The following is a 54,490-nucleotide window of genomic DNA, read 5'->3' as shown; positions in this document are numbered from 1 at the left end:
CGCCCAGCAACTCGCCGGAGCCCTACAACCTGGCGCGCTTTCCGAACGTCACGCTGTATGACAACGTGACGCTGCAGCACCGGCTGGTGACGGAGAAATTCGGCATCGAGCGCATCGCGCTGGTGGTGGGCTGGTCGATGGGCGCGCAGCAGACCAACCAGTGGGGTTGCCTGTACCCGGACATGGTGCAGCGCATCGCGCCCTTCTGCGGCTCGGCGAAGACGGCGCCGCACAACATCGTGTTTCTCGAAGGCGTGAAGGCGGCGCTCACGGCCGACGTGGCGTGGAACGGCGGCTGGTATGCCACGCCGCCGAGCAAGGGCTTGCGCGCGGTGGGCCGCGTGTACGCGGGCTGGGGTTTGTCGCAGCCCTTCTACATGCAGGAACTGTGGCGCGAGCTGGGCTTCAGCTCGCTCGAAGACTTCCTGGTCGGCTACTGGGAAGGCTTCTTCCTGCAGAAGGACGCGAACAACCTGCTCGCGATGCTGTGGTCATGGCAGAACGGCGACATCAGCGACAACCCGGTGTTCAAGGGCGACTTCAAGAAGGCGCTGGGCGCCATCAAGGCGCGCGCGATCGTGATGCCGGCCGAGCGCGACCTGTACTTTCCGGTGGCCGACAACGAATGGGAGGTGTCGCACATGCCGAACGCCGAGTGCCGGCCGATCCCGGGCGTGTGGGGCCACTTTGCCGGCGGTGGCAGCAGCCCGGTCGACACGCGCTTCATCGACAACGCCCTCAAGGAACTGCTCGCCACGCCATGAATGCCGCCGTCCCTGATCCGCTCGCCAGCTACCGCATCGAGACCGAGCCCTTCTACCGGCCCGCCGGCAATGAAGTGACGCTGTATGAACAGGCCTACCGCCATCGCATGCCGCTGATCCTCAAGGGGCCGACCGGCTGCGGCAAGACCCGCTTCGTGGAGCACATGGCGTGGTCGCTCGGGCGGCCGCTGGTCACGCTGGCGTGCAACGAGGACATGACGGCGTCGGACCTCGTCGGGCGCTACCTGCTCGATGCGAACGGCACGGCCTGGCACGACGGGCCGTTGACGCTGGCGGTGCGCCACGGCGGCATTTGCTACCTCGACGAGGTGGTGGAGGCGCGGCAGGACACCACGGTGGTGATCCACCCACTGACGGATGCGCGCCGCATCCTGCCGCTCGACAAGAAGGGCGAGCTGGTGCACGCGCACCCCGACTTCCAGCTCGTGGTGTCGTACAACCCCGGCTACCAGAGCAGCGCGAAGGACATGAAGCCTTCGACGCGGCAGCGCTTCGCGGCGCTGGAGTTCGACTACCCCGACAGCACGCTCGAAGCGGAGATCGTCGCGCACGAGGCCGGGGTCGGGCTCGACCTGGCCGCGAAGCTGGTGGCCATCGCGCGTTGCTCGCGCGAGTTGAAGCATCGCGGGCTCGACGAAGGCGTGTCGACGCGCATGCTGATCTATGCGGGCGTGCTCATCCGCGACGGCGTGTCGCCGCGCGACAGCTGCGACATGACGATGACCCGCGCGCTCACCGACGACCCCGACATGGCGAGCGCGCTGCAGGGCTTCGTGGCCGCGCAGTTCGGATGAGCGACGGGCACGCGCTCAGGTTCGAGGCGCTGGGCCTGCTCGCGCGCGGGCTGGCCGGTGTCGATATCGAGGTGCAGCCGCTGACCACCGTGTCGCACGCGCGGGCCGTGCTCACGCCGAAGCGGCTGCTGTTGCCCGAAGGCAGCGATGCCCGCCTGCGCCGCGCGATGGTCGCGCACGCGGTGGCGCATCTGCGGCACTCGGTGCCCGCGCGGCCGACGCGCACGCTCAAGCCCATGGGCATCGCGGTGGTGTCGGCCATCGAGGATGCGCGCGTCGAGCATCTGCTGTGCCGCGATTTCCCCGGCGTGCATGGCTGGTTCGCCGAAGCCCTCGCGCCGGTGCCCGATGCTTCCGACCTGAGTTTCGCCGCGCTCGTCTCGCGCATGGACCGATTGCTGATGCTGCCCGCATGGCAGGACGACAACCACTGGGTCAACAAGGCGCACCGCCTGTTCGACGAGACCGCAGCCTCCGCAGGGCTGGAAGACTACGACGCCTTCCGCGCCATCGCATCGATCCTGGCCAACGACCTCGGCCAGATGCGCGTGCGCTTCGATCCGCAGCACTACGCGGTGCCGGCACCCTGGCGTGACGACAACAGCTACCTGTGGGATTTCGGCGAGGCCGAAACGCCGCCGGACGACGCCATCGCGCTGCAGCAGTCAGGCGCACGGCCGCCACCACCTTCCGATGCAAGCAGCGACAACAGCGATGGCCCACCACCCGAAGGCGGCACCGAACTCGAACTGGGCCGCTACAGCTACCCCGAATGGGACCGCAAGCAGGAACGCCTGCGGCCCGACTGGTGCACGGTGATCGAGAAGCTGCCGGCATGGCAGGGCCTGTCGCCGGTGCGTGAACAGTCTGCCGCCAGCAACGAACGCTTGACCCCGCTCGCCCTGCCGCGCGCGCGTCACCTCGACCGCACCCATCGCCTGCGCCGCCAGTGGGAGGGCGACGACGTTGACCTGAACGCCGCCATCGAAGTGCTGGTCGACCGCCGCCTGCGACTGCGACCCGACCCGCGCCTTTTCATGCGCCCCGGCAAGGCGCCGCGCGCGACCAGCGTGCTGGTGCTGCTCGACCTGTCGGAATCGGTGAACGACGCGGGGCAAGGAGGACAAACGCGCTCGCTGCTCGACATCGAGAAGCAGGCCGCGCTGCTGCTGGCCGCGCCATCGAATTCGACTGCGCGACAGGGCGTCGACCGATTGGCGATCCACGGCTTTTCGTCCAACACGCGCGACGAGGTTTATTACTACCGTTTGCTCGAATTCGGCAAGCCGCTCGAAGCCCCCTCGCGCGCCATGATCGGCGCGGTGCGCGGGCGCTATTCCACGCGCATGGGCGCCGCGCTGCGCCATGCCGCCGCGCACCTGCGCGCGGAGCCGGCCGGGCAGCGCGCGATCTTGCTGGTGACCGACGGCGCGCCCTCCGACATCGACGTGCACGACCCACAGTACCTGATCGAAGACGCCCGCATGGCCGTGACCGAAGCGCGCGAAGCCGGTGTGCGCACCGCCTGCATCGCGGTCGATGGCGCGGCCGATGCCTACGTGCGCCGCATCTTCGGCTGGCGCAACTATTGCATCGCCGACGACGCACGCAGCCTGCCGGTGCGGCTGGCGCGCATGAGCGCGCGACTGGCCGCCGCAAACTGAGGAGAATGATGCTTCACACATCCAGGAGACACCCCAGTGGCTGACAAGGACCCCATTCGCGTCGGCATCCTTTACTCGGAAACCGGCGTCACCTCGACCATCGGGCTGTCGCAGTTGCAGGGTGCGCTGCTCGCCATCGAGGAGATCAACGAGGCCGGCGGCGTCGATGGCCGCGAGATCGTGGCCGTGCGCCACGACCCGCAATCGAACCCCGCGCGCTATGCCCAGCTGGCCGAAAAGCTGATCGTGCAAGACCGCGTCAACGTGATCTTCGGCTGCTACATGTCGAGCAGCCGCAAGGCCGTGATTCCGGTGATCGAGAAGTGGAACAAGCTGCTGTTCTACCCCACGCTTTATGAAGGCTTCGAGTACTCGGGCAACGTGATCTACACCGGCGCCGCGCCCAACCAGAACAGCGTGCAGCTGGCCGAGTTCATGACCACGAACTTCGGTGCGCGCGTGTACCTGATCGGCTCCGACTACATCTACCCCTACGAGTCGAACCGCATCATGGGCGAGCTGGTGATGCAGCGCCCCGGCAGCGAGAAGCTGGGCGAGCGCTACGTGGCGCTGGACGCCACCGAAAAAGACTACCGCGCGATCATGGACGACATCCGCGACAAGCAGCCGGACTTCATCTTCTCGACCGTGGTGGGCGATTCGACCGCGAGCCTTTACCGCGCGTACGCCGAAGCGGGCTTCGACCCGAGGGCCATGCCGATCGCGAGCCTCACGACCTCGGAGGCCGAGATCTCGCAGATGGGCCGTGGCGTGGCGACGGGGCACTTCACGGCGGCGCCGTATTTCCAGTCGATCGACTCGCCCGCCAACCGGCGTTGCCTGGCGCGGCTGCGCGAGCGTTTCGGTGATGGCTGCGTACCCAACCTGTGCTGGGAGGCGTCGTACTTCCAGATGCACATCTTCGCCAATGCGTACCGGCAGGCGGGCGGTGATGGCATCGCGGAGATATTGCCGCACATCCTGGGCAGCGAGTTCGATGCACCGCAGGGGCGGGTGAAGATCGACCCGTCCAACCACCACACCTGCCTGTACCCGCGTGTGGGCCGGGTCGATGCGCACGGGCAGTTCACCATCGTGCGGCAGGCCACGCGCGCGGTGTACCCCGACCCTTACCTTGTCACGCATTCGCTGGGCGACTGGACGGCCAAGCTCGACACGCTGGAAGCCTAGGATGAAAGCCTGTTCTTCCGTTCGTCGCTTTGTGCTGTTGGTGCGTTGTTTTTGGCGCTGCCCTTCTTCAGGGCGGCACTCACGCCGACACGGTGCTCTTTTTCGCGAATGTCCCCCGCTTCGCTCCTCCTTGATTTCGCGAAAAAGAGCCCCGTATCGGCGCGAGCGCTGGACAGAGCAGTCGTTGATCGGCGATTCACCAGCAGCGTGCCCTGTGCGAATGACACCAGGTGCTCCCCGCAGCGAAATAAAGGAGGAGCGAAGCGGGGGACATTCGCGGAGGGGAGCACCTGGCGTCATTCGCACGCGCCCTGAACAGCAGCGCCCCAAAGACACACAAGCCCGCATTGCGTCGGCCCCAAGGAGGGCTTGAACGTGGACGGCACAGCGCCCAAAAGACACACCCTCAGGGTGACACCGCCGCAGTTGAAAGAACTGCGGCTGCTGAAGATCGCCGTGATCCACCCCGACGACGCGGACGGCCGACAGCTCACACAGCAACTCCAGCGCATCGGCTGCCAGGTGCAAGCCTTCTGGCCGCCGGTACAGGTGCTGCCCGAAGGCATCGACGTCGCTTTCATGGCAGTGCAGCCCGACTTCATCAACCTGCGCTTCGAGTGGACGCAGAACGAAGATGCGCCCGCCATCATCGCGGTCGTCACCTACGAGAACCCGACCATCGTCGAGGCTGTTCTGGAGATCGGCGCCAAGGCCGTGCTGCCCTCGCCGGTGCGCTCGTTCGGGTTGCTTTCAGCGCTGGTCGTTGCGCGCGAGGCGCACAAGGAAAGCCGCTCGCTCGCGCGGCGCCTGCGCAAGGTCGAGGCCAAGCTGCTCGGCGTGCGGCAACTCGCCGAAGCCAAGGCGGTGCTGATGAAAACGCACAACGTGTCCGAAGGCCAGGCCTACGACCTGATCCGCGAACAGGCCATGAGCAAGCGCACCACCATGGAAGAGATCGCCGCCGCCATCGTCAACGCCAGCGAAATTCTTTCGCTCGGCGTGCGCAAGCCCGGCCAGGGCTGAAGAAGACGGCGAACCCGAATCAGAGCTGGCGAAAAGTCGTCAGCACCTTCAGCACGCTCTGCGTGGCACCGTCGAGCATCGCCGGCTGGCGGTGCGCAATGCCCAGGCGGCGCGTGAGCTTCGGCGTGATCGGCAACACCTGCACGCGCTCGTTGTTGATCGCTGCTACGTCGGCCGCCTTCTGCAGCGGCAGCAGCGCGGCACCGTAGCCGGCAGCCACCAGACTTTGAATGGCGGCGTCGTAGTTCAACTCGATGCGCGCGCGCGGCGCGAAACCGGCCGCGGCAAACCACTCCATCGACAACCGGTACATGTGCGTGGTGGCGTCGTTGAAGATCAGCGGCTGCGCCGCCAGCCACGCCGGCGTGACGCGCTTGGGCGCCTTCCAGCGCTGTGGCACGAAAGCCATCATGGGCTGGTCGCGCCACGGCGTGACGACCAGGTCGCGCTGCGGCGGCTGCGGCATCGCGACCAGCCCGATGTCGAGCGTGCCGGCCGCCAGCCGCGCCATCGCATCGTTGGAGCCGAGGATGCTGACCTCGACATCGATGCCCGCATGCACCACGCCCAGCGCTTCGAGCACCTGCGGCAACAGGTCGACCACCACACCGGTCGAAGTGCCCAGCCGCACGCGGCCGGTGCGGCCTTCGGCCTGGCGCTTGACGGCATCGACCGCCTCGTCGGTGTCGCGCAGCAGCTTGCGCCCGCGCTCCACCAACGCCGCGCCGGCCGCGGTAGGCGTGACGCGCCGGTTGCCGCGCACCACGAGCGGCGCGCCCAGTCGCGATTCGAGTTCGCTGATGTGCAGGCTCACCGTGGGCTGCGCAAGATGCAGCGCGTTGGCCGCCGCCGAGAAGGTGCCCAGGTCGGCAATGGCGATGAGCGTGCGAAGCTGGTCGAGGTTGAGTTGTCGCATCAGGAATGCTGATCAAAGGGTTCAGGAATCTCAACTTCCACAATAGCACGCAGCGCCGGAAGATGAGCGCTCCCCAACCAGGAGCCCATCGTGACCGCGCCGACGTACTCACCCTTCCCTCAACGCCTGATGCATGCGCTGCGCCTCTGGCACCGTCGCATGGCGGAGCGCAACCGCCATCGGGCGGACGCCGGGCATCTGTCCGACATGAGCGACCATGAACTGCGCGACCTGGGCATCGGCCGCAGCGAAGTACAGGAGCTGCTGGACCGCCATCGCTGAGCTGACGAAATCCGGCGCATTCCTTCAGGCAGCGCGCCGAATTTGAGGTTCAATTCAGGGCGTGCCCAAATCCGCAGCCCCCGCCCCTCTTTCCATCGAACTCACCTCGCCGCAGTCGGTCAATGGCCGGCGCGCGGCCTTCCAGTCGCTCTGGCTGCTGGTGCGCATGCAGCATGCGCATGACGCCGAAAGCGGCCTCGTGCGGCTGGCCGACCTGCGCGGCGAAGTCTCCGACGCGAGCACCCTGCGCATGGTCGTGAGCCGCGCGTTCCGCGACTTCAAGACCTGGGACATCGAGGTCGGCTGGGGCGAGGACACGCAGCGCGAGCCGCGCTTCCTGAATGCCGAGCGGCGCAGCCAGGGCCCCTTCTGGCTGCCGGCCGCCGAAGCGAAACGCGTGCGCATGCTGGTCGGTGGCCGTGCGGCCACGGCGGCCGAGGTCGCGTCTTTCCTCGGGCTGCGTTCCCGCAAGGCCCGTGCGGCGTCGCCCGGCTCGCCGCCGCCCGATGCGGTGCACCTGCAGGACGCCGCGTTCTGGAAGCAACTGGTCGCCTCGCAGCAGGCGGCGCGGCAGGGCCGGCTCATGGCGCCCGTTGCCGGTGGCAGCGTGACGGGCCAGCCGGCGAGTGCGCTCGAATCGATCGGCCTGGCCGGCACGCTGGCCGCCACCGACTTCCAGCGCGCGCTAGTCACGCTCAACGAGGCGATGCTGTGGCGCCGCCTCGGCGACAACGAGCAGGCGCGGCGCCGCCTGCAGGCGCTCAAGAAGCAGCGCCTTGCGCATCACGTCGCGGGCAACGACTACCTGGGCGCGATGGAATGCATCGTCTCGGCCTGGTGTGCCTACACGGCGCGCGACCTGCCGCTGGCGCAATCGCTGCTGAGCGGCATGGCCGAAGACGCGGCGCGCGGGCTGGTGCTGCGGCATCACCCCGACGTGCGTTTCGAGTGGTGCAACCTGTGGGCGCTGGTGTGCCGCTCGCGCGCGCTGGGGCTGTCCGCCGACGACAAGCCCACGGCCGCCACGCTCGCCGAAGAGTCGCTGCGCCGTTTCGGCGAAGCACTGGCAGCGGCCTTCGAGTCGCACTCCTTCGATGCGGCGCAGCACGTGGCCGCCAACATGGGCATGGCCGCCTGGCTGTTCGACCGCGTCGGGCTGAGCGACCTGCCCACGCTCTCGCACGACGGCAACGCCGACACCACGCGCCGCGCCGTGCAGTGGATCGCCTTCAGCGAATGGCTGTGCGGCCACACCGACGGCCAGGGCCGCTCGGCCTGGAACGCCATTTACCTGATGCGCATTGCGCGCGGCCACTGCCGACCCGAATCGCAGCCCACGCTCGCGCAGTTCCGCGCACAGAAACCGCTGGACCCGGGCGCGGTCTCCAAGCTCGCCGGCCCGCTGGCCGATGCCTTCGATGCGGCGCACTGGCCGGCGCGCTGGGTCGATGTGGCGCAGGCGCGGCTGGCCGACCATCAGGCCGGGCGCCGCCGCTATCCGGGCCTTCAGCATTGCAGCCTGCTGTTCGAACACGCCTGGTATGCGGCACATGCGGGCGAGCTGAAGGCGGCCGAGCAGTCGCTGGCTTTGCTGCGCGACGCACTGCCCGGGCTGGTGCCGAGCGATCGCGCCTACTTCACCGAATCGTGGAATGACACGCTGCCGGCCGAGCTGGTGCTCGAAGCCAAGCCGCCGCGCCGGCCGGCAGCGCGCAAGAAGACCGCGCCACGCGCGCGCCAGACCTGAGTTTCAGCCGTATGCCCGACAACAACGACAACAACAACAGCTCCCACGAGCCCATCGACCTGGCCGCTCACCGCGAGCGCCGGGCCCGGCTGCAACAGCAGCGGCAACGGCTCGCTTCGGAACAGGCATCGCGCGACGCCAACCCGCCCACAACAGAGTTGGCGCCCGGTGAAGTGCCCTGCATCCGTTGCAAGGAACCGGTCTACGGCCATGCGCTGCGCTGTCCGCACTGCGGCGTGCATTTCAGCGGTGGTGCCGATGCCTACGCGCCCAAGGAAGGGCTGTCGCTGCGCACGAAGATGATGATCGCGCTGGTCGCCCTGGCGCTTCTTCTTGCGGGCCTGAGCGACGACATCGCCGCCTGGTGGTAGGGGCCAGCTATCGCGCCGCGGCCGGCGCGCCGGTCGACTTGCGCACCACCAACTCCGGCCGCAGCACCACGGTCGATGCGGACATCGAGCGCCCATCGATCTCCTCGAACAGCATCTCGGCCGCGCGCCAACCCAGCTCGCGGTGCGGCAGGCGGATGGTGGTGAGTGGCGGATCGACCATGTCGACCAGCGGCATGTCGTTGTGGCCCGTCACCGAAATGTCCTTCGGCACGCGCAGGCCCGCCGCGCGCAATGCGTCGTAGGCGCCGAGCGCCACCAGGTCGTTGCAGCACACCACCGCCTGCGGCGCCGGCCCCGCTTCGAGCATCTGCTGCATGGCAACGGCACCGGCCTCGCGGCTGTAGCTCGCGCACTCGACCACGCGGAACGGCTTCATGCGGTGGTCGCGCAGCGCCTGCTCCACGCCCAGGCGTCGGCCGACGCCGGTCGGAATGTTCTGCGGCCCCGCCAGGTGCGCGATGCGCTTGTGGCCCAGACCCACGAGGTGATCGACCGCGAGCTTCATCGCGAGCCGGTCGTCGCTCACCACGGCGGGCAGGCGGCCGGTTTCGTCGGCGCGGTTGACCAGCACGGCCGTCATGCCGGCCTTGGTGACGAAGTCGACCAGCGGATCGTCGCGCGTGGCGGTGGCAAGGATCACGCCGTCGACGCGCTGCGCCAGCATGCGTTCGAGCACCGGGCGCGCGAGCGCATGGTCGACCACGTTGGTCACGAAGACGAAGTAGCCGCGCGCCGCCGCGCTGGCCTCGATGCCTTGCAGGATCGGCGGGAACACCGCGTTCGTGATGTCGGGCACCAGCACGCCGATGGTGTGGGTGCGCCCGGTGCGCAGGGCCGAGGCCGCGCGGTTGGGCCGGTAGCCCAGGCGCTGCGCCGCCTCTTCGACCACGCGCAGCACTTCCTCGCTGATCAGTGACCGCTTCTCGGGGCTGAGCGCCCGCGAAACGGTCGACACATGCACGCCGGCGGCGCTGGCGACGTCGCGGATGGTGACGGGAGAGGCGGTGGCGGAAGGCGGATTGGGCTTCATTGGTGCAAACGATTGTCGCCGAGGCTTGTGACTGACGGTGGCTCTACGCCATTCATGGGTACCGAACCCCTCCATTTTACTTTTTGGAGATTTGGACTAATATCGTGCAAACGATTGCATAAACCACCCCATGAACATCGCCACCTCTCCCGACTCGGTGCTGGGCTTCACGCTCGACGCCATGAAGCGCACGCCCGACCCCCGGCTGCGCACCGTGATGGAAGCGCTCACGCGCCATCTGCATGCCTTCGTGCAGGAGGTGAAGCTGAGCGAGGAAGAGTTCGAGCAGGCGCTCGAATTCATCGTCGCCATCGGCCACGCCACCGGCGAGACCAAGAACGAAGTGGTGCTGGCGGCCGACATCCTCGGCGTGTCCACCGTGGTGGCGCTGCAGAACAACCAGGACCCGCAAGGCGAATCGCCGGCCGCGCTGCTGGGGCCCTTCTGGCGCGCGAACTCCCCGGCCTGTGCGGCGGGCGACAACATCGCGCGTTCAGGCACGCCGGGCATTCCGCTGGAAGTGACAGGCACGGTGCGCGACGGCAAGGGCCAGCCGGTGGCCGGTGCCACGGTCGACGTGTGGCAGGCCTCGCCCGTGGGCCTCTACGAAAACCAGGACCCGTCGCAGGACGACATGAACCTGCGCGGCCGCTTCACGACCGATGCGCAAGGGCGCTTTCATTTCTTCAGCGTGCGGCCGGCCGGCTACCCGGTGCCGACCGATGGCCCCTGCGGCGTGCTGCTGCGCGCGCAACGGCGCCACCCCAACCGGCCGGCGCACCTGCACTTCATGGTGAGCAAGCCGAAGCACAAGGTGCTGATCACGCAGGTGTTCGCCGATGACGACGAGAACCTGGAGAGCGACCCGACCTTCGGCGTGACGCAGCGGCTGATCGGCCGCTTCGCCCTGGCGCCCGACGGCAAGACCGCCACGCTGCAGTACGACTTCCAGCTCGAGCCGGGCGAGATGAAGTTCCCCCGCCCACCAATCCCCTGATCTCCTGACTCCACAACTCCACGTCATCCCATGAGCTTCGATCCTGTCTCCCGACTCGACGGCAAGGTTGCCGTCATCACCGGTGGCCTTGGCGCCATCGGCTACGCCACGGCCACGCGCCTGGCCGCGCTTGGCGCCACCTGCGTGCTGCTGCACCGCAAAGGCGACGATGCGGCCGCGCGCGCGGCCGCCCTGGCCCATGCCAACGGACAGCGCCACGGCGCGATCTGCGCCGACATCGTCGACACGCCCAGCCTGAACGCGGCCGCCGCCAAGGTGAAGGCCACGCACGGGCGCTGCGACATCCTGGTCAACAGCGCGGGGCACACGCAGCCCGTGGCGGCCGGCGACCTCGATGCGCTGACCGACGAACTCATCGACGACATCGTGCGTGCCAACTTCCGCGGCGTGTTCGCGACCATCCGCGCCTTCGCGCCGATGCTCAAGGCCAGCGGCGACGGACTGGTGGTCAACATCTCCTCGATCGCGGGCTTCACGGGCGTGGGCAGCAACCTGGCCTATGTCGCGGCCAAGGCCGGGCTCGACGTGGTCGGCGATGCGCTGGCCAAGGCGCTCGCGCCGGCGGTGCGCGTGGTGTCGGTGTCGCCGGGCGCGGTCGAGTCGGGCTTCGTGCCGGGCCGCGGCGCGGAGTTCGCAAGCAAGATGGCGAGCACCACGCCGCTGGGCCGCATCGGCAAGCCCGACGACGTGGCCGCCACGGTCGAGGCGCTCGCGACGACGATGCGCTTCGTCACCGGCACGCGCATCGTGGTCGATGGAGGGCGCCACCTGTGAGCACCGGCAAGACCCTCATCACCTGCGCCGTCACGGGCAACCTCGTGAAGCCCGAGCAGACGCCGCACCTGCCGATCACGCCGGTGCAGATCGCCGACGAATGCCTGGCCGCCGCCGAAGCCGGCGCGGCGCAGGTGCACATCCATGTGCGCCACCCCGAGACCGGCAAGCCCTCGATGGAGATCGACCTGTACCGCGAGGTGGTCGAGCGCATCCGCCGCGAAAACCGCGAGCTGATCATCAACCTCACGACCGGCCCGGGCGGGCGCTTCATTCCGAGCGAGGACGATCCGAAGATCGCCGCGCCCGGCACCACGCTGCTGCCGCCCGAGAAGCGCGTGGAGCACATCGCGCTCATCCGGCCCGACGTGTGTTCGCTCGACCTCAACACCATGAACTCCGGCCCCGACGTGGTGATGAACACGCCGAAGAACGTGCGCCGCATGGCGAAGGTGATCCGCGAAGCGGGCGTGAAGCCCGAGCTGGAGATTTTCGATTCGGGCGACATCAACCTCGCGCTCGACCTCATTGCCGACGGCACGCTGGACGGCCCCGCGATGTGGACCTTCGTGCTCGGCGTGAAGTACGGCTTTGCACCGACGCCAGAGACGCTGCTGTACGCCCGCAACATGCTGCCGCGCGGCGCCTTCTGGAGTGCCTTTGGCATCGGCCGCATGGAGTTCCCCATCGTCGCGCAGGCCTGGCTGCTGGGTGGCCATGTGCGCGTGGGCATGGAAGACAACATCTACCTCGAAAAGGGCGTGCTGGCCCAGAGCAACGCGCAGCTCGTGGCGAAGGCACGCGACATCCTGCTGAGCCTGGGCGGCGAGATCGCCAACCCACGCGAGGCGCGCACGATGCTGGGCTTGCCCGACGCACACACCGTGCAAGGAGCTAAGCGATGAGCGTCGCAGCCATGCACCCCGTTCACACCTCGCGCGCGCTGCGCGTGCATGAGAAAGCCGCCAACCTCGACGCACTGAAGCTCGAAGCCGCACCGCAGTCAGAACCCACACCGCCCCCCGGCCACGCCGTGGTGCGCATCGCCGCAGCAGCGGTCAACCCGAGCGACGTCAAGGCAACGCTGGGCCTCATGCCGCAGGCGGTCTGGCCCCGGACGCCGGGCCGCGACTTCGCGGGCACCGTCGTGAGCGGGCCCACCGAATGGATCGGCCGCGAGGTCTACGGCTCGGGTGGCGACAACGGCATCACGCGCGACGGCTCGCATGCGCGCTACCTCGTGTTGCCCGAAGCCGCATTGCGCGCCAAGCCCCGTGGCATTTCGATGGACGAGGCCGGCGCGGTGGGCGTGCCCTTCGTCACCGCTTATGAAGGCTTTCGCCGCAGCGGCATGCCGCAGGCCGGGCAGACGGTGCTGGTGCTCGGCGCCAACGGCAAGGTCGGGCAGGCGGCCGTGCAGCTTGCGTCGCAGGCCGGCGCGCGCGTGATCGCGGTGCAGCGCCATGCCGGGCCCTACGCGGGCTTTGCGAGCGGAACGGTGGACACGATCGACGCGCGCCATCACACCGACGTGGCCGCGCGGGTGCGCGAGCTGACCGACGGGCGCGGCGCGCACATCGTCTACAACACCGTGGGCAGCGCCTACTTCGAAGCCGCCAACAAGGCGATGGCCAAGGGCGCGACGCAGATCTTCATTGCCACGCACGACCGCGCGGTGCCCTTCGACATCTTCGCGTTCTACCGCGGCATGCACACCTTCGTGGGCATCGACTCGCTCGCGATGGATTGCGTGGCCTCGACCGCGCAGCTCGACGCGATGCGCGAAGGCTTCGAGCGCGGCACGCTCAAGCCCTTTCCGGTCGCGCGCCACTTCACGCTCGACGAAGCCATGGACGCCTACCGGCTGGTGCTGTCGGGCAGCACCGACCGCGTCGTGCTGCGGCCCTGACTGAACCCACGAAGGACAACCGCCATGCACGTGACCCGTTTCAACGAAGCGCCGCACTACGAGGCGCCCAACCATTTCGACATGCGCTGCCTGCGCCTGCAGGGCAAGGAAGCCGGCCCATCAACACAGATGTGGATGGGCATGAGCCAGATCCTGCCGGGTGGCCACACCGGGCTGGACGGCTCGCCGATGGAAAAGCTGTACCTCGTGCTCGAAGGCGAGCTGCACGTGGTCGGCGAACTCGACGGCGCGCATGAAGAAGAAGTGCTCGGCCCCTACGACAGCTGCCGCTTCGCGCCCGGCGAAAAGCGCCAGCTCGAAAACCGCAGCAACCGGCCGGTGCTGGTGGCGCTGGTGATGCCGAACGCGCCGCCGCCGTAGCGGCCTCCCCTCTTTCTCTTTCGGTCATTCATCGCCCAACGAAACAAATCAACGGAGACAAGACGCATGAAGAAGACTTTCACCTGGAGCCGCCGGCGGACGCTGGCCGTGGCCGCGGCATTCGTCGCCGCATCCACGCTCGGCGGCGCGCACGCGCAGGGCAACTGGCCGGGCACGCAGCCGATCAAGCTGGTCGTGCCGTTCACGGCAGGCAGCGGCACCGACATCGTCGCGCGGCTGGTGGCCGAGAAGCTCGGCCCGGCGCTGGGCACCAGCGTGATCGTGGACAACCGGCCCGGCGCGGGCGGCACGCTGGGCGCGGCGATCACGGCCAAGGCGCCGGCCGATGGCTACACGCTGCTCGTGCACTCGGCGGGCCACCTCGTGAACCCGTGGATCTACAAGGGCCTGTCGTACGACACGCTCAAGGACTTCACGGGCGTGACGCCGATGGCCAGCCTGCCCAACGTGCTGGTCACCGCGCCCGCGCACTTCGCGAACGTCAAAGACCTCGTGGCGCAGGTCAAGGCCAAGCCGGGCCGCTTCAACTACGGCTCCGCCGGCAACGGCTCGGCCACGCACATGAACGCCGAGGTGTTCCGCCTTGCGGCCGGCATCGACGCGCAGCACGTGCCCTTTCGCGGCACGCCCGAGGCCATGACCGAGGTGATGGCCGGGCGCGTCGACTGGTTCTTCGCACCGATGGTGTCGGCCCTGCCGCTGATCCAGACCGGCAAGCTGCAGGCGCTGGCGGTCGGCACGGGCAAGCGCTCGGCGGCACTGCCCAACGCACCCACGACGGTGGAGGCCGGCGTGCCGGGCTCGGAGTACCTGTTCTGGGTCGGACTCTTCGCACCCGCGAAGACGCCGCAGCCGATCGTGGACCGCCTGCAGGCCGAGGTCGCGAAGATCATGGTGTCGCCCGAGCTGAAGGAGCGGCTGGAAAAACTCGGTGCCGAGCCCTTCACCATGCCTTCGGCGCAGTTCAACAAGTTCATCGTCGACGAGACCGGCAAGGCCCAGCAGGTGGTCAAGGCCGCGAACATCAGGGTCGACTGACGCCCTCCGGGGCCAGCACCTGGCGAACCCGCTCGCGCAGCACCGGCAGCACATCGCGCTCGAACCACGGGTGGTGCTTGAACCAGCCCGTGTTGCGCGGCGAAGGATGCGGCAGCGGCACGACGCGCGGCCCGTAGTCCGCGAAGGCCTCGACCGTTTCGGTGACGCTGCCGCGCGCGGTCTTGCCCAGCAGGTGGTGCTGCGCGTACTGGCCGATGGGCAGGGTCAGCTCGACATTCTTGAGTTCGGCGAACAGCCGCGCGTGCCAGAGCTGCGCGCATTCCTTGCGCGGCGGCAGGTCGCCGCTCTTGCCGCGCCCCGGGTAGCAGTAGCCCATCGGCACGATGGCGATCTGCGTCGCGTCGTAGAACAGGTCACGGTCGATGCCGAGCCAGCGGCGCAGCAGGTCGCCGCTTCGGTCGTTCCATGGCACGCCGGTCTGGTGCACGGTCAGGCTCGGGGCCTGCCCGACGATCAGCAGCCGCGCGGTGCGGCTCGCCTGCACGATGGGCCGGGGGCCCAGCGGCAGATGCGCTGCACAGGCGCGGCAGTTGCGGATCTCGGTGAGAAGAAGTTCCACCGGGGCTGCTTCGGCGCGGTCGGATGACTACTGCACGAACGGACGGAAGAACGCGTTGAGTTCGGCGCCCGGCGCGGCATCCGCAAAGCCGTCGAAGCGGCCTTCTTCAGACAGCGTGCGCGCGGCGCGCATGAAGCCGCCCCATGCCGCGCGCGCGAGCCCGCCGCCGACGCTGACGCGCCGCACGCCCAGCTCGGCGATGTCTTTCATCGTCAGCTCGCTGGTCGCGCCGACCAGCAGGTTGACCGGCTTGCCGCCAGCGGCCGCGACCACGGCGGCGATCTGCTCACGGGTCTTGATGCCGGGTGCGTAGAGGCAATCGGCGCCCGCGTTTGAGTAGGCCTTGAGCCGGGCGATGGCGTCGTCCAGATCGGGACGGCCGGCGAAGAAGTTCTCTGCACGCCCAACCAGCAGCACGTCGGCGCCGCTGGCGTCGATGGCCTTGCGCGCGGCACGCATGCGCTCGACCGCGACGTCGATGGAAAAAAGCGGATCGGCGGCGTTGCCCGTCGAATCCTCGATCGACAGGCCCGCCACGCCGGTCTCGGCCGCGAGCCGCACGCTTTCGGCCACGCCCTGCGCATCGGCGGCAAAGCCGTTCTCGAAGTCGGCGTTCACCGGCAGGTCAGTGGCGGCCACGAGTTCGCGCAGATGGTCAAGGACCTGGTCGCGCGACAGCGCCCCATCGGCATGGCCGCGCGACCACGCAAAGCCCGAGCTGGTGGTGGCCAGCGCCTTGAAGCCCAGGCCTTCGAGGTAGCGCGCGCTGCCGGTGTCCCAGGGGTTCGGGATGACGAAGCAGCCTTGAGCGTGGAGCGCGCGGAAGTCGGCGCGTTTCTGGGCGATGGAGCGGGTCATTGCGGTGCCTCGGTTTGCCTTGCGGGGTTGGAACAACAGGAGAAGGAACGGTCAGGATAAGCCCGTGCGCGCGACAGCTTCGCCCGGCGGGTTTTGCAGCAGGCAGTCGATGAAGGCGCGCACCGCCGGCAGCATGCCGCGCCGCGATGCGAACGCGGCCTGGATTTCGCTGGCCGCGCAGGCCCAGTCGCCGCACAAGCGCACCAGGCGGCCGTCGGCGAGCGCATCGCGGCACATGATCTCGGGCAGCAGTACCACGCCCATGCCCTGCTCGGCAAGGTGCCTGAGCGCGAACATGTCGTCGGTGACGAAGTGCGGCGTGAAGCCGAACTCCTGCACCTGCGCGCCGTGCTCCAGCGTCCAGCGGTAGCGGTCGTTCTCGGCGGGCAGCGACAGCACGGGCCATGCGGCCAGGTCGGCGAGCCCCTGCGGCGTGCCGAGCCGCGCCAGCAGCGCGGGGCTCGCCAGCAGCACGTCGACGGTGGTGCCCAGCGGCCGGGCGACGAGGCTCGAATCCTCGAAGGGCGGGCGCCGCACGCGCAGCACCACGTCGATGTTTTCCTGCAGCGGATCGACGCGCCGGTTGCTCACTTCCAGTTGCAGCCGCACGCCGGGGCAGGCACGCATGAAGGCCGGGATCAGCGGCGTGAGCCAGAACTGCGCGAGCGTGAACGGGCAGCTCACGCGCAGCAGGCCCTGTGGCTGCGAGATGGCCTGGCGCAGCACGTCGAAGGCCTCGTCGCCCGCCGCCACCGTGGCCTGGCAGCGCTCGTAGAACTCGCGGCCCACGCCGGTGAGCAGCAGGCGGCGCGAACTGCGCTGCAGCAGCCGCACGCCCAGTCGCTCCTCGAGCTGCGAGATGCGGCGGCTCAGGCGCGACTTGGGAATGCCCAGGTGCCGGCTCGCGGCACTGAAGCCCTGCTGTGTCACCACATGGGCGAAGAGCGCCAGGTCGTTGAGGTCTTCCATGTCTCTCGTTCTGCTTTTCGTTCCACCGGCAGAACGATCCGTTCTTGCCGGGCGAATTGTTCTGCGTTCGTTCCACCAGCATCATCGATCGATCCTTTCCGGTCAACCACCCGTTCCAGCACACGCCATGAAACTCGCCAGCTTCCACCATCGCGACGCCCTTCGCTTCGGCGTGGTCCGAAATGAGGAAATCGCCGACCTGACGGACCAGCCCGGCGCGCCGCCCGGACTGCGTGAGCTTCTGGCGCGCGGCGACGAAGGCATGGCGTGGCTGCGCGCCGCACTGCCGGATGCACCCCGCGTGGCACTGGCCGGCGTGCGGCTGGCGGCGCCCATCCCCGCGCCGCAGAAGTTCCTGGGGCTGGGCGGCAACTACGCCTCGCATCTGGAGGAAGCCGCAAAGCTGGGGTTGGTGCGGGCGCCGGGGCAGGTGTGGTTCAACAAGCAGGTGTCGTGCGTGGCCGGCCCTTTCGATGCGGTGCACAAGCCCCGTGTGTCCGACCAGTTCGACTACGAGGGCGAACTCGGCGTGGTCATCGGCCGGCGCTGCCGCCATGTGCGCGCGGAAGACGCGATGGCCATGGTCGCGGGCTACGTGGTGGTCAACGACATGAGCGTGCGCGACTGGCAGATGCGCGCGCCCACGCACACGCTGGGCAAGTCCTTCGACACGCACGGCCCCTTCGGGCCCTGGCTGGTGACGCGCGACGAGATCGCCGACCCGCATGCGCTGCGGCTGCGCACCTGGGTCAACGGCGAGCTGCGGCAGGACGGCAACACCGCGCAGATGATCCACCGCATCGAGGCCATGCTGGTCGAGCTGAGCACCGCCTTCACGCTGGAGCCGGGCGACGTGCTGAGCACCGGCAGCCCCGCGGGCGTGGGCGGGCTGATGGACCCGCCGCGCTATCTGGTGCCGGGCGACGTGGTGCGCGTGGAGATCGAGGGCATCGGCCACATCGAGAACCGCGTGGTGGCCGAGCCTGCTGATTGAACGTTGCGCCCGAAAAAAAGAAGGAGACCCCCATGACCGACATCGCAACCCCGGTGCGCCCCGTGCGCCCGCTGCCCGACTTCACGCACACCGTGCTGAGCCCCGTCAAGCTGGCGCACGTGGTGCTGCGCGTGAGCGACCTGGCGCGTTCGCGCGCGTGGTACCTCGACGTGCTGCAGGCCCGCGCCGCGTTCGAGAACCCGATGCTGTGCTTCCTGACCTACGACGACGAGCACCACCGCATCGGCCTGATCGCGGGACCGGCGCTGAAGCACGAAGCCGACGCGAGCACGGGCCTGGAGCACATCGCCTTCACCTACGGCTCGCTCGGCGACTTGCTGGCCAACCACCGCCGGCTGGCCGCACGCGGCATCCGGCCCTACTGGTGCATCAACCACGGGCCGACGATCTCGATGTACTACCGCGACCCCGACGGCCATCGGCTGGAGCTGCAGCACGACGTGTTCGAGACGGCGGAGGAAGTCAGCGCCTTCTTTGCCGGCGGCGCCTATGCCGAGAACTTCATGGGCGTGGTGTTCGACCCCGAAGCGCTGGCCGCGCGTTTCGAGGCCGGCGAGCCGCTGGCTTCGCTCACCGCGCGGCCCCGGCTGCCGGAAGGCAAGGGGCCGTGGGACATGTTCGTGGCCTGATGTTCGTGGTCTGAGCTTCAGGCGCGGTCAGCACTCCACCACGTTCACCGCGAGGCCGCCGAGCGAAGTTTCCTTGTAGGTCGACTTCATGTCCTCGCCGGTCTGTTTCATCGTGCGGATCACCGCGTCGAGCGACACGTAGTGGCTGCCGTCGCCGCGCAGCGCCATGCGTGCCGCGTTGATGGCCTTCACGGCCCCCATCGCGTTGCGCTCGACGCACGGAATCTGCACCATGCCGCCGACCGGGTCGCAGGTCAGGCCCAGGTTGTGTTCCATGCCGATCTCGGCCGCGTTCTCGACCTGCGCCGGCGTGGCGCCGAGCACGGCGGCGAGTGCGCCAGCGGCCATCGAGCAGGCCACGCCCACTTCGCCCTGGCAGCCGACCTCGGCTCCGGAGATCGATGCGTTGGCCTTGTAGAGCATGCCGATTGCCGCCGCCGTGAGCAGGAAGTCGACGATGCCGTCGTCATTCGCCTGCGGCACGAAGCGCTGGTAGTAGTGCATCACGGCGGGCACCACGCCGGCCGCGCCGTTGGTGGGTGCGGTGACGACACGGCCGCCGGCAGCGTTCTCCTCGTTCACCGCCATCGCGAAGGCGTTGACCCAGTCCATCACCGCGAGCGGGTCGGCCGCACCGGCCTGTGCCAGCAGTTCGCGGTTCAGCTCGGGGGCACGGCGGCGCATGCGCAGCGGGCCGGGCAGTGCGTGCGCGGCCAGCGGGTTGTCGATGCCGAAGCCGCGCTGCACGCACTGCTGCATCACGCCCCAGATGCGCAGCAGGCCGCTGCGCACTTCGGCCTCGGGCCGCCACACGCATTCGTTGCGCATCACCAGCGCCGCGACCGACAGGCCGCTGGCGCGGCATTGCGCCATGAGTTCGTCGCCGGTCGAGAAAGGATGCGGCACGGTAGATGCCGCAGCCACCGTCGCGGCCACAGCCTGCCCGCCTTCGACGACGAAGCCACCGCCAACCGAGAAATACGTGCCCTCGGCCAGCCTGCTGCCATCGGCCGCGAAGGCGGTGAAGCGCATGGCGTTGGGGTGCTCGGGCAGCGACTCTTCGCCGCGAAAGGCGATGTCGCGCACGCGGTCGAAGGCGATGGGCGTGGTGCCCAGCAGGCTCAACTGGCCGGTGCGGCGCAGCGCCTCCAGGCGCGGCTGCACGGTCTCGGGCCGCACCGTGTCGGGCGCGTCGCCGAAGAGGCCGAGGATCACGCCCTGGTCGGTGGCATGGCCGTGGCCCGTGGCGCCGAGCGAGCCGAACAGGTCCACGTGCAGGCGCGCCACCTGCGCGAGCACACCGCGCGCTTCGAGCGACCGCGCGAACATCAGCGCCGCGCGCATCGGCCCGACGGTGTGCGAACTCGACGGCCCGATGCCGATCTTGAAGATGTCGAAGGCTGAGAGCATCAGCGCATCATGCGGCCGGCAGCTGCTGTTTGACCAGTGCCACCCAGTAGGCGGCGCCCAGCGGCAGGATGGCGTCGTTGAAGTCGTAGTACGGGTTGTGCACGTTCGGATCGTTCGGGCCTTCGCCCGCGCCGATGCCGATGTAGGCGCCCGGGCGCTTCTGCAGCATGAAGGCGAAGTCTTCCGAGCCCATGGCCGGCGGAATGTCGGTCTTGACCTGCGCGCGCTCGACCAGGCTGGCGGCGGCGGCAATGGCGGCATCGGTCTCGGTGGCCGTGTTGACCACGCCGGGGTAGCCGCGGCGGTAGTCGAGCGCCACCTTCGCGCCGTGCGTCTGCGCCACGCCGTCGCAGATCTGCTGCATCGCGGCCTGGGTCTTGTCCTGGATGGCGGGGTCGAGCGTGCGCACGGTGCCGCGCAGCACCACGGTTTCGGGAATCACGTTCCAGGTGTCGCCGCCGTGGATCTGCGTGACGCTGACCACGGCCGAATCGGTGGCGCCGGTGCGGCGACTCACGATGGTCTGCAACGCGTTGACGAGCTGGGCCGACACCACCACCGAGTCGATGCCGGTCTCGGGCATGGCGCCGTGGCTGCCCTTGCCGGTGATGACGATCTCGAAGGTGTCGAGAAAGGCCGTCATCGTGCCCTTGCGGATCGCGAACTGGCCGCGCGGCAGGCTGGGGAAGTTGTGCATGCCGTACACGGCGTCGGCAGGGAACTGGTCGAACAGGCCCTCTTCCACCATCACGCGGCCGCCGCCTTCGTTCTCTTCGGCCGGCTGGAACACGAACTGCACCGTGCCCTTGAAAGGCTTGTGGCGCGACAGGTGTTCGGCCGCGCCCAGCAGCATGGCGGTGTGGCCGTCATGGCCGCAGGCGTGCATCTTGCCGACGCACTTCGAGGCGTGCGGCTGCGTGCCCAGCTCCTGCATGTTGAGTGCGTCGAGGTCGGCGCGCAGCGCGATGCTCGGGCCTTCGCCGTTCTTCAGCGTGGCCACCACGCCGGTGCCGGCCAGGCCGCGATGCACCGGCAGGCCCATCAGCATCAGCGCGTTGGCGACGACGTTGGCGGTGCGGTGTTCCTCGAAGGCGGTCTCGGGGTTCGCGTGGATGTCGCGGCGCCAGCCGAGCATGCGCTCGCGGGTGTCTTCGGCAATTTCGGGTTCGCGGTACATGGCGGTCTCTCTCGTGGTGTGGGGTCAGTGGAAGAATTCGGCGATGACGGTGGCGCCGAGGAAGGTGCCGGCCGTGGCAGTGAGCGACACCACCACGATGCGCCAGCCCAGCTTGCGGAACACCGGCAGGTCTTTCGCGACGGAGAAGCCGGCCAGTGCCAGCACCGGCGTGGTGAAGGCCAGGAAGTTGAGCTTGGCGGTCAGCGCGATCAGCGCGTCGGAGAACGGGAACAGGCCCGGAATGCCGACCACGGTTGCCACCACCGACAGCACCAGCACCGTCGGCAGGCGCGGCACGAGGCGCTTGATGCCCTCGACCACCAGCGCGATCGCCACCACCGCGGCCATGCCTTCGAGCGACACCAGCACCGGCACCTTGTAGGTCAGCGAGTTGCCGATGAGCACGCCGCCGCCCACCACCGCCCAGGCGATGAGCGTGTCGCGCATCGGCAGAGCGCCGCCATGCCCCATGCTGACCTGGGACATCGCGCCCGTGCCTGCCGCTTCCTGCGCACCGCGCTTCGAGAAGCGGCCCAGCACCGGTTCGAGCTTGCCGTAGAGCCACGAGCACAGCGGCAACGACAGGAACAGCGTGAAGTAGAAACCCGCCACCGTGGTCAGCAGGTTCGATGCGGCCGCGATCGCGGTGAGCTGCGGCAGCATCTCGGCCGGCTGCTGCGCGGCGATGGCGCCCAGGGCCGCGGCCATCAGGCTGCCCGAGCCCACGCCCGCACCCATGGCCAGCGAACGCGGATCGAAGATGTGCAGGCTGGCGATGAAGCCCGCCAGCACCGCGATGAACAGCGCGCCCAGCACCGTGCCGGTGATGTACTCGGCCAGCACGCCACGGCCTTCGGGCGAGGCCATGCCGTACTTCTCGCCAATGATCACGAGATTGCCCTCGCGGCCCACCGAGAAGGTGGCGCCCACGGCTTCGCGCTTGATGCCCAGCAGCAGCGCCAACGGCAGGCCCAGTGCGAGCGTGCCGAGCGCGTGGCCGAACTCCTGGAACAGAAGAGCCCAGCCCGCCTGCTTGACCTGCGGCAACGCCGCGCCCACGGTGAGGCCCAGCTTCACGATGAACAGCAGCAGGCCCGCATTGAGCAGCCCGCCTGCAAAAGACTGCTGCGCGGGCGCCACGCGCACCACGCCCGGCACGCGGCGCTGCGCGATGCCCCAGACCGCCGCGATCAGCAGCGCCCACAGCATCGGCAGCAGCGCCACCTTGCCCGGCCCGACGCTGAATTGCACCGGGCCGATGCGTTCGGCCACCGCCACGATGGCGAGGGTCACGAGCGCGAGCCTGAGTTTTCCAGAGGCGGTGGCCGGGGCCATGGTGTCGAGCGTGGAGGCGGCAGAGGTCATTGTGTGAGGCTTCTTCTGGCGGGGTGCCGGCGAGTGTCGGGCTGCGGAGCACTTGCATCAATGACAGCAAATGAGGATATTTGGTGCATTGAATGCAACACTCGAATCCGCCGACCATGGACGACAAACTCGACACCCGCCGCGTGCGCTACTTCATCCAGGTGCTCGAAAGCGGCTCGGTGCGCGGCGCCGCCGACGTGCTCGACATGGACCCTTCCGCCGTCAGCCGCGCCATCGGCATCCTTGAAAAAGAATGCGGCGTGCCGCTGCTGGAGCGCCACGGCCGCGGCGTGGTGCCCACCGACGCGGGCCAGATGCTGGCCGGCTACGTGCGGCGCCAGCAGAACCAGAAGCAGCACTTGCTGGCGCAGATGGACAGCATCCGCAAGATCGAGCGCGGCCACATCGACATCGTGGCGGGCGAAGGCTATGTCGACTGGCTCATGCGCCACAGCCTGCGCGACTTCATGACCACGCATCCGAACATCACCATCGACCTGGACGTGGCCAGCACCGACGAGATCGTGCGGCGCATCGTCGAGGAGCGCGCCCACATCGGCATGCTGTTCCAGCCGCCGAAGGACGAGCGGCTGACCTCGCACCAGTCGCATGCGCAGCCCATCCAGACGATGGTGCCGGCCTCGCACCCGCTCGCGCGGCTCGGTCGCCCGCTCAAGCTGGCCGACCTGCTGCCCTACCCGGGCGCGACGCTGCATCGCAACTTCGGCGTGCGGCAGCACATCGAGGCCGCCGAGATCAGCGAGGGTGTGCGGCTGCCCGCGCTGCTCACCACCACGTCGTTCAGCGCGCTCGGCCATTTCGTGTCGGCCGGGCTGGGCTACACGCTGGGCACGCGGATCTCGCTCACGCCGAATGCGAACAACGCCCTGCTGGTCGAGCTGCCGATGAAGAACCCGTTGCTGTCGCAAGGGCGCTCGCACATCGTGTCGCGGCACGGCCGCATGCTGTCGCCGGCTGCGTCGGCGCTGCTGCGGCAGATCGTGACCGACATGCGCCGTTATGCCGACCTGACGGCCGGCAAGGAAAAGCGAGCAGCCCCACGCGGGCGCGGTGTTGCGGCCTGAGCGTTGCGCCTGCGGGCCTTTCGGTGTTCTGATCGACCCCCATGTCCTACGTCATTCCGCTTTTCATTCATCTGCTGTGCGCCGCCTTCTGGGTCGGCGGCATGGCGACCATGCATTTCGCGGTGCGCCCCGCCGCCGTCGCCACGCTGGAGCCGCCCTTTCGCCTGCGCATGATGACCGCGACGCTGCGGCGCTTTTTTATAGGCGTGGACGCGTCCGTCACGCTGCTGTTTTTGAGCGGCGTGGGAATGATCATGGCGACCGGCGGCTTTCGCTCGGTGCACTGGCGCGTCGAAGCGATGATGAGCATCGCGATCGTGATGGCGGCCATTTATGTCTACATCCGCGCCTCGGTGTTCAAGGCGCTGCGGCGCGCGGTGGAAGAAAGCGCCTGGCCCAAGGCGGCTTCGCTGCTCAACACGGTGCGCCAGTTGGTGAGCATGAACCTCGTGCTGGGCGTGGTGGTGTTCGGGGTGGCGATCATCGGACGGGCCGGTTGAGCCCCGTCACCCCGGCCTACCTCACGAAACGGTAGTCGAGGTGCGTCACCAGTTTCGCGTCGAGCGAGATGCCGAGGTCGAAGAAGACCTTGCTGCTCATACGACGTGTTCCTGTGCTGGGCCGACTGGCGTTGCTGTTCGGGGTGCGTGCGAATGACACCAGGTGCTCCCCTCCGCGAATGTCCCCCGCTTCGCTCCTCCTTTATTTCGCTGCGGGGAGCACCTGGTGCCATTCGCACATGGACACGCTCTGCGTTTGCGGCTGATCAACGACCGCTCTGAGCGCTCACGTCGATACGGGGCTCTTTTTCGCGAAATAAAGGAGGAGCGAAGCGGGGGACATTCGCGAAAAAGAGCACCGTGTCGGCGTGAGCGTCGCCCTGAAAGAACAACTACAGCGCTCGAAACGCGAACTCAGCCAGCCGGCCCCTTGAGTTCTACGCTGTTGCCGTCCGGATCGGTGATGTACATCGAAGGACCGTTGCCTTCAGCGCCGAAGTTGTTCTGCACCTCGCCATGCACAGGCACGCCGTGCTGCGCCAACAACGCGCGAATCGCGGCCTCGTCGAAAGGCTCGACACGCAAGCAGAGGTGATCGACATTGCGGCCTTCTGCACCTGCGAGTGCGCCGCCCTGCTTTCCCAACGGCCCATCGGGCGTGATCAGATCAATCAGGCTCGACCCCGCGCGCAGGTGCACAAGCCCCAGGTCCTCGCGACGCTTCTCGACTTCGCAGCCCAGCACGTCGCGGTAGAAAGCGATCGCGCGTTCGATGTCCTTCACGCGCAGCACGACATGGTCGATGCGCAACACCGAGAACGGCGGGCGCATCGGGCTTGTCATGTCGGCCTCTTCAGATCACGCCGGCCGAACGCAGCGCGTCGAAACGTGCGGCGTCGATGCCCATTTCCGCCAGCACCTCTTGCGTGTGCTGTCCGAGGGCCGGCGGCGCATGGCGCAGCACGGGTGGCGTGGCCGTCAGGCGCAACGGGCTCGCCACGCCGGTGATGCTGGCGATGCCGTCGCCCGCATCGCGCGGCAGCGTCACCGCCAGGCCGCGCGACTTGACCTGCGCGTCGTCGAAGGCCTGCGCGATGTCGTTGATCGGACCGCAGGGCACGGCCTTGTCTTCGAGCAGCGTGACCCATGCGGCGGTGTTGCGCGTGCGCGTGACCTCCTGCATCAGGGGGATCAGCACTTCGCGGTGCTTCACGCGCAGCGTGTTGGTTGCAAAGCGCGCATCGGCGGCCCACTCGGCGTGGCCGGCCGCTTCGCAAAAACGCGCGAACTGGCCGTTGTTGCCGATGGCCAGCAGCATCGAGCCGTCCTGTGTCTGGAAGTCCTGGTACGGCGCCAGGCTCGGATGGCTGTTGCCCTGGCGCTGCGGCGCCTTGCCGGTGTTGAGGAACGCGCTCGCCTGGTTGGCAAGGATGGCCATGCCCACGTCGAGCAGCGCCATGTCGATGTGCTGGCCTTCGCCGGTGCGGTCGCGCACCTGCAGCGCGGCAAGGATCGCGGTGCTCGCATAAACGCCGGTGAACAGGTCGGTCAGCGCCACGCCCACGCGCAGCGGGCCGCCGCCGGGCACGTCGTCGGGGCGGCCGGTGATGCTCATCATGCCGGTCATGGCCTGGATCATCAGGTCGTAGCCCGCGCGCTCGGCATACGGGCCGTCGTGGCCGAAACCGGTCACGCTGCAATAGATGAGGCGTGGGTTGGCCGCGCGCAGGCTCTCGTGGTCGAGGCCGTATTGCTTCAGGCCACCGGTCTTGAAGTTCTCCACCACGATGTCGGCCTGCGCCGCCATCTGCTTCAACAGCGCCTGCCCCTCGGGCGTGGCCATGTCGATGGTGACCGAGCGCTTGTTGCGGTTGCAGGCGGTGAAGTAGCTGGCCTGGTCGGTGTCGTTGCCGTTCGCGTCCTTGATGAACGGCGGGCCCCAGGTGCGGGTGTCGTCGCCCACGCCGGGGCGCTCGATCTTGACGACGTCGGCGCCCAGGTCCGCAAGGATCTGCGTACACCAAGGGCCCGCGAGCACGCGGGACAGATCGAGGACCTTGATGCCGTCGAGTGCTGCGGGCTTGGTCATTCGGCTCAGTTCGCGAACGCTGCGATGCCGGTGATGGCGCGGCCCAGGATCAGCGCGTGGATGTCGTGCGTGCCTTCGTAGGTGTTGACCACTTCCAGGTTCACCAGGTGGCGTGCCACGCCGAACTCGTCGCTGATGCCGTTGCCGCCCATCATGTCGCGCGCCAGGCGGGCGATGTCCAGGGCCTTGCCGCAGTTGTTGCGCTTCATGATCGAGGTGATCTCGACCGAGGCCGTGCCTTCGTCCTTCATGCGGCCCAGGCGCAGGCTGCCTTGCAGGCCCAGCGTGATCTCGGTCTGCATGTCGGCCAGCTTCTTCTGGATGAGCTGGTTGGCGGCGAGCGGGCGGCCGAACTGCTTGCGGTCGAGCGTGTACTGGCGGGCGCGGTGCCAGCAGTCTTCGGCGGCACCCAGAGCACCCCACGAGATGCCGTAGCGGGCGCTGTTCAGGCAGGTGAACGGGCCCTTGAGGCCTTGCACTTCAGGGAATGCGTTTTCTTCGGGGCAGAACACGCCGTCCATCACGATCTCGCCGGTGATGCTGGCGCGCAGGCCCACCTTGCCGTGGATCGCGGGGGCGCTCAGGCCCTTCATGCCCTTCTCGAGCACGAAGCCACGGATCGGGCCGACCGTGCCGCTTTCGCTGACTTCCTTGGCCCACACCACGAACACGTCGGCGATGGGCGAGTTGCTGATCCACATCTTGGCGCCGCTGAGCGAGTAGCCGCCCGGCACCTTCTTGGCACGCGTGACCATGCTGCCGGGGTCGGAGCCGTGGTCGGGTTCGGTCAGGCCGAAGCAGCCGATCCATTCGCCGGTAGCCAGCTTGGGCAGGTACTTCTGCTTTTGCGCTTCGGTGCCGAATTCGAAGATCGGCACCATCACCAGCGAGCTTTGCACGCTGGCCATCGAGCGGTAGCCCGAATCGACGCGCTCGACTTCGCGGGCGATCAGGCCGTAGGCCACGTAGTTGAGGCCGGGGCCGCCGTACTGCTCGGGGATCGTCGGGCCGAGCAGGCCGAGCGCGCCCATTTCGCGAAAGATGGCGGGGTCGGTTTCACCGCTGCGAAAGCCCTCGATGACGCGGGGCGCCAGGCGCTCCTGGCAGTAGGCATTGGCCGCGTCGCGGATCATGCGTTCTTCGTCGGTCAGTTGCTGGTCGAGAAGAAGGGGATCGTCCCAGTGGAATTGCGCTTTGGCGGCCATGTGCTGTCTCCGGAAAGAGGGGAAAAAGAGAAAAGAGGGGGATGGCCTCGATCCTAGCCACGCGAGGGGACGGGTGCAAACGATGAATCCTCACCCAGATATGCGTTCGTAGAATGTCTTGCAAGATGTTCGAGCCGTTCTTTCATTGGTAAGGCCGCTCCTCCATACATACACCCGAGGCATACATGCGCCGCAAGATCCCACCCCTGCAAACCCTCGTGTGCTTCGACGCCGCCGCGCGCCACGAGAGCTACACCCGCGCCGCGCAGGAACTGGCCCTCACCCAAAGCGCGGTGTCGCGCCAGATCGGCACGCTCGAAGCCTTCCTGGGCGTGGCGCTATTTCGCCGCACGCGGCACGGCGTGGCGCTCACCGCGAGCGGCGCGGCCTATGCACGGCAGATCACCAAGCGGCTCGAAGCGATGGAGCGCGACACGCTCGACGCGATGGCGCACCAGGGCGAAGGCGGCTCGCTGTCGCTGGCGGCCGTGCCCACCTTCGCCACGCGCTGGCTGATGCCGCGCCTGAAAAGCTTCGCGGCGCTGCAGCCCGACGTGGTGGTGCACATCGAGACGCGCACGCGCCCCTTTCTTTTCGCCGATGCGGAGTTCGATGCCGCGCTTTATGCCGGCACGCCCGCGCAGGTCGAGAACTGGGCGGGCACGCGCGCACTGCTGCTGATGCATGAAGACGTGGTGCCCGTGTGCAGCCCGTCGCTGCTGCCGCGCGGCAAAGCCGTGGCACCCGCCGCCATCGCGAAGATGCCGCTGCTGCAGCAAAGCACGCGGCCCGATGGCTGGCGCCAGTGGTTCGATGCGCAGCAGATCGATGCGCCCAATGCGCGCGGCGGCCCGCGCTACGAGCTGTTTTCGATATTGGCCGCCGCCGCCTCGCACGGCCTGGGCGTGGCGCTGATGCCGACGATGCTGGTGGCCGACGAACTGGCGCGCGGCGAACTGGTCGTTGCATGCCCACGGCCGCTGTCAGGCGAGCGCAACTACTACCTGGTGACACCGGAGCGCGCCGACCAGCGGCCGCTGCTGAAGTTCTTCAGCGACTGGCTACTCGAACAGGCGCGGCAGGGCTGACGCCGCGCGAGCTGACGCTAGCGCAGCGTGATGCCAAGCGAATCGAACGGCGCGTCGAACTCCGCGCGCCAGGACTGGCCCGCCTCCAGCGGCCAGGCATCGGTCCATGTGCCGGTGGTGATCACGTCGCCGGGCATCAGCGCCGGCGCGCCGGGGCAGCGCTGCAGTTCCTGGTTGAAGTGGTGCAAGGCGTGCAACGGACCGTCGAGCACGTTGACGCCCTGGCCTTCGTCGATCAGCGCATCGCCACGGTAGAGCCGCACGCGCGTGCGGCCGAGCAGTTCGTCCAGCGCCTGGGCGCTGGTGGCGAAGTGGCCGACCGGCGTCTCGCGTCCGACCAGCAGGCGCGCATGCAGCCCGCCGTCGGCCACGGTGTCGGCGGCGCTGAACTTCCAGCCGGGCAGGTGCGACTGCACGATCTCGAAGCCCGGTGCGAGCCAGGCGATGCAGCCGAAGAGGTCTTCGAGCGTGGCGTCGCGCGGCGGTGTCGCGGCCATGCCGAACACGATTTCGGGCTCCAGCCGCGGCTGGCAGAGCTTGTTCAGGCTCACCTCGCTGGTGCCACCACCGCTGCTGCGCGTGAGCGTCGTGTTCCACACGGTGCCCCAGACGGGCGCGTAGACCTCGTAGCGGGGCCAGATCGTGCGGTTGGTAAAGCCGATCTTGTAGCCGGCGGGATGCTCGCCGCGAGCGGTGCGCAGCGCGCGCAAGGCCAGCGCCTGCTGGTAGGCGGCGTCGATATCCGGGGCAATCGGGAGCGCGCGATCGGCGGGCCACAGGAGCCCCTGGTCGTAGTGGTCGAGAACGGCTTGGGGTGTCATGTGCGTCAGTCCTTCGCGGGCCGGGCGCCTTCCCGGGCATAGGCTTCGATCAGTGCGGGAAAGGCGTCCATCGCGGGCAAGGCACCGAAGCTGTGCTTCGCGGACGTCGTGGCCCAGGGCAGCTTCTCGTCGGTCCAGGTTTCGACGAAAGGCTCGACCCATTGGTGCCGATCGAGCATCGACGGCCGCAGGTTGACGAAGTAGTCCATGCCTTCGGTGCGCGTGAACATCCAGCTCTTGCAGTGCGGGCAGAAGAAATGGTGCGAAGCATCGCCGTGCAGCCCGCCGATGACGGGCTCGCCCGACACCACCTCGAAGCCCTGCGCGGGGATGGCGAGCGAGAGCGAGAAGGCACTCGCGCTCATGGTCTGGCAGCCGGTGCAATGGCACGCCATCGACAGCAGCGGCGGCGCGGTGATGCGCAGGCGCACCTGGCCGCAGCGGCAGCCGCCGGACCAGGGGAGTTGCCAGCCGTCGGCTGGATCGGGGGATGCGTTCGAGGTGCTCATGGGGTGCTCTTGTCCTTTTGCTGTTGCGGCGGCACTGCTGTCTTCTTCGGCCGCGAGGCGCGCCGCGGCCTGAACGGGCCCGCCACCTTCTCCAGCCACGGATCGCACACGGCCCGCAGTCCGGGGTCGACCTTGAACTGCGGATCGCGTGCGTCGAAAAGAATCGATCGCTTCGCCTGCGCCCGCACCAGCGCGAAAGCGTCTTTTTCGGAGCGGCTGTTGTCGAACATCAGCGTCATGTTGGCGATCTGCGCCGCATGCCCCACCGCCGCCTGCGTGCGGGGGAAGCGCTCGACGAGCTTCTTGCGATCCACGTCGTGCCCACCCTGCTGCTTGCGCGTGCTCACGCGAAAGACGGACATGTCCACCGAGATCAGGCCGACGAACAGCAGCACGACGAAGTAGCCCGCTTCCTGCATCGCGCGGATGTCGTCGGCCTTCGATTCATGGCCGCCGCCGGGCAACGGCTTCCAGTGAGAGAACACCGTCTCGAATGCGAAGGGCATGCGCTGGTCCATCACGAGGCTCTTGAAGGCGCGCACGCCTTCCTGCGACAGGACCTGCCACTTCTCGTCGTCATCGCGCAGACGCTGCGCCCACACGGGGATGCGCCCCGTGCGGTGGTCGGCGTCGGGCAGGATGGACATCATCATCCGGTCCGCATTGATCAGCGGCATCTGCAGCGAAGCCGCCAGCCGCGAATACCAGAGGGTGGATTTTCCGGAGCCGTTGTGGCCGGCCAGGACAAAGGCCACCGGACGCGGGCCTTGCGTCTGCGCCAGCAGCTTGTCGAGCTTCGGCGGACGGCGGCTCACGCCTTGCTCGCGCGGAACCTGCCTTCGACCAGCCGGCCGACGACCTTGGTGCCGTCGGCCGCCTCGCGCACGACCTGGGTGGGGTCTTGCGGGTAGGCGTAGTAGGCGAATATCTTGGCCGCGTTGGGGCCGCGAAAAACGACCGCCCTGTCGATGCCGGGCTTGTTGAGCGCGCGGGCCGCCTTCTTCAGCAGCACCGTCGTGTTGTCCTCGGGCCGAACGACAGCGCGGGGCGCCTTGCCGACCTTGACCAGTTCCATGCCGCGCCCCAGCGTCGCCACCGATCGGCCCTGGACCAGTTGCCCTTTCGAGCTTTCGCGCGCGGTGGTTTTTGCTTGTGCCATGGTCGAATGATCGCTCAAAACAGCCGATGGGATGGAGGCGCCCGGGAGCATCCCGAAACCCGCGTCCGGAAACGGCGAGCCGCACATGCGCGAAGACGGGACACTGCGGCCATGACGTCCCCCGCTTCCCACATCGAGGCCCTCGACTGGCCCCGCATCGAGACCGACCTGGCCACCCGCGGCTGCGCCGCCACCGGCCCGCTGTTCACGCCGAAGGAATGCGCCGCGCTGGCCGCGATGTACGACCAGCCCAAGCACTTTCGCAGCCGCGTGGTCATGCAGCGCCACGGCTTCGGACAGGGCGAGTACCAGTACTTCGCGAACCCGCTGCCGCCTGCGCTCGCCGAATGGCGCAGCGCGTTGTACGAGCGGCTCGCGCCGCTGGCCAACGCCTGGGCGGCGGCGATGGGCCAGCCGGCCGACTTTCCGCCGGACCATGCCGCGTACCTCGCTCGCTGCCACGCGGCGGGCCAGTTGCGCCCCACCCCGCTGCTGCTGCGCTACGACGAGGGCGACTACAACTGCCTGCACCAGGACCTGTACGGCGATCTGCAGTTTCCGCTGCAGCTCACCGTGCTGCTGAGCGATCCGCGCGAAGACTTCACGGGCGGCGAGTTCGTGCTGACCGAGCAGCGCCCGCGCATGCAGTCGCGCGCGGAAGTGGTGTCGCTGGCGCAGGGCGAGGCAGTGATCTTCGCGGTCAACCAGCGGCCGGTGGCCGGCACGCGGGGCACCTACCGCGTGACGATGCGCCATGGCGTGAGCCGCCTGCGCTCGGGGCGGCGGCACACGCTGGGCATCATCTTTCACGATGCGCGCTGAACGCCGGCGTCGGAAGACGGCTTGAGCGCGCCACGCTGGCGCGGCATCCGGGCGCTGATCGAGGTTGCGCTCGAACACCCCTTCGAGCGGCCGCAACTGGCGGCTGCGCTCGATTACTCCGAACGCGAGCTGCCCCTGAGCCCCACGCTGCAGTTGCACCGGCAGGCGCTGCGCATGCGCGTGGAGCGGGCGGCGCTGGGGTACCTGGGCCGTCGGCCGGCGTCAAGCCTTTCGCGCCGGTCTAGACAGGCTTGAGCCTCCGTTCGGCCGCGCAATACCGCACACAAAGCCGAAGTCGAGCGAAAATCGCGCCCGCATCCGGCGCACACCAGGATCTCCGACAACAACGATCGGGGCCGTGAGCTCACCGGATGCCGACCCGCAGCCGTACCGCTGCGGGTGTGATCGAGTGGTCGTCAGGGAGCTGTATGAACATGAACTCGTCCGGGAAGCCGGGTGTGGCGGGAGAGCCGCCGTTTGAATTTGCCGCCACGGCGGCATCGTCACCCCACACGGCGCCTGCCGCGCCACCCGGGCGATCTCGTCGCTTCAGGGTGGACGTGGGCACCATCGTCAGTGCCGTGGCCCTGGCCCAGTCGCTGCTGCTGGTCTCGCTGGGCTACTGGGGCTCGCAGCGGCTGGTGTCCCGCATCGGGGTCTCCGCGCACAAGGCCAACCACGACCGCACCGAAGACAAGGTACTGGCCTTCCTCAAGAAGGCCGAGTCGGTCGTCGATGCGGTGGCCAGCGCCCCCAGCCTGCAACCCGCGGGCGACCATGTCGACAGAACGTCGGAGCTTCTGTGGACGCTGCTGGAGCAGTCGCCTGAACTCGACAGCATCTACGTGACCAACGAAACAGGCCAGATGCTGATGGCCCTGCGCTACCCCGCGCCCGCCATGCGGCACATCGCGCGCGGCCCCGGCTTCACCACCGAGACCTGGCAATACAAGCTGCCGCTGGAGGCCGAGTCCGACGTGCAGAACCGCTATGCCACGCAGCGCGTGGAGGCCTACCGCAGCGACTACGACCCGACAAAGCGCAGCTGGTATCTGCAGGCCCGCACGGCGCAAGGCCCGGTGTGGACCAAGCCCTATGTGTTCGCCGCCGCACAGGAGCTGGGCGTGACCTACGCGCTGCCCAGCCGTCGCCGCTATGCCGAAGGCAGCTCGCAGGCGCTGGTGGTGGCCGGTGATGTGTCGCTGGGCCGGCTGTCGGAGTTCGTGCGCCTTTTCAGCAGCGACGGTTGCGGCGACAGCGCATTGCTGAGCGCCGATTTCCAGGTGCTCGCGCGCAGCGACATGCCCGGCGTTCTGCATACCCTGGGGCCGCCTTCTGGCGTGCTCGGCGCGCTGCACGAGCACATGGTGGCCACGGGCACGGCGGGCAGCGGCACCGACACGGCCTTCGGGTTCGCCTATGAAGGCCGGCGCTACCTGGTGCAGACCTCGCAGATACCAACCACCGGCTGGCAACTGGTGAGCTGGGTCCCCGAAGACATGCTGCTGGGCGGGCTGCGGCGCGCCGTGCTGTGGTCGCTGCTGCTGGCGCTGGCGTTCCTGGGGCTGGCGCTGTACCTGTCGCTGAAGCTGTCGAAGCTGGTGACGTCGCCGGTGGAGAACCTCTCGCACATCGCGCGCCGCATCGGCATGCTGGAGCTGGACAACCTGCCGCGCGAACCCAGCCGCGTGCTCGAAATCCAGCACCTGGACCAGGCACTGGACGAGTCGGCGCGCAGCCTGAAGGCCTTCAGCAAGTTCGTGCCGGTGGACGTGATCAACCAGCTCGTCGCCGAAGGGCATGCGCTCGCGCCGAGCGGGTCGCCACGGCGCATCACCGTGATGTTCACCGACGTGGAGGGCTTCACCTCGATCTCGGAGTCGCTGGAGACCGACGTGCTGGTCGGCATGCTCACCGAGTACTTCAACCTGGCGGCGGGCGTGTTCGCGCGGCACGGCGGCGTCATCGACAAGTTCATCGGCGACGGCATCATGGTGCTGTGGGGTGCGCCCGCGGACCTGAAGGACGCGGAGTACAAGGCCTGCCTTGCCGCGCTCGAGCTCCATGTGGAAATGAGCGAACTCAACCGCAAGTGGCTTGCCAGTGGCCTGCCCGAATTTCGCACGCGCGTCGGCATGCACACGGGCGTGGTGGTCGCAGGAATTCTTGGGTCGAACGACCGGCTTTCCTACACCGCGTTCGGCGACGTGGTGAACGTGGCCAGCCGCATCGAAGGCATCAACAAGCAACTGGGCACGCAGATGCTGATGTCGGAAGTCACCTTCGAGGGGCTGAAGGGCCGGCTGTGCACGCGGCGCATCGAAGAGCTGGTAGAGCTGCGCGGCCGGCAGACGCGCATGGTGCTCTACGAGCTGAAAACTTCCTAGAAACCGTCAGCGAGGCGCTTGCGTGACGCGCACGAGCATCAGGTTGGCGGTGTTGCCGTTGCCTTGCGTGAGCACCGAGTACTGCGTGTCGTTGATGAACAGCAACTGGTCGCCGCGCGAGATGCGCGCCGACACCGCGTAGCGCATGCGCGGGTCGATGCGCGCGGGGTCCACGGTCAGCTCATAGGCCAGGGGCGGCTGCTTGCCGTTGGCCTTGAAGCGCTGCTCGGCCAGGGTCACCGAAGGTGCGTCCATGCGCGACACGTCGAGCAGTTGCACCACGACCTCGGCCGTGGGGTCGAGCGCAATGCGCTCGCGGTAGGCCACCGTGCCGGTCACGCGCAGCGGCGCGGCGCCACCACCCGATGGCGATGGTGTGGACGAAGGCGATGCGCAGGCGCTCAACAAGGAGGCGCCGACAACGGCGGAAATCATCAGGAGGCTGGTGCGTCTTTTCATGCGCCCATTATGCGGAGGCACGCTGCGCAGCGAAAGCCACATACCAATCCAGGCTTCCGGGGTTTGCCATGGCCTCGCGATTGACCACCTTCTCGATCGGCTGGCCCAGCAGCAGCTTCTTGATCGGCAGTTCCTGCTTCTTGCCCGAGAGCGTGCGCGGAATCTCGGCCACCTGGAAGATGTCGTTGGGCACGAAGCGCGGCGACAGCGAGGTCTTGATCGCGTTGTTCAGGCGCGCGCGCATCGCGTCGTCGAGCGCCACGCCGGGGCGCAGCACCACGAACAGCGGCATGTAGCTGTCGCGGCCCAGGTATTCGAGATCGACCACCATCGAGTCGAGCACTTCGGGCAGGCCCTCGACCGCGCTGTAGATCTCGCTGGTGCCCATGCGCAGGCCCTGGCGGTTGATGGTGGCGTCGCTGCGACCGTAGATGATGCAGCCGCCGTCTTCGCCGATCCTGATCCAGTCGCCGTGTCGCCACACGCCGGGGTAGGTGTCGAAGTAGCTCGACAGGTAGCGCGCATTGCCCTCGTCGCCCCAGAAGTACAGCGGCATCGACGGAATGGCCTGGGTGCACACCAGCTCGCCGACTTCGCCGATGACGGGCTGGCCCTGCTCGTTCCAGGCCTCGACCGCGTGGCCGAGTTCGCGGCACTGCATCTGGCCCGGCACTTCGGGCAGGTCGCGGTTGCCGCCGACAAAGGCACCGCAGAAGTCGGTGCCGCCGGAGATGTTGCACCACCACACCTCCTTCGAGCCGGCGGACAGGATCTGTTGCGAGCCCCAGCGTTGCACTTCTTCGGGCAGCGGCGATCCGGTGCTGCCGAGCGCACGCACGCGCGAGAGATCGCCGCAGTCCTTCGCGACAAGACCTGCCTTCATGCAGTTGGTGAAGTAGGCCGCGCCCGCGCCGAAGAAGGTGACCTTGTGCCGCGCGACAAAGCGCCACAGCACGCTCCAGTCGGGCTTCTCCTTGCTTCCCGCCGGGTTGCCGTCGTAGATGCAGATGGTGGCGCCGAAGGCCATGCCCGAGAGCTGCGAGTTCCACATCACCCAGCCGGTGGAGCTGTACCAGTGGTAGCGCTCGCCGAAGTTGTTGGCGCCGTAGCTTGCGCCCACGTCGTTGTGCAGGCCGCAGGCATGCATGGTGAGGATGATGCCGCCCTGCCCGTGCACGATGGGCTTGGGCAGGCCGGTGGTGCCGCTCGAATAGACGATCCAGATCGGGTGGTCGAAGGGCAGCCACTCGGGCTCGAAGGCGGCGACCTCTGCATCGTCACGCGCAATGGCCTGCGTCCACTCGACATCGTGCGGCACCGCGCTCGCGGCGAACGGCGACTTCACGAGCAGCAGCTTCCGCACGCTGGGCAGCTGGCCGCGCAGCTCCTGCAGCACCGCGCTGCGGTCGAGCGGCTTGCCGCCGTAGTGCACGCCGTCGACGGCGATCAGCACCTTGGGCTCGATCTGGCGGAAGCGGTCGGTGACGGCGGCGGTGCCCATGTCGGGCGCGCACACGCTCCAGATCGCGCCGATGCTGGAGCACGCGAGAAAGGCCACCATGGTCTCGGGCACGTTGGGCATGTAGGCCGCGACGCGGTCGCCGCGCTGCACGCCGAGCGACTTGAGCGTGAGCGCCACGGCGGCCACCTGGCGGCGCAGCTCGGGCCACGACAGCTCGCGCACTTCGCCGAGTTCGTTGTCGCTCACGATGGCCGGCATGCCGGCGGCATGGGCCGCATCGGCGTGGCGCAGCACCTCGCGCGCGTAGTTGACCTGGGCACCGGGGAACCAGCGCGCGGTGGGCATGCGCGGCTGCGCGAGCACGGCGGTGTGCGGTGTCGGCGAGTGCAGGCCGGCGTAGTCCCAGATGCTCTGCCAGAAGGCATCGAGCTCGGTGGTGGACCAGCGCCACAGCGCGTCGTAGCTGTCGAACGAGAGGCCGCGTGTCTCGCGCAGCCAGTTTTGATAGAGACGGATCTGGGGGATGTTGGGGGCGGACATGCCCCAAGCGTAGCGCTGCGAACGACCGTGCTCAATGAGGGTTGACCTCAGGGTTTGTACGCGTGTTCAACATTTTTGTACAAGCGTTCAATACGCCCTCATGAACGCCCGCATTCCGTCCGTCAAGCGCAGCGCCCCACGGGCCGCCGCCATCACCGCCGAGGCCACGCGGCCCGACCGCAGGCAGGCCATCCTGCTGGCGGCCGAGAAACTCTTCGCACAGCACGGCTACCACGTGGTGACGATCCGCCAGATCGCCGAAGAGGCCGGCGTGCCGCTGGCACTGGTGGGCTACTACTACGGCCAGAAGCACGAGCTGTTTCACGCGATCTTCGAGCACTGGGCGCACTCCATCAAGGCGCGGCTCGCGGGACTGGCGGCGGTGAACATCGACCCCGACGACACGCGCACGCTGCCGCGCATCATCGAAGCCTTCACCGCGCCGGTGCTGGCGCTGCGCGCGAGTTCCGAGGGCGAGTACTACGCACTGCTGGTGGCGCGCGAGCTGTACCACGCCACCGAGGAAGCCGACCGCGTGCTGCGCGCCTACTTCGATCCGCTGGCCGAGGCCTACATCGATGCGCTGCACATCGCACTGCCGCACGCCACGCGCAGCCAGGCCGCCTGGGGCTACCAGTTCGCACTGGGTTCGCTGCTGCACCACCTGAACGACAGCCGCATCGAACGGCTCTCGCGCGGCGAGAACACGCGCGCCGACCCCGCCGTGGCGCCGATGCTGGTGAACTTCATCGTCGGCGGCCTGCGCGCCGCGCTGCCGAAGCCCAAGACCCCACGCACGAACAAAACCACCCCCAGGAGACAAAAGCCATGATGAATCGACGCACCCTGCTGTCTGCGCTGGCAGCGGCATCGGCCGCCGCCGCGCTGCCTTCGCACGCGCAGCAGTCCAACCCGAAGATCGTGTTCGGCTACACGGCGGTGACGGACTTCGCCTCTGTCTTCGTGGCGGCGGAGGAGGGCTACTTCAAGAAGCGCAACCTCGACGTCGAACTCAAGTTCATTCCGCTCAACTCCACCATTCCGGCGGCGCTGCAGTCCGACTCGCTGCAGATCGGCGGGCCCACGCCCTCGGTCTTTTTGCAGGCGGTCGATGGTGGCCTCGACCTCGTGCTGGTGGCCGGCGGCGGCCTCACCTCGAAGACGATCACCGGCTTCGGCCTCGTGGCCCGCGCGGGCTCGGGCATCAAGAGCGCGCAGGACTGCGTCGGCAAGAAGATCGGCGTACCGGGCCTGGGCGCCTTCCTGCACGTGACCTTTCGCGCGTGGCTGAAAGACAGCGGCGTGGACTACCGCAAGGTCAACTTCGTCGAAGCCGCGTTCCCGCAGCATGCCGACCTGTTGCGTGGCGGCTCGGTCGATGCGGTGGTGTCGGCCGATCCGTTCATGAGCCGCATCACCGAGAGCGGCGCGGGCTATGTGGCCTCGTACTACTCGACCTTCCTGCCCGAGAACAACCAGACCATCGTGCATGCAGCCAAGCGCGAATGGGTGGCGAAGAACCCGGTGGCGGCGCGCGGTTTTCGCGAAGCGCTGGTCGAGTCCGCAGCCTTCATGCAGCAGCCGAAGAACGACGCCAAGGTGCGCGCGAGCATCGGCAAGTACATCAAGCTGCCGCCCGAGGTGCTGGCCAAGGTGCAGGTCTCGCCGCCGGGTCCGGTCGTCACCGACAAGCAACTGGGCTACTGGACCGGGCTGATGAAGGAGCAGGACATGCTCAAGACCCCCATCGATGTTGCGAAGCTGATCGCCAAGTGATTTCCGCACCCGCCCCGATCACCGCGCGTGCCGCGCTTTCCGCGCTTTCCGCGCTTTCCGCGCTTTCCGCGAGCGTTGCGCGTTCGCCGACAAGTCCCACGATGCAAGCCACACCCTTCCTGCGCTTCGACGGCGTGACCATCCGCCTGGGCGGCCGCGAGATTCTGTCGCCCACTTCCTTCGACGTGGCGCGCGGCGAGTTCGTCTGCATCGTCGGCCCCAGCGGCTGCGGCAAGACCACGCTGCTGCGCGCGGCCAGCGGCCTCGTGACGGCCAGCGCGGGCGAGGTGCGGCGCAACGGCGTGACGATGACCGAGCCTTCGCGCGAAGTGGCCTTCGTGTTCCAGGACTACGGCCGCGCGCTGCTGCCGTGGCGCACGGTGGAAGGCAATGTGAGCCTGGCGCTCGAAGCCGCGGGCGTGCCTGCAGCGCAGCGCCCGCCGCGCATCGCTGATGTGCTGGGCAAGGTCGGCTTGGCGAAGCACGCGCAGAAGTTTCCGGTGCAACTGTCGGGCGGCATGCAGCAGCGCGCGCAGATCGCCCGCTGCCTCGCGCAGCAGCCCGAACTGATGATGATGGACGAGCCCTTCGGCGCGCTCGATGCGCTCACGCGCCAGAGCCTGCAGGACGAGTTGGCGCGACTGGTGCGCGAGACCGGGCTCACGGTGTTGTTCGTCACGCATGACCTGGAAGAAGCCATCTACCTCGGCGACCGCGTGATCGCGCTGCAGGCCAACCCCGGACCGGGACGGCCCAGCCTCGCGCGAATGATCGACGTGAAGATCCCGCGCCCGCGCGACCAGCTCACGACCAAGGAGCATCCGGAATACCTGCAGTTGCGGCGTGAGCTGTTCGCTTTCATCGAGCAAGGCCATGACTGAGAACCGCCTCTTGCGCTGGCTGCGGCCGTGGGTGTTCCCTGCCCTGCTGATCGGTGCCTTCGAGTGGTACGCGCGGCGCGCTGCCGCATTGGGCAGCGATGCGATTGCGCCGCCGAGCGCTGCAGCGAAGGCGTTTGTCGGCGCGGCCCTCGACGGCTCGCTGTGGCAGGCGACGGGCTTCACGCTCGGCACGGCTGCGCTCGGCCTGCTGCTGGGCGCGGTGCTCGGCATTGCACTGGGGTTGCTGCTTGGCCTCTCGCGCCGCGCTGCTCAACTCGGCGCGATGTCGATCGAAGTGTTGCGCCCCGTGCCTTCGGTCGCATTGATTCCGCTGGCAATGCTCGGCTTCGGTTTCGGCGTGCGCATGGAACTGGCCATCGTCGCCTTCGCCACCTTCTGGCCGCTGCTGGTGCTGGTGCAATCGGCCGTGCAGCAGATCGAGCCCCGCCTGCTCGAAGTCAGCCGCGTGCTCGGCCTGTCGGCGCGCGAGCGCGCTTTCAAGATCGTGCTGCCGGCCATCGTGCCGCGCCTGTTCGTCGCGCTGCGGCTCGGCGTGGCGGTGGCGCTGGTGGTGGCGGTCACGGTGGAGATCGCAGCCAACCCCAACGGCATGGGCTACGCAATGATGATTGCGCAGCAGAGCTTCGACCCCGCGCTGATGCTCGCGTGGCTCGGCTGGATCGGCGTGGTGGGCTTCGCGGTCAATGCGGGCATGCTGCTTTTGCAGCGCGTGGTCGCGCGGCGCATGGGGGTGTTGTCATGAACGGCAACGACCGCAGCCGCCCCGGCATGAACTGGCTCGGCTCGTTCGCCGTGCTGTGCGCGCTGATTGCGCTCTGGTGGATCGCGAGCAACGCCGGCTGGGTCAGCCGCGTGTTCCTGCCGACGCCGCAAGCCACCTTCGCCAGCCTGCTCGAAGGGCTCAACCTCTCCGGCCCGAATGAAAACAAGGGCAACGGCGAACTGCTCGCCTTCACACAGGCGACGGTCGGCCGCATGGTCGAAGGCTGGCTGCTGGCCTCGCTGTTCGGCGTGGTGCTGGGTGCGGCCATCGGCGTGTCGCCAGCGGTGCGCGCGTGGATACAGCCCACGCTCGAATTCATCCGCCCGCTGCCCGCATCGGCGCTGCTGCCGCTCGCCATTTCGATCTTTGGACTGAACCCCGGCATGGTGCTGTTCGTGGTGGCCTTCGGCGCGATGTGGCCGGTGCTGCTGGCCACGGTGCACGGCTTCGCGGCCGTGGAGCCGCGACTGTCGGAAGTGGCGCGCTGCCTGCAGATGTCGCGCGCCGCGTACATCTGGAAGATGGGCCTGCCCAATGCCATGCCCGACATCCTGGCCGGCATGCGGCTCGCGCTGACCATCGCGCTGATCGTCGCGGTGGTGGGCGAAATGATCGCCTCGCAGAACGGGCTGGGCCAGGCCATTCTGCTGGCGGCGCGCGCCTTCCGCGCCAGCGACCTCTTTGCCGGCATCGTGCTGCTCGGGCTCATCGGCTTCGCGAGCAATGCGCTGCTGGCCTTTGCAGAGAAGCGCTTGCTGCGCTGGCAGCAGCCCTGACCTTCCTTTCCCCTCTTCCTTCACGCCAACACCAACACCCCCACAAGGAGCCCCGCCATGCCACGCAAGTTTGTCGACCTCTCGATCTTTCTCGAAAACGATGTGCTGTCCGACCCGCCCGCCTTCGCGCCGAAGATCCAGTACTTCACGCATGAGCAGACCTACGAGCAGATCGAGCCCTTCTTTCCCGGCCTGAAGAAAGAAGACCTGCCGGACGGCGAAGGCTGGGCGGTGGAGCTGGTGCAGCTGTCCACGCACAACGGCACGCACCTCGATGCGCCCTATCACTTCCACTCGACCATGGACAAGGCGCTGGGCGAGAAGAAGCCCGCCATCGCCATCCACGACGTGCCGCTCGAATGGTGCTTCCAGCCGGGCGTGAAGCTCGACTTTCGCCACTTCGCCGATGGCTATGTGGTTACGGCGGACGACGTCGAGGCCGAGCTGAAGCGCATCGGCCACACGCTGAGCCCGCTGGAGATCGTGGTGGTCAACACGCGTGCCGGCTCGCGCTACGGCAACAACGACTACGTGTCTGCCGGCGCCGGCATGGGCTACGAAGCCACCATGTACCTGCTGGAGCGCGGCGTGCGGCTCACGGGCACCGACGCATGGAGCTGGGACGCGCCTTTTGTTCACACCGCGAAGAAGTACGGCGAGACGCACGATGCCTCGCTGATCTGGGAAGGCCACAAGGCCGGCCGCGACATCGGCTACTGCCACATCGAGAAGCTGCACAACCTCGAAGTGCTGCCGCCCACGGGCTTCTTCATCAGTTGCTTTCCGCACAAGATCCGCGGCGCATCGGCGGGCTGGACGCGCGCGGTTGCGATCTTCGACGACGCGCTGATGGCATCGGTCTGAACGAACGGCGAAAGACGAATCCCATCATGATCGCGCTCAACCACACGCACGACGCCAACGCCCGCAGTTGGGTCGAATCGGCGAATGCCGCAGGCACCGACTTCCCGATCCAGAACCTGCCCTATGCGATGTTCCGCCGCATCGGCAGCCCCGAGCCGTTTCGCGGCGGCGTGGCCATCGGCGACCAGGTGCTCGACCTGGCGGCACTGGCCGCGGGCTCGCATGTCGACGGACTCGCGCTCGATACGGCACGCGCGGCCGCGTTGCCCGCGCTGAACGACTTCTTCGCGCTCGGCGCGCCCGCATGGCAGGCGCTGCGCCATGCGGTCTTCGCGCTGCTGCAAAGCGATGTGCCGGCCGCCACGGTGCAAGACCTGCGCAAGTGCCTCGTGGCGCAGGCCGAGGTCGAGTACACCGTGCCCGCGCGCATCGGCGACTACACCGACTTCTACACATCGATCGACCATGCGCTGAACATCACGCGCCTGTTCAATCCCGAAGGCGACGTGACACCGAACTTCCGCTGGATTCCGACGGCGTACCACGGGCGCGTGTCGACCATCGGCGTGAGCGGGCAGCGCTTTCACCGGCCGATGGGGCAGACGATGGCACCCGGCGCCAAGGCGCCCACGTACCACGCCTGCGCGCGGCTCGACTACGAGCTTGAACTCGGCGTGTGGATCGGCGAAGGCAACGCGGCCGGCGAGCCGATTCCGCTCGAACATGCGGAGGAACACATCTTCGGCATCTGCCTGCTCAACGACTGGTCGGCGCGCGACATCCAGTTCTGGGAGATGGCGCCGCTCGGGCCTTTTCTTGCGAAGAACTTCGCGACCACGATCTCGCCGTGGATCGTGACGATGGAAGCGCTCGCGCCTTATCGCCAGGCCTGGACCCGGCCGGCCGATGAGCCTCAACCGCTCGACTACCTGGAGAGCCAGGCGAACCGCGACGGTGGTGCGATCGACATCAGCCTGGAGGTCTGGCTCGAAAGCGAGAAGGCGCGCGGAGACAAGAGCGGACCGTCGCGCCTGTCGGGCACCAGCTTCAAACACCAGTACTGGAGCGTGGCTCAGATGGTGGCGCACCACACGATGGGCGGCTGCAAGCTGAACGCTGGCGACCTGTTCGGCAGCGGCACGATCTCTGGGCCGGGGCCTGGCGAAGCCGGCGCGATCATCGAACTGGCGCGCGGCGGACAAAGCCCGGTGACGCTGGCCAACGGCGAGCGGCGCGCCTTTCTGGAAGACGGCGATGCGGTGCTGCTGCGCGGCTGGTGCGAAAAACCAGGGCATGCCCGCATCGGGTTCGGGGAAAGCCGGGGGACGGTGTTGCCGGCGAGGGGCTGACGCAGCCGCAAAACCACACATGCGGTTGACGCCTCCGTAAACACTATTTACAGTCCGACTCCTTCGCGGATTCGTCCGCACGGATTCGACACCTAACCAACGCCCACCGTCTCCATCGTGAACCCCACTCCGGTCATCGCCAACAACAACACCTGCCCCACATCGGGCGGTGCGTTCGCGCGAGGCGTGGCCTATCCGGGCGCGATCAATCAGCAGAACCATCACGCCACACCGGGCGGAGGCGGCGCATAGCGCGCACACCTCTTCAACTCTCTTTTTTCAGAGGCCCGGCAACCGAATGGTTCCGGGCCTCTTTTCTTTTTTCGTCACCGTCATTCATCACCACAGGGAGAAAACAACCATGCGCAAACTTGCCACCGTCCGCACTGTCGAGACCATCCGCCCGATCCCCGGTGCCGATGCGATCGAATGCGCGGTCGTCGAAGGCTGGACCGTCGTCATCAAGAAGGGCGAGTTCGCCGTCGGCGACCGGGGCGTCTTCTTCGAGATCGACGCATTCCTGCCGCTCGACGATCCACGCTTCGCCTTTCTGGAGAAATCCGCGATCACCTGGAACGAGCAACGCGGCGTGCGGCTTCGCACGATGAAACTGCGCGGCCAGATCTCGCAGGGGCTGATCCTGCCGCTGTCGCAGTTCGCTGAAATCGATGCACAGGCACTGGCCGATCCGGCCTTGCGTCAGCGCGACTGGGCCTCGCTTTTCGGCGTCGAGAAGTGGGAGCCCGTGATCCCGGCCAGCCTGTCGGGCGAGGTGGAAGGCGCGTTTCCGTCCTTCATCTCCAAGACCGACCAGGAGCGGATCCAGAACCTGCCCGAGCTTCTTGCCACCAGCGGCGGGCACGCGTTCGAAGTCACCGTCAAGCTCGACGGATCGAGCATGACCGTGTTCCACAACGCGGGCGCTGTCGGGGTCTGCGGGCGCAACTGGCAGCTTCGCGAAACGGCTGGCAACAGCCTGTGGCGCGTGGCGCGGCAAGACCGCCTGCTCGAAGCACTGGCGACGCTGGGCCGCAACCTGGCGCTGCAGGGCGAGATCCTCGGCGAGGGGATCCAGGGCAACCCGGAAAAGCTGCGCGGCCAGGCGTTCCACGTCTTCGACGTGTTCGACATCGACCGGAGCAGCTACTGCGGGATGGAGGAGCGCAGTGCCATCGTCGATGCATTGCGCGAGCTGGGCGCAACGGTTCGCACCGTTCCGCTGCTGGAAGTGACCACGCTCGATCGCTTCGACGGATCGATGGCGCAGGTGCTGGCGTTTGCCGAGGGGCCGTCGCTCAACCCGGCCAGTGCCCGCGAGGGGTTGGTGTTCAAGCGATTGGACGGCGGGCTGTCGTTCAAGGCGATCTCGAACAGCTACCTGCTGAAGCACTCGGACCGCTGAATCGGGTGTCTTGAGCTTTCAAGACGCCCAAAGAAAAAGGCCACCGGTGAGGTGGCCTTTTTCATGCGATCTGGAGCGGGAAAAGAGTCTCGAACTCTCGACCTCAACCTTGGCAAGGTTGCGCTCTACCAACTGAGCTATTCCCGCGTGACAAGCCTCAGATTATAGGGGCATTTTTGGCCTGTTTTGCCGACCCCGCACATCAAAGTCGTTTTGCGGCCAGATCCTGTCCGCCTTGATGAAGGACCAGCCCGGTCGCGCGCCCCGTGGCATCGACCTCGAAGCTGACTTGCGCATCGACCACTTTCAGGAAGAAATCGCGCTCGCCTTCGGGGAAAACCTCGGCACGCGGCTGGCCCGTGAGCTGGGTGAAAAGACGATCGCCCTCGCGGGTGAATTCGGCGACGAGCTCGGGCGTGAGCTGGTAGCGGCCCACAAAACCGTCGTAGCGCGCGGGGTCGCCCTGCATCTCTACACGCCATTTGCGCGGCGGTGCCAGCGGACGCTCGGGGCGCAGCAGGTGCACGCCGATGTCGTCCACACCGATCTCGGCCGCGACGTTGGACAACACCACGACGCCCACCTGCCGCTGCAGGTCCAGCCCGATGAACGACTGGAAACCGCCGGTGCCGCCGTTGTGCCAGAAGATGTCGCCATCCGCATCGAGCACGTGCCAGCCCAGCGCGATCTGCAGGCCGGGGATGCCGGTGGCACGCCGTGGAACACGCGCCGCACGCAAGGCCGGCACCACCGATGAAGCCGCGCGCAAACCCAGGTTCGCCGCCAGGAATTCGAGCTGGTCGTCGACCGTCGAGCGCATGGCGCCGGCACCGGCGAACACCTGGAAGTCCCAATCGGACACGGCCTCTCGCAGCGCATCGTGGCCCGTGGCCGCCACCTCACGCTGCGCGGGCGAGAGCGCGAAGGCCGTGCGCGACATGCCCAGTGGTTCGATGAAGCGCTCCATCACGAGCGTTTCGTAGGGTTTGCCGGCCCGTTGCGACAGCGCGTGAGCCAGCAGCGCCGCGCCCAGGTTGGAGTACGCGTAGGTGGTGCCGATGTCCTGCGAAAGCCTGACGGTGGCAAGGCTCGCTTCAAGCATGCCCGCGGTGTAGTCGGCGTAGGGGTTGTCCAGGTCGTCGGTCGCCATGTCCGGCGGCAGGCCCGGCAGCCCCGAGGTGTGCGTGGCGAGGTCGACCAGCCTGATCTGCCTGCCGCCGCGTTCGGGCACCCTGACCGACATGTTCAGCAGTGCGGCCACGGGTTCTTCCAGCGACGCTTCGCCGCGCTCGACCATGTCGGCCAGCAGCAGGCTGGTGTAGACCTTGGTGATCGAGCCGATCTCGAAGATGGTGCCGCTCGTCACCGGCTGGCGATGCAACTGGTCGCGCACGCCGTGCACCACGGTGCGCCGGCCGGCGGGTTCGATGATGCCCACGGCAATGCCGAGGCTGCGCTCGTCGCGATCGATCCGGTCCGCCAGAATTTGCCGGACCTGCGCATCGGGAATGGTCTTCCAGGGTGTCATGGCGTGAGGGCCGATCGGCGACCCGCGGAGTCGAAGAGGCGCGATCCTAGGACGGAACGATCTTCACAAACTCTTAAGCCAATGCGCCGTGGGGAAATCAGGCGTCGAACACCAGCGAGCGATGCACCGCCACGCCCGCGAACACACCATCGGCGGAAGCCAGCGTGGCGTTCTGGAACGGGGTCGCGATGTCGCCGGCGGCGTACACGCCACGCACCGTGGTCGCCTTGAATGCATCCGTGCGGATCGTCGGGCCGAAGGGGCCGTCGTCGATGGCGCAGCCGAGTTGCTCCGCGAGCGGGCTGCTCATGCGGGTGCGCGGCGCCACATACAGCGCGTCGATGGGCACCAGCCGGCCATCGTCGATGCGAACGCCCGCGAGATCTGGCGCCGCGCCTTCGAGACCGACGACGCGCCCCGGCTCGATGGTCACACCGCGCGCCTGCAGCTTCTGGCGCACCTCGTTGTCCAGCGCGTCGGCGTTGCCATTCAGGAAGAGCGTGGTCGGTCCCCATTCGGCGATGAGCAGCGCGTGGTCGGGTGGCATCGGGGCCGCGAAGAGCACGCCCAGCCGCTGGTCGCTGAACTCGTAGCCGTGGCAATAGGGACAGTGCAGCACGCTGGTGCCCCAGCGCTCGCGCAGGCCGTCGATGTCGGGCAGGCCGTCCTGCACGCCGAAGGCCAGCAGGAGGCGGTCGGCCGGCAGCGGCGCGTCGCGGCCTTGCAGTGACAGCATGAAGCCGCCTGCGCCGTCGGCCTTGGCCGCTGTGGCATGGCCTTTGATGAAGGTGACGCTCGGGTAGGCCATCAGCTTGGCGCGCGCGTCGGCAATCATCTGCAGCGGCGGCACGCCGTCCTGACCGAAGAAGCCGTGCGACTGTGCGGTGAAGCGGTTGCGCGGCGCGCCCGCGTCCACCACGCACACCTTCCGGCGCGCACGGGCGAGCTGCATCGCAGCGGAAAGGCCGGCAAAGCTGCCGCCCACGACAAGAGCGTCATAGCGCATGTTCAATGTCCTTCAAGGTGAGGCCGCCGCCTGTCATGCGGCGATGGAAGTCTTTGGAAAGATCGGCCAGCGTGATGCTGTTGAAACGCCTGAGCAACAGGGCCTCGGCCTCGTCGCAGACACCGTCGAGCGCCGCATTCACGGCCTGCTCGACCGCGCATCCCGGGTTTTCGGTGCGGTTGCCCATGGCCAGCAACGCGGGCGCACCGACGGCGTTGTGGATGTCGCCCAAAGTCACGCGGGACAAGGTGCACGACAGCACCCAGCCGCCGCCGTGGCCCTTGGCGGAACTCACGAAACCCGCCTGCCGCAGGCCGGCCATGACGCGGCGCACGACGACGGGGTTCGTGTGCATCGCCTTCGCCAAAGTTTCGGAAGTGACGGGGCCATCCATCTCGGCCATGTGCAGCAGCACGTGGAGAACGGCTGAAAGCTTGCTGTCTCTTTTCATGCAACATTATTAGTTGCGTGTGTTTGGTGTGGCGGGGTGTGGGGTCTTTCGGCTTTGTTTGGGCTGCTGATCGGGGCGCTGTTGTTCAGGGCGGCACTCACGCCGACACGGTGCCCTTTTTCGCGAATGTCCCCCGCTTCGCTCCTCCTTTATTTCGCGAAAAAGAGCCCCGTATCGGCGCGAGCGCTGGACAGAGCAGTCGTTGATCGCGGGATCACCAGCAGCGTGTCCATGTGCGAATGACACCAGGTGCTCCCCGCAGCGAATAGAGGAGGAGCGAAGCGGGGGACATTCGCGGAGGGGAGCTCCTGGTGTCATTCGCACTCGCCCCGAAAAAAGCTCCAACAAACGCGCCACCCCACATTCCAGACGACGGACAGCTCCCACACGAGAGAGCGAATGAACCGCACACGGCGACAGGGTCCGCAGTGGTCACGGTAGCGACCGAACTGGCCTCAAGCCGGTTCTTGTCAGTCAGTGACCATTCAAACGAAAGGAACAGTCACCCATGAAGCAACAACAACACAACAAGTCCATCGTCGTCGGCGCCCTGCTCGCAGGCCTTCTTGCCATGAGCGGATTCGCCCAGGCACAGAACGTCGGTGTGGGCGTGAACGCCGATATCAATGCATCCGGCGCCGTCAAGACCGCACCTGCACCCGTGGAAGCACAAGGCAACGCAGGTGCCAGAGCCGGCACTGCCGCGAATGCGGGCGCATCGACCAATGGCAGCGCAGCGAGCGGATTGGGCGGCACGGTGGGCGGTGTGGTCGGCGGTGCGACAGGTGCCGTGGGCAACGCCACCAGCACGGTCGGCGGCGCCACCGGAGCCGTGAGCGGAGCAACGGGTGCCGTGGGTGGCGTGACCGGTGCGGCGGGCGGTCTCACGAACACCGTGGGCGGCACGTTGAACAGCGCAACCGGCGCCGTGGGCTCGGCCGGCGGTGCAGTCAAGCCATCGGGCACCGGCATTGGCGCGAAGGCCAATGGCAAGGCCAAGGGTTCGAGCGCTGTGGACATCACGAAGTAATCGCCAGCGCCGAATAAAAAAAGAAACCCGCAGCGCTCGCGCGTTGCGGGTTTTCTGCTTTGCGTCAGCCGGCCGCGGGCAATCTGAAAAGGCTGGTGACTTCCACATCCAGCACCATCGACTCGCGCTGGTTGAAGAGCCGCCAGCGCCAGCGCAATATGCCGAGCGTCGGCCGCTTCTCGGAACGCCGCACCTCGATGACATCGGCCACCAGCCGCAGTGCATCGCCGGGCCGCACGGGATTCGGCCAGCGCACATGCTCGAGCCCCGGCGACGCAAAAGACTCCGAGCCCGCGAGCGCCGCCTCGACCACAAGCCGCATCGCAATGGAGCAGGTATGCCAGCCGCTGGCAATCAGGCCGCCGAAGGGGCTCTCAGCAGCAGCTTCGGGATCGGTGTGAAACCACTGCGGGTCGTAGGCCCGCGCGAACTGCAGCAGCTCGGCTTCAGTCAGCACGTAGGGGCCGGCCTCGATGACCTGGCCTGCATGGAAGTCGGCGAACTTCATTCGCCGCAGCTTAGTACGTTTCGAGGTGCAGGCGGCCTTCGCGCTTCAACGCGGCGCCCACGGTGTCCCAGTCGAGCCCCGCATCCTTCGCCACGTCGCGCAGCGCAAGCACCACGCCTTCTTCCATGCTCTTCAGGCCGCACACATAGAAGTGGCTGCTGCCGTCCTTCAGCAAGGCGGCCAGGTCTGCAGCGCGCTCGCGCATCAGGTCTTGCACATAGCGCTTGGGTTGGCCCGGCGTGCGCGAGAACGCGAGGTTGATGTCGATGAAGTCCTTCGGCAGCGACTGCAGCGGGCCGAAGTACGGCAGCTCCTGCTGCGTGCGCGCGCCGAAGAACAGCATCAGCTTGCCGCCTTCGAACTTGCCGCTCTTGCGCAGGCGGCGCCGCCATTCGGTCATCGCGCGCATGGGTGCGCTGCCGGTGCCGGTGCAGATCATCACGATGTGCGACTTGGGATGGTTCGGCATCAGGAACGAGGCGCCGAAGGGCCCCACCACCTGCACCGTGTCGCCCACCTTCAGGTCGCAGACGTAGTTGGAGCACACGCCGCGCACGGGGTCGCCCTCGTGGTCCTCGGTCACGCGCTTCACGGTGAGCGAGACGTTGTTGTAGCCGGGCCGCTCGCCATTGCGCGGGCTGGCCACCGAGTACTGGCGCGCATGGTGGCGCTTGCCGATGGCATCGACGCCCGGCGGCACGATGCCGATGGACTGGCCTTCGAGCACCGGGAACGGCACCACGCCGAAGTCGAGCACGATGTGGTGCGTCTCGCTGTCGAAGCCGGCCTCGGTGCAATTGAAATTGCCGACCACGGTGGCGGTCGTCGGGGTCTTCGGCGGAAACAGGTTGGTGTACGCGTGCGCGGCCGACCACGGCGGCACGGTGGCGCCGTACTGCGCGGAGTTGAAGGCGGGTTCAGTGGCCGCCTGTGCTTGCGCCTGCGTCAGCGCGGGGGCCGCGGCGGCCGGGTCACCCGCGGCTTCGGCGGAAACGCCCGCGGCTTCGAGCTGCTCTGGTGTCAGCTCGGCGGGCAACTCTTCCCACGTGAGCTGTTCTTCGATGGTGTACGCACGCACCAGCGGCATGGTGCGCCAGTTGTCGATCGAGCCCGTCGGGCACGGCGAGATGCAGGCCATGCAGCCGTTGCAGATGTCGGCACGCACAACATAGTTGTTGTCGTCGTGCGTGATCGCGTTGACGGGGCAGGTGGCCTCGCAGGTGTTGCAGCGGATGCAGATCTCGGGGTCGATCAGGTGCTGCTTGATGACTCCGGCTTCAACGGCCATGTCCATGTTGTTCTCTCCTGAAAGCCCTCCCCTTTCGGGGAGGGTTGGGTGGGGGCTCGCGGCGCTTGTCGTGGTCACGCTGCTGGCCCCCATCCCAGCCTTCCCCCAGCGGGGGAAGGAGCAATACCGAAATACCTCGATCAGCCGAAACGCACGTACTCGAAATCGACCGGCTGGCGATTGATACCCATCACCGGCGGCGAAATCCAGCCGGCGAACTTGCCCGGCTCCACCACGCGGCCCATCAACGATGCCACGAAAGCGAAGTCTTCGGAACTGGGCAGCCATTCATCGCGCTTGGCGGCCCATTCGATGTCGTTCACCACGCGGCCGTCCGGCGACATCTTGATGCCGGCGAGCGCGCCGATCTGGCGGTTGAAAGCCTTGTGCGGCACGGCCAGGCGGGTCGGGATGCCGGCCTTTTCCAGCACCTTGTTCCAGCGGCCCACACCGGCCACCGAGTCCTTGATGAAGTCGTCGCGCAGCACTTCGTTGAGTGCGTTGAGCATCGGCACGTCTTTCTCGACGAGCTGGCCTTCCTTCACTTCGAGCACCTTGTAGGTCTGGCCCTTGAGGATGTGGTCATCCGTGCGCTTGCCTTCTTCATAGCGGCCCTTCAGGCCCGAGCTGTAGAAGATGGCGGCGTTGCTCGACTGGTCGGCGCCGAACAGGTCGATGGTCACGCTGTAGTGGAAGTTCAGGTAGCGCTGGATCGTGCCCAGGTCGATGCAGCCCGCGGCGCGGATCTTTTGCGCGTCGTCGGTCTTCAGCTCGTTCATGACCTGCGCGGTGCGGGCGATGACGCGCGACACGCCGCTCTCGCCCACGAACATGTGGTGCGCTTCTTCGGTCAGCATGAACTTCGTGGTGCGCGCCAGCGGATCGAACGCGCTTTCAGCCAGCGCGGCGAGCTGGAACTTGCCGTCGCGGTCGGTGAAGTAGGTGAACATGAAGAACGCGAGCCAGTCGGGCGTCTTCTCGTTGAAGGCGCCCAGGATGCGCGGGTTGTTCTCGTCGCCCGAGGTGCGCTGCAGCAGCGCGTCGGCCTCTTCGCGGCCGTCGCGGCCGAAGTGCTTTTGCAGCAGGTAGACCATGGCCCACAGGTGGCGGCCTTCTTCCACGTTGATCTGGAACAGATTGCGCAGGTCGTACATCGACGGCGCGGTCAGGCCCAGGTGGCGTTGCTGCTCGACCGATGCCGGCTCGGTATCGCCCTGCGTCACGATGATGCGGCGCAGGTTGGCGCGGTGTTCGCCGGGCACGTCCTGCCAAGCCTTCTCGCCCTTGTGGTCGCCGAAGTGAATCTCGCGGTTGGCATCGCCCGGGTTCAGGAAGATGCCCCAGCGGTAGTCGCGCATCTTCACGTGGCCGAACTGGGCCCAGCCTTGCGGGTCCACGCTCACTGCGGTGCGCAAATACACGTCATGGTTGGTCGAGCCTTCGGGGCCCACGTCGTCCCACCAGTTGATGAAGTTGGGCTGCCAGCCTTCGAGCGCGCGCTGCAGCGTGCGGTCTTCGCCGAGGTTGACGTTGTTGGGGATCTTCTCGCCGTAGTTGATCGTGCTCATCGTTGTTCCTTGGGTTGTGCGGACTGTTGGCTGGCTCAAACGCGGTTCATGTCGAAGCCGGCCTTCTGGCCGGTGCCATAGACCTTGAGCGCGCCCTTTTCGCCGACGGCGTTGGGGCGGTTGAAGATCCAGTTCTGCCAGGCGGTGAGCCGGCCGAAGATGCGGGTGGCCATGTTTTCCTTGCTGGCAAAGCGCAGGTTGGCTTCGAGGCCGGTGAGCGCGTCGGGCGACATGGCGGCGCGCTCTTCGATGGCGATGCGCAGTTCATCGTCCCAGTCGATGTCGTCGGGCGCGGCGGTGACCAGACCGAGCTTGAGCGCTTCGTCGGCATCGAGCGGCTTGCCGGCTGCGGCGCGGGCGGCTTCGAGCGGCGCGGCTTCTTCATAGAAGCGGCGTTGCAGGCGGCTCTGGTCGTTGACCATCGGGAAGAAGCCGAAGTTGAATTCGCCGAGCGTGAGCTTCGGTGCGCGGTCGGCATCGTCGGGCAGCGCGAGCATGTAGGTGCGGTCGGCCGCAAAGGCCAGCTCGGCCAGCGTGCCGGCAAAGCACGAGCCCGCTTCGACCAGCGCGAACAGGCTGCGCGACGACACATCCAGGCGTGCGAGCGTGCGGCGCAGCGCGCCGATGGTTTCGCGCACCAGCCAGTGGTCTTTGTTGGCGAACATCACCGCGTCGGATGCGAGCACGGCCGCCGCATCACCTTCGGTCTTGAGCAGCCAGGTGCCGACGTCGAGTTCGTTGGTGCGCAGGTTGAGGATCGCATCGTCCAGTTCGCGGCACATCGCGAGCGGCCACCAGGTGGCGCCTGCGGCTTCGATGGCGGCGATGTCTGCGGGCTGCGTGCCGGTGGGCGCCTTCACGGTGATCGTGGCGGTGCGCTTGCTGCGGTCGATCTGCACGTTGACGTGCGAGTAGGCAATGCCGTCGGCGCTGTCGGAGCGTTCGAGGCGGGTCAGGGCCACGCCCTTGCCGTTGGCGGGGCGGTCGCTGCCGGCGGCGAGTTGCGAGGCGCGGTCCTGCACGGCGGCGGCGAACTGCGCGGGCTTGGCCACGGCATCGACCAGGCGCCAGTCGACCGCGCGCTGGCCGCGCACGCCTTCGACGCTGGTGCAGAAGATGTCGGCGAGGTCATGGCGCACGTGGCGCTTGTCGGTCACGCGGGTCAGGCCGCCGGTGCCGGGCAGCACGCCGAGCAGCGGCACTTCGGGCAGCGAGACGGCGGAGGAGCGGTCGTCCACCAGCAGGATCTCGTCGCAGGCCAGTGCCAGTTCGTAGCCGCCGCCGGCGCAGGCGCCGTTCACGGCCGCGAGGAATTTCAGGCCCGAGTATTTGGAGGTGTCTTCGATGCCGTTGCGCGTTTCGTTGGTGAACTTGCAGAAGTTGACCTTCCACGCGTGGCCCGAGACGCCGAGCATGAAGATGTTGGCGCCCGAGCAGAAGATGCGGTCCTTGCCGCTGGTGACGATCACGCTGCGCACTTCGGGGTGCTCGAAGCGCACGCGGTTGAGCGCGTCGTTCAGTTCAATGTCCACGCCCAGGTCGTAGCTGTTGAGCTTCAACTTGTAGCCGGGGCGGATGCCGCCGTCTTCCGCGATGTCGAGCACGAGGCGGGCAATGGCGCCGTCGAAGCTCAGGGACCAGTGGCGGTATTGGCCGGGTTCAGTGCGGTAGTCGACGCGGGGGGGCGCCTGGAGCGTGGTGGTGTCTGTCATGCTGAAGTCTCCTGTGGGGCTGTGTTCGGAAACCGTGAACAGGAAAGATAATGCACTTTCTTGCTCCGATGACATGCATCATGCTGCATGCAAACAGGCAAGTCAATGCTTGTAGCGCTTTTTTTCAGAATCGGAGCCCGTGTTCAGGGCAATAGGGGCTGCGGGGCGTGATGCGGGTCATTCAGGGCGAGTGCGAATGACACCAGGTGCTCCCCTCCGCGAATGTCCCCCGCTTCGCTCCTCCTTTATTTCGCTGCGGGGAGCACCTGGTGTCATTCGCACTGGGCACGCTGCTGATGTACCGATGATCAACGACTGCCCCGTCCAACGCTCACGTCGATACGGGGCTCTTTTTCGCGAACTCAACAACCACCGGCTAAAGCCGGTGGGTTGCGCCTTGCGGACTGAAAGTCCGGATACGCGTCGACTCAACGACGCGTCATTCGGGCTCCATCTTGAAATCATCGTTCGGG

Annotated in this window: 57 protein-coding genes and 1 tRNA gene (1 of these 58 cut by a window edge); 32 read left to right on the top strand and 26 right to left on the bottom strand. The window is 67.6% G+C overall.

Annotated features, from left to right (window positions below; all coding sequences use genetic code 11):
- The 4 genes in view from ACSFB7_RS36135 to ACSFB7_RS36120 are tightly spaced (at most 36 nt apart) and all read left to right on the top strand, a layout consistent with a single transcriptional unit that may run on beyond the window.
- Positions 1–764, top strand: the 3' portion of a protein-coding gene (locus ACSFB7_RS36135; protein ID WP_435477148.1) for an alpha/beta fold hydrolase. 247 nt of this gene lie to the left of the window's left edge; the window shows 764 of its 1,011 coding nt (coding positions 248–1,011); its start codon lies off the left edge, out of view; the stop codon is at positions 762–764.
- Positions 761–1,579: a CbbQ/NirQ/NorQ/GpvN family protein gene (locus ACSFB7_RS36130; RefSeq protein ID WP_435477147.1), complete on the top strand. Its 819-nt coding sequence runs from the start codon at positions 761–763 to the stop codon at positions 1,577–1,579. Before ACSFB7_RS36135 ends, ACSFB7_RS36130 begins: the two co-directional genes overlap by 4 nt.
- A complete protein-coding gene (locus ACSFB7_RS36125) occupies positions 1,576–3,243 on the top strand; it encodes a nitric oxide reductase activation protein NorD (protein ID WP_435477146.1) in 1,668 nt (555 codons plus the stop codon). Before ACSFB7_RS36130 ends, ACSFB7_RS36125 begins: the two co-directional genes overlap by 4 nt.
- A gap of 36 nt (positions 3,244–3,279) precedes the next feature.
- Positions 3,280–4,434 (top strand): transporter substrate-binding domain-containing protein, encoded by a 1,155-nt coding sequence (locus ACSFB7_RS36120; RefSeq protein WP_435477145.1) that lies wholly within the window; start codon positions 3,280–3,282, stop codon positions 4,432–4,434.
- Here ACSFB7_RS36120 and ACSFB7_RS36115 read toward each other — a convergent pair.
- Entirely contained in the window at positions 4,431–4,661 is a 231-nt protein-coding gene (locus ACSFB7_RS36115) for a hypothetical protein (RefSeq protein WP_435477144.1), read from the bottom strand. The two genes, ACSFB7_RS36120 and ACSFB7_RS36115, sit on opposite strands and share 4 nt — an antisense overlap.
- A gap of 148 nt (positions 4,662–4,809) precedes the next feature.
- Here ACSFB7_RS36115 and ACSFB7_RS36110 point away from each other — a divergent pair, with 148 nt between their 5' ends.
- On the top strand, positions 4,810–5,457 hold the full coding sequence (locus ACSFB7_RS36110; protein ID WP_435477143.1) for an ANTAR domain-containing response regulator: 648 nt from the start codon (positions 4,810–4,812) through the stop codon (positions 5,455–5,457).
- A 19-nt stretch (positions 5,458–5,476) separates the two neighbouring features.
- Here ACSFB7_RS36110 and ACSFB7_RS36105 read toward each other — a convergent pair whose 3' ends face one another.
- On the bottom strand, positions 5,477–6,373 hold the full coding sequence (locus tag ACSFB7_RS36105) for a LysR family transcriptional regulator (protein ID WP_435477142.1): 897 nt from the start codon (positions 6,371–6,373) through the stop codon (positions 5,477–5,479).
- 90 nt (positions 6,374–6,463) lie between these two features.
- On the opposite strand from ACSFB7_RS36105, the gene ACSFB7_RS36100 reads away from it, so the two are divergent.
- The 3 genes from ACSFB7_RS36100 to ACSFB7_RS36090 all read left to right on the top strand — a co-directional run bounded on the left by ACSFB7_RS36100 (position 6,464) and on the right by ACSFB7_RS36090 (position 8,773).
- Positions 6,464–6,655, top strand: a complete 192-nt coding sequence (locus ACSFB7_RS36100; RefSeq protein ID WP_435477141.1) for a YjiS-like domain-containing protein — start codon at positions 6,464–6,466, stop codon at positions 6,653–6,655.
- Between the two features lie 61 nt (positions 6,656–6,716).
- Positions 6,717–8,402 carry a hypothetical protein gene (locus ACSFB7_RS36095; RefSeq protein WP_435477140.1) on the top strand — a complete coding sequence of 562 codons (1,686 nt, stop codon included), beginning with the start codon at positions 6,717–6,719 and terminating at the stop codon, positions 8,400–8,402.
- An 11-nt stretch (positions 8,403–8,413) separates the two neighbouring features.
- Complete coding sequence (locus ACSFB7_RS36090; protein ID WP_435477139.1) at positions 8,414–8,773, top strand: hypothetical protein; 360 nt, start codon at positions 8,414–8,416, stop codon at positions 8,771–8,773.
- A gap of 7 nt (positions 8,774–8,780) precedes the next feature.
- Here the strand turns inward: ACSFB7_RS36090 and ACSFB7_RS36085 are convergent, their stop codons facing one another.
- Positions 8,781–9,824 carry a LacI family DNA-binding transcriptional regulator gene (locus ACSFB7_RS36085; protein WP_435477138.1) on the bottom strand — a complete coding sequence of 348 codons (1,044 nt, stop codon included), beginning with the start codon at positions 9,822–9,824 and terminating at the stop codon, positions 8,781–8,783.
- A 130-nt stretch (positions 9,825–9,954) separates the two neighbouring features.
- On the opposite strand from ACSFB7_RS36085, the gene ACSFB7_RS36080 reads away from it, so the two are divergent.
- The 6 genes from ACSFB7_RS36080 to ACSFB7_RS36055 all read left to right on the top strand — a co-directional run bounded on the left by ACSFB7_RS36080 (position 9,955) and on the right by ACSFB7_RS36055 (position 14,965).
- The gene (locus tag ACSFB7_RS36080; RefSeq protein ID WP_435477137.1) at positions 9,955–10,821 is read left to right on the top strand and encodes a dioxygenase family protein; all 867 of its coding nucleotides are present in this window, start codon (positions 9,955–9,957) and stop codon (positions 10,819–10,821) included.
- 30 nt (positions 10,822–10,851) lie between these two features.
- Complete coding sequence (locus ACSFB7_RS36075; protein WP_435477136.1) at positions 10,852–11,616, top strand: SDR family NAD(P)-dependent oxidoreductase; 765 nt, start codon at positions 10,852–10,854, stop codon at positions 11,614–11,616.
- On the top strand, positions 11,613–12,521 hold the full coding sequence (locus tag ACSFB7_RS36070) for a beta-keto acid cleavage family enzyme (protein ID WP_435477135.1): 909 nt from the start codon (positions 11,613–11,615) through the stop codon (positions 12,519–12,521). Before ACSFB7_RS36075 ends, ACSFB7_RS36070 begins: the two co-directional genes overlap by 4 nt.
- Positions 12,518–13,525, top strand: coding sequence for a quinone oxidoreductase family protein (locus ACSFB7_RS36065; protein ID WP_435477134.1), 1,008 nt, complete (start codon positions 12,518–12,520; stop codon positions 13,523–13,525). The genes ACSFB7_RS36070 and ACSFB7_RS36065 overlap by 4 nt, the downstream gene beginning before the upstream one ends.
- A gap of 24 nt (positions 13,526–13,549) precedes the next feature.
- Positions 13,550–13,906, top strand: a complete 357-nt coding sequence (locus ACSFB7_RS36060) for a cupin domain-containing protein (protein ID WP_435477133.1) — start codon at positions 13,550–13,552, stop codon at positions 13,904–13,906.
- 66 nt (positions 13,907–13,972) lie between these two features.
- Complete coding sequence (locus ACSFB7_RS36055) at positions 13,973–14,965, top strand: Bug family tripartite tricarboxylate transporter substrate binding protein (protein WP_435477132.1); 993 nt, start codon at positions 13,973–13,975, stop codon at positions 14,963–14,965.
- Here ACSFB7_RS36055 and ACSFB7_RS36050 read toward each other — a convergent pair.
- From ACSFB7_RS36050 to ACSFB7_RS36040, 3 genes are read right to left on the bottom strand one after another with little or no spacing between them, the layout of a single operon-like run.
- Positions 14,952–15,545 (bottom strand): uracil-DNA glycosylase family protein, encoded by a 594-nt coding sequence (locus ACSFB7_RS36050; protein WP_435477131.1) that lies wholly within the window; start codon positions 15,543–15,545, stop codon positions 14,952–14,954. The two genes, ACSFB7_RS36055 and ACSFB7_RS36050, sit on opposite strands and share 14 nt — an antisense overlap.
- Before the next feature lie 27 nt (positions 15,546–15,572).
- The gene (locus tag ACSFB7_RS36045; RefSeq protein WP_435477130.1) at positions 15,573–16,403 is read right to left on the bottom strand and encodes an isocitrate lyase/PEP mutase family protein; all 831 of its coding nucleotides are present in this window, start codon (positions 16,401–16,403) and stop codon (positions 15,573–15,575) included.
- Positions 16,404–16,454: 51 nt separating this feature from the next.
- Complete coding sequence (locus ACSFB7_RS36040) at positions 16,455–17,372, bottom strand: LysR substrate-binding domain-containing protein (RefSeq protein WP_435477129.1); 918 nt, start codon at positions 17,370–17,372, stop codon at positions 16,455–16,457.
- Between the two features lie 127 nt (positions 17,373–17,499).
- Here ACSFB7_RS36040 and ACSFB7_RS36035 point away from each other — a divergent pair, with 127 nt between their 5' ends.
- Both ACSFB7_RS36035 and ACSFB7_RS36030 read left to right on the top strand, forming a co-directional pair.
- Positions 17,500–18,366 carry a fumarylacetoacetate hydrolase family protein gene (locus tag ACSFB7_RS36035; protein ID WP_435477127.1) on the top strand — a complete coding sequence of 289 codons (867 nt, stop codon included), beginning with the start codon at positions 17,500–17,502 and terminating at the stop codon, positions 18,364–18,366.
- A 32-nt stretch (positions 18,367–18,398) separates the two neighbouring features.
- Positions 18,399–19,016 carry a VOC family protein gene (locus tag ACSFB7_RS36030; RefSeq protein WP_435477126.1) on the top strand — a complete coding sequence of 206 codons (618 nt, stop codon included), beginning with the start codon at positions 18,399–18,401 and terminating at the stop codon, positions 19,014–19,016.
- A gap of 27 nt (positions 19,017–19,043) precedes the next feature.
- Here the strand turns inward: ACSFB7_RS36030 and ACSFB7_RS36025 are convergent, their stop codons facing one another.
- From ACSFB7_RS36025 to ACSFB7_RS36015, 3 genes are read right to left on the bottom strand one after another with little or no spacing between them, the layout of a single operon-like run.
- Positions 19,044–20,429, bottom strand: coding sequence for an L-serine ammonia-lyase (locus ACSFB7_RS36025; protein WP_435477182.1), 1,386 nt, complete (start codon positions 20,427–20,429; stop codon positions 19,044–19,046).
- 4 nt (positions 20,430–20,433) lie between these two features.
- Positions 20,434–21,603, bottom strand: coding sequence for a M20 aminoacylase family protein (locus tag ACSFB7_RS36020; RefSeq protein WP_435477125.1), 1,170 nt, complete (start codon positions 21,601–21,603; stop codon positions 20,434–20,436).
- A 24-nt stretch (positions 21,604–21,627) separates the two neighbouring features.
- Entirely contained in the window at positions 21,628–22,968 is a 1,341-nt protein-coding gene (locus ACSFB7_RS36015; protein ID WP_435477124.1) for a DUF3100 domain-containing protein, read from the bottom strand.
- A 116-nt stretch (positions 22,969–23,084) separates the two neighbouring features.
- On the opposite strand from ACSFB7_RS36015, the gene ACSFB7_RS36010 reads away from it, so the two are divergent.
- Both ACSFB7_RS36010 and ACSFB7_RS36005 read left to right on the top strand, forming a co-directional pair.
- Complete coding sequence (locus ACSFB7_RS36010; RefSeq protein WP_435477123.1) at positions 23,085–24,053, top strand: LysR family transcriptional regulator; 969 nt, start codon at positions 23,085–23,087, stop codon at positions 24,051–24,053.
- A gap of 41 nt (positions 24,054–24,094) precedes the next feature.
- Entirely contained in the window at positions 24,095–24,553 is a 459-nt protein-coding gene (locus tag ACSFB7_RS36005) for a CopD family protein (RefSeq protein WP_435477122.1), read from the top strand.
- 414 nt (positions 24,554–24,967) lie between these two features.
- Here the strand turns inward: ACSFB7_RS36005 and ACSFB7_RS36000 are convergent, their stop codons facing one another.
- The 3 genes from ACSFB7_RS36000 to ACSFB7_RS35990 are packed head-to-tail and all read right to left on the bottom strand — an operon-like array spanning position 24,968 to position 27,847.
- Positions 24,968–25,396 (bottom strand): VOC family protein, encoded by a 429-nt coding sequence (locus ACSFB7_RS36000; protein ID WP_435477121.1) that lies wholly within the window; start codon positions 25,394–25,396, stop codon positions 24,968–24,970.
- Positions 25,397–25,406: 10 nt separating this feature from the next.
- On the bottom strand, positions 25,407–26,642 hold the full coding sequence (locus ACSFB7_RS35995; RefSeq protein WP_435477120.1) for a CaiB/BaiF CoA transferase family protein: 1,236 nt from the start codon (positions 26,640–26,642) through the stop codon (positions 25,407–25,409).
- Between the two features lie 5 nt (positions 26,643–26,647).
- A complete protein-coding gene (locus ACSFB7_RS35990) occupies positions 26,648–27,847 on the bottom strand; it encodes an acyl-CoA dehydrogenase (protein ID WP_124464046.1) in 1,200 nt (399 codons plus the stop codon).
- A 185-nt stretch (positions 27,848–28,032) separates the two neighbouring features.
- On the opposite strand from ACSFB7_RS35990, the gene ACSFB7_RS35985 reads away from it, so the two are divergent.
- Complete coding sequence (locus tag ACSFB7_RS35985; protein ID WP_435477119.1) at positions 28,033–28,935, top strand: LysR substrate-binding domain-containing protein; 903 nt, start codon at positions 28,033–28,035, stop codon at positions 28,933–28,935.
- A 17-nt stretch (positions 28,936–28,952) separates the two neighbouring features.
- On the opposite strand, the gene ACSFB7_RS35980 is transcribed toward ACSFB7_RS35985, so the two are convergent.
- From ACSFB7_RS35980 to ACSFB7_RS35965, 4 genes are read right to left on the bottom strand one after another with little or no spacing between them, the layout of a single operon-like run.
- On the bottom strand, positions 28,953–29,756 hold the full coding sequence (locus ACSFB7_RS35980) for a 2-keto-4-pentenoate hydratase (RefSeq protein ID WP_435477118.1): 804 nt from the start codon (positions 29,754–29,756) through the stop codon (positions 28,953–28,955).
- Positions 29,757–29,761: 5 nt separating this feature from the next.
- Positions 29,762–30,265: a GFA family protein gene (locus ACSFB7_RS35975; RefSeq protein ID WP_435477117.1), complete on the bottom strand. Its 504-nt coding sequence runs from the start codon at positions 30,263–30,265 to the stop codon at positions 29,762–29,764.
- Positions 30,262–31,080, bottom strand: a complete 819-nt coding sequence (locus ACSFB7_RS35970) for a zeta toxin family protein (RefSeq protein WP_435477116.1) — start codon at positions 31,078–31,080, stop codon at positions 30,262–30,264. The genes ACSFB7_RS35975 and ACSFB7_RS35970 overlap by 4 nt, the downstream gene beginning before the upstream one ends.
- A complete protein-coding gene (locus ACSFB7_RS35965; RefSeq protein ID WP_261803612.1) occupies positions 31,077–31,424 on the bottom strand; it encodes a hypothetical protein in 348 nt (115 codons plus the stop codon). The genes ACSFB7_RS35970 and ACSFB7_RS35965 overlap by 4 nt, the downstream gene beginning before the upstream one ends.
- A gap of 6 nt (positions 31,425–31,430) precedes the next feature.
- Between ACSFB7_RS35965 and ACSFB7_RS35960 the strand changes: the two genes are divergently transcribed.
- From ACSFB7_RS35960 to ACSFB7_RS35950, 3 genes are all read left to right on the top strand, one after another.
- Entirely contained in the window at positions 31,431–32,246 is an 816-nt protein-coding gene (locus tag ACSFB7_RS35960; RefSeq protein ID WP_435477115.1) for a 2OG-Fe(II) oxygenase, read from the top strand.
- Between the two features lie 21 nt (positions 32,247–32,267).
- Positions 32,268–32,501 carry a hypothetical protein gene (locus tag ACSFB7_RS35955; RefSeq protein WP_435477114.1) on the top strand — a complete coding sequence of 78 codons (234 nt, stop codon included), beginning with the start codon at positions 32,268–32,270 and terminating at the stop codon, positions 32,499–32,501.
- A gap of 173 nt (positions 32,502–32,674) precedes the next feature.
- Complete coding sequence (locus ACSFB7_RS35950) at positions 32,675–34,633, top strand: adenylate/guanylate cyclase domain-containing protein (protein ID WP_435477113.1); 1,959 nt, start codon at positions 32,675–32,677, stop codon at positions 34,631–34,633.
- A gap of 6 nt (positions 34,634–34,639) precedes the next feature.
- Here the strand turns inward: ACSFB7_RS35950 and ACSFB7_RS35945 are convergent, their stop codons facing one another.
- Both ACSFB7_RS35945 and ACSFB7_RS35940 read right to left on the bottom strand, forming a co-directional pair.
- The gene (locus ACSFB7_RS35945) at positions 34,640–35,092 is read right to left on the bottom strand and encodes a YbaY family lipoprotein (RefSeq protein WP_435477112.1); all 453 of its coding nucleotides are present in this window, start codon (positions 35,090–35,092) and stop codon (positions 34,640–34,642) included.
- Positions 35,093–35,099: 7 nt separating this feature from the next.
- On the bottom strand, positions 35,100–37,094 hold the full coding sequence (locus ACSFB7_RS35940) for an acetoacetate--CoA ligase (RefSeq protein ID WP_435477111.1): 1,995 nt from the start codon (positions 37,092–37,094) through the stop codon (positions 35,100–35,102).
- Between the two features lie 100 nt (positions 37,095–37,194).
- Between ACSFB7_RS35940 and ACSFB7_RS35935 the strand changes: the two genes are divergently transcribed.
- From ACSFB7_RS35935 to ACSFB7_RS35895, 9 genes are all read left to right on the top strand, one after another.
- Complete coding sequence (locus ACSFB7_RS35935) at positions 37,195–37,926, top strand: TetR/AcrR family transcriptional regulator (RefSeq protein WP_435477110.1); 732 nt, start codon at positions 37,195–37,197, stop codon at positions 37,924–37,926.
- Positions 37,923–38,870, top strand: a complete 948-nt coding sequence (locus ACSFB7_RS35930; protein ID WP_435477109.1) for an ABC transporter substrate-binding protein — start codon at positions 37,923–37,925, stop codon at positions 38,868–38,870. Before ACSFB7_RS35935 ends, ACSFB7_RS35930 begins: the two co-directional genes overlap by 4 nt.
- A gap of 101 nt (positions 38,871–38,971) precedes the next feature.
- Positions 38,972–39,751 (top strand): ABC transporter ATP-binding protein, encoded by a 780-nt coding sequence (locus ACSFB7_RS35925; protein ID WP_435477108.1) that lies wholly within the window; start codon positions 38,972–38,974, stop codon positions 39,749–39,751.
- A complete protein-coding gene (locus tag ACSFB7_RS35920; RefSeq protein WP_435477107.1) occupies positions 39,744–40,514 on the top strand; it encodes an ABC transporter permease in 771 nt (256 codons plus the stop codon). The genes ACSFB7_RS35925 and ACSFB7_RS35920 overlap by 8 nt, the downstream gene beginning before the upstream one ends.
- Positions 40,511–41,311: an ABC transporter permease gene (locus tag ACSFB7_RS35915; protein WP_435477106.1), complete on the top strand. Its 801-nt coding sequence runs from the start codon at positions 40,511–40,513 to the stop codon at positions 41,309–41,311. Before ACSFB7_RS35920 ends, ACSFB7_RS35915 begins: the two co-directional genes overlap by 4 nt.
- Positions 41,312–41,368: 57 nt before the next feature.
- The gene (locus ACSFB7_RS35910; RefSeq protein ID WP_206176540.1) at positions 41,369–42,175 is read left to right on the top strand and encodes a cyclase family protein; all 807 of its coding nucleotides are present in this window, start codon (positions 41,369–41,371) and stop codon (positions 42,173–42,175) included.
- A 26-nt stretch (positions 42,176–42,201) separates the two neighbouring features.
- Positions 42,202–43,524 carry a fumarylacetoacetase gene (fahA, locus tag ACSFB7_RS35905; protein ID WP_435477105.1) on the top strand — a complete coding sequence of 441 codons (1,323 nt, stop codon included), beginning with the start codon at positions 42,202–42,204 and terminating at the stop codon, positions 43,522–43,524.
- A 117-nt stretch (positions 43,525–43,641) separates the two neighbouring features.
- The gene (locus ACSFB7_RS35900; protein ID WP_435477104.1) at positions 43,642–43,776 is read left to right on the top strand and encodes a hypothetical protein; all 135 of its coding nucleotides are present in this window, start codon (positions 43,642–43,644) and stop codon (positions 43,774–43,776) included.
- A gap of 109 nt (positions 43,777–43,885) precedes the next feature.
- Positions 43,886–44,926: an RNA ligase (ATP) gene (locus ACSFB7_RS35895; RefSeq protein ID WP_435477103.1), complete on the top strand. Its 1,041-nt coding sequence runs from the start codon at positions 43,886–43,888 to the stop codon at positions 44,924–44,926.
- A gap of 71 nt (positions 44,927–44,997) precedes the next feature.
- Here ACSFB7_RS35895 and ACSFB7_RS35890 read toward each other — a convergent pair.
- From ACSFB7_RS35890 to ACSFB7_RS35875, 4 genes are all read right to left on the bottom strand, one after another.
- A tRNA-Gly gene (locus ACSFB7_RS35890) sits at positions 44,998–45,073 on the bottom strand.
- Positions 45,074–45,128: 55 nt separating this feature from the next.
- Positions 45,129–46,454, bottom strand: a complete 1,326-nt coding sequence (locus ACSFB7_RS35885; protein WP_435477102.1) for a serine hydrolase — start codon at positions 46,452–46,454, stop codon at positions 45,129–45,131.
- Positions 46,455–46,551: 97 nt separating this feature from the next.
- The gene (locus ACSFB7_RS35880) at positions 46,552–47,460 is read right to left on the bottom strand and encodes an NAD(P)/FAD-dependent oxidoreductase (RefSeq protein ID WP_435477101.1); all 909 of its coding nucleotides are present in this window, start codon (positions 47,458–47,460) and stop codon (positions 46,552–46,554) included.
- Positions 47,450–47,911 (bottom strand): RrF2 family transcriptional regulator, encoded by a 462-nt coding sequence (locus ACSFB7_RS35875; RefSeq protein WP_435477100.1) that lies wholly within the window; start codon positions 47,909–47,911, stop codon positions 47,450–47,452. The genes ACSFB7_RS35880 and ACSFB7_RS35875 overlap by 11 nt, the downstream gene beginning before the upstream one ends.
- A 508-nt stretch (positions 47,912–48,419) precedes the next feature.
- Here ACSFB7_RS35875 and ACSFB7_RS35870 point away from each other — a divergent pair.
- Positions 48,420–48,941, top strand: a complete 522-nt coding sequence (locus ACSFB7_RS35870; RefSeq protein ID WP_435477098.1) for an adhesin — start codon at positions 48,420–48,422, stop codon at positions 48,939–48,941.
- A 64-nt stretch (positions 48,942–49,005) separates the two neighbouring features.
- Here ACSFB7_RS35870 and ACSFB7_RS35865 read toward each other — a convergent pair whose 3' ends face one another.
- The 4 genes from ACSFB7_RS35865 to boxC all read right to left on the bottom strand — a co-directional run bounded on the left by ACSFB7_RS35865 (position 49,006) and on the right by boxC (position 54,017).
- Positions 49,006–49,449, bottom strand: coding sequence for a MaoC family dehydratase (locus tag ACSFB7_RS35865; protein WP_435477097.1), 444 nt, complete (start codon positions 49,447–49,449; stop codon positions 49,006–49,008).
- Between the two features lie 10 nt (positions 49,450–49,459).
- A complete protein-coding gene (gene boxA, locus ACSFB7_RS35860; RefSeq protein ID WP_435477096.1) occupies positions 49,460–50,743 on the bottom strand; it encodes a benzoyl-CoA 2,3-epoxidase subunit BoxA in 1,284 nt (427 codons plus the stop codon).
- Between the two features lie 134 nt (positions 50,744–50,877).
- On the bottom strand, positions 50,878–52,305 hold the full coding sequence (boxB, locus tag ACSFB7_RS35855; protein WP_435477095.1) for a benzoyl-CoA 2,3-epoxidase subunit BoxB: 1,428 nt from the start codon (positions 52,303–52,305) through the stop codon (positions 50,878–50,880).
- Positions 52,306–52,340: 35 nt separating this feature from the next.
- Positions 52,341–54,017, bottom strand: a complete 1,677-nt coding sequence (gene boxC, locus ACSFB7_RS35850; protein ID WP_435477094.1) for a 2,3-epoxybenzoyl-CoA dihydrolase — start codon at positions 54,015–54,017, stop codon at positions 52,341–52,343.
- Positions 54,018–54,490: the final 473 nt, after the last annotated feature.

Origin of the sequence: Variovorax raffinosi, from assembly GCF_051216615.1 — a bacterium.
GTDB lineage: Bacteria > Pseudomonadota > Gammaproteobacteria > Burkholderiales > Burkholderiaceae_C > Variovorax.
This window is presented reverse-complemented; position numbering and strand designations above follow the sequence as displayed.

Bases quoted from the DNA above. Each gene is read 5' to 3' on its own strand.
- ACSFB7_RS36060 (WP_435477133.1), top strand. From the start codon at position 13,550: ATGCACGTGACCCGTTTCAACGAAGCGCCGCACTACGAGGCGCCCAAC.
- ACSFB7_RS35985 (WP_435477119.1), top strand. From the start codon at position 28,033: ATGCGCCGCAAGATCCCACCCCTGCAAACCCTCGTGTGCTTCGACGCC.
- boxC (WP_435477094.1), bottom strand. From the start codon at position 54,017: ATGACAGACACCACCACGCTCCAGGCGCCCCCCCGCGTCGACTACCGC.
- boxB (WP_435477095.1), bottom strand. From the start codon at position 52,305: ATGAGCACGATCAACTACGGCGAGAAGATCCCCAACAACGTCAACCTC.
- ACSFB7_RS36005 (WP_435477122.1), top strand. From the start codon at position 24,095: ATGTCCTACGTCATTCCGCTTTTCATTCATCTGCTGTGCGCCGCCTTC.
- ACSFB7_RS36080 (WP_435477137.1), top strand. From the start codon at position 9,955: ATGAACATCGCCACCTCTCCCGACTCGGTGCTGGGCTTCACGCTCGAC.
- ACSFB7_RS35975 (WP_435477117.1), bottom strand. From the start codon at position 30,265: ATGAGCACCTCGAACGCATCCCCCGATCCAGCCGACGGCTGGCAACTC.
- ACSFB7_RS36090 (WP_435477139.1), top strand. From the start codon at position 8,414: ATGCCCGACAACAACGACAACAACAACAGCTCCCACGAGCCCATCGAC.
- ACSFB7_RS36010 (WP_435477123.1), top strand. From the start codon at position 23,085: ATGGACGACAAACTCGACACCCGCCGCGTGCGCTACTTCATCCAGGTG.
- ACSFB7_RS35925 (WP_435477108.1), top strand. From the start codon at position 38,972: ATGCAAGCCACACCCTTCCTGCGCTTCGACGGCGTGACCATCCGCCTG.
- ACSFB7_RS35950 (WP_435477113.1), top strand. From the start codon at position 32,675: ATGAACATGAACTCGTCCGGGAAGCCGGGTGTGGCGGGAGAGCCGCCG.
- ACSFB7_RS36040 (WP_435477129.1), bottom strand. From the start codon at position 17,372: ATGGAAGACCTCAACGACCTGGCGCTCTTCGCCCATGTGGTGACACAG.
- ACSFB7_RS36015 (WP_435477124.1), bottom strand. From the start codon at position 22,968: ATGACCTCTGCCGCCTCCACGCTCGACACCATGGCCCCGGCCACCGCC.
- ACSFB7_RS35980 (WP_435477118.1), bottom strand. From the start codon at position 29,756: ATGACACCCCAAGCCGTTCTCGACCACTACGACCAGGGGCTCCTGTGG.
- ACSFB7_RS36075 (WP_435477136.1), top strand. From the start codon at position 10,852: ATGAGCTTCGATCCTGTCTCCCGACTCGACGGCAAGGTTGCCGTCATC.
- ACSFB7_RS36055 (WP_435477132.1), top strand. From the start codon at position 13,973: ATGAAGAAGACTTTCACCTGGAGCCGCCGGCGGACGCTGGCCGTGGCC.
- ACSFB7_RS36105 (WP_435477142.1), bottom strand. From the start codon at position 6,373: ATGCGACAACTCAACCTCGACCAGCTTCGCACGCTCATCGCCATTGCC.
- ACSFB7_RS35935 (WP_435477110.1), top strand. From the start codon at position 37,195: ATGAACGCCCGCATTCCGTCCGTCAAGCGCAGCGCCCCACGGGCCGCC.
- ACSFB7_RS36020 (WP_435477125.1), bottom strand. From the start codon at position 21,603: ATGTACCGCGAACCCGAAATTGCCGAAGACACCCGCGAGCGCATGCTC.
- ACSFB7_RS35880 (WP_435477101.1), bottom strand. From the start codon at position 47,460: ATGCGCTATGACGCTCTTGTCGTGGGCGGCAGCTTTGCCGGCCTTTCC.
- ACSFB7_RS35910 (WP_206176540.1), top strand. From the start codon at position 41,369: ATGCCACGCAAGTTTGTCGACCTCTCGATCTTTCTCGAAAACGATGTG.
- ACSFB7_RS35945 (WP_435477112.1), bottom strand. From the start codon at position 35,092: ATGAAAAGACGCACCAGCCTCCTGATGATTTCCGCCGTTGTCGGCGCC.
- ACSFB7_RS35920 (WP_435477107.1), top strand. From the start codon at position 39,744: ATGACTGAGAACCGCCTCTTGCGCTGGCTGCGGCCGTGGGTGTTCCCT.
- boxA (WP_435477096.1), bottom strand. From the start codon at position 50,743: ATGGACATGGCCGTTGAAGCCGGAGTCATCAAGCAGCACCTGATCGAC.
- ACSFB7_RS36045 (WP_435477130.1), bottom strand. From the start codon at position 16,403: ATGACCCGCTCCATCGCCCAGAAACGCGCCGACTTCCGCGCGCTCCAC.
- ACSFB7_RS35875 (WP_435477100.1), bottom strand. From the start codon at position 47,911: ATGAAAAGAGACAGCAAGCTTTCAGCCGTTCTCCACGTGCTGCTGCAC.
- ACSFB7_RS36000 (WP_435477121.1), bottom strand. From the start codon at position 25,396: ATGACAAGCCCGATGCGCCCGCCGTTCTCGGTGTTGCGCATCGACCAT.
- ACSFB7_RS35940 (WP_435477111.1), bottom strand. From the start codon at position 37,094: ATGTCCGCCCCCAACATCCCCCAGATCCGTCTCTATCAAAACTGGCTG.
- ACSFB7_RS35960 (WP_435477115.1), top strand. From the start codon at position 31,431: ATGATCGCTCAAAACAGCCGATGGGATGGAGGCGCCCGGGAGCATCCC.
- ACSFB7_RS35965 (WP_261803612.1), bottom strand. From the start codon at position 31,424: ATGGCACAAGCAAAAACCACCGCGCGCGAAAGCTCGAAAGGGCAACTG.
- ACSFB7_RS36085 (WP_435477138.1), bottom strand. From the start codon at position 9,824: ATGAAGCCCAATCCGCCTTCCGCCACCGCCTCTCCCGTCACCATCCGC.
- ACSFB7_RS35865 (WP_435477097.1), bottom strand. From the start codon at position 49,449: ATGAAGTTCGCCGACTTCCATGCAGGCCAGGTCATCGAGGCCGGCCCC.
- ACSFB7_RS36065 (WP_435477134.1), top strand. From the start codon at position 12,518: ATGAGCGTCGCAGCCATGCACCCCGTTCACACCTCGCGCGCGCTGCGC.
- ACSFB7_RS35930 (WP_435477109.1), top strand. From the start codon at position 37,923: ATGATGAATCGACGCACCCTGCTGTCTGCGCTGGCAGCGGCATCGGCC.
- ACSFB7_RS35915 (WP_435477106.1), top strand. From the start codon at position 40,511: ATGAACGGCAACGACCGCAGCCGCCCCGGCATGAACTGGCTCGGCTCG.
- ACSFB7_RS35885 (WP_435477102.1), bottom strand. From the start codon at position 46,454: ATGACACCCTGGAAGACCATTCCCGATGCGCAGGTCCGGCAAATTCTG.
- ACSFB7_RS36125 (WP_435477146.1), top strand. From the start codon at position 1,576: ATGAGCGACGGGCACGCGCTCAGGTTCGAGGCGCTGGGCCTGCTCGCG.
- ACSFB7_RS36035 (WP_435477127.1), top strand. From the start codon at position 17,500: ATGAAACTCGCCAGCTTCCACCATCGCGACGCCCTTCGCTTCGGCGTG.
- ACSFB7_RS35895 (WP_435477103.1), top strand. From the start codon at position 43,886: ATGCGCAAACTTGCCACCGTCCGCACTGTCGAGACCATCCGCCCGATC.
- ACSFB7_RS36030 (WP_435477126.1), top strand. From the start codon at position 18,399: ATGACCGACATCGCAACCCCGGTGCGCCCCGTGCGCCCGCTGCCCGAC.
- ACSFB7_RS35870 (WP_435477098.1), top strand. From the start codon at position 48,420: ATGAAGCAACAACAACACAACAAGTCCATCGTCGTCGGCGCCCTGCTC.
- fahA (WP_435477105.1), top strand. From the start codon at position 42,202: ATGATCGCGCTCAACCACACGCACGACGCCAACGCCCGCAGTTGGGTC.
- ACSFB7_RS36130 (WP_435477147.1), top strand. From the start codon at position 761: ATGAATGCCGCCGTCCCTGATCCGCTCGCCAGCTACCGCATCGAGACC.
- ACSFB7_RS35995 (WP_435477120.1), bottom strand. From the start codon at position 26,642: ATGACCAAGCCCGCAGCACTCGACGGCATCAAGGTCCTCGATCTGTCC.
- ACSFB7_RS35990 (WP_124464046.1), bottom strand. From the start codon at position 27,847: ATGGCCGCCAAAGCGCAATTCCACTGGGACGATCCCCTTCTTCTCGAC.